At 29.0% G+C, this 56,976-nt stretch carries 63 protein-coding genes (2 of these 63 running past the window's edge); 27 read left to right on the top strand and 36 right to left on the bottom strand.

Annotated elements, in window-relative coordinates:
* The 5 genes from ACFQZW_RS11020 to ACFQZW_RS11000 all read left to right on the top strand — a co-directional run.
* Positions 1–605, top strand: the 3' portion of a protein-coding gene (locus tag ACFQZW_RS11020; RefSeq protein WP_298288391.1) for a carbonic anhydrase. It extends 22 nt beyond the left edge of the window; 605 of the gene's 627 nt are visible here — the last part of the coding sequence; the start codon falls outside the window, past its left edge; the stop codon is at positions 603–605.
* An 8-nt stretch (positions 606–613) separates the two neighbouring features.
* A complete protein-coding gene (locus ACFQZW_RS11015; protein ID WP_386782992.1) occupies positions 614–1,450 on the top strand; it encodes a sulfurtransferase in 837 nt (278 codons plus the stop codon).
* Between the two features lie 223 nt (positions 1,451–1,673).
* A complete protein-coding gene (locus tag ACFQZW_RS11010) occupies positions 1,674–1,865 on the top strand; it encodes a cold-shock protein (protein WP_298263299.1) in 192 nt (63 codons plus the stop codon).
* Positions 1,866–2,011: 146 nt separating this feature from the next.
* Positions 2,012–3,199 (top strand): tRNA 2-thiouridine(34) synthase MnmA, encoded by a 1,188-nt coding sequence (gene mnmA / locus ACFQZW_RS11005; protein ID WP_386782990.1) that lies wholly within the window; start codon positions 2,012–2,014, stop codon positions 3,197–3,199.
* A 27-nt stretch (positions 3,200–3,226) separates the two neighbouring features.
* Complete coding sequence (locus tag ACFQZW_RS11000; RefSeq protein ID WP_386782988.1) at positions 3,227–4,162, top strand: NAD(P)H-dependent flavin oxidoreductase; 936 nt, start codon at positions 3,227–3,229, stop codon at positions 4,160–4,162.
* Between the two features lie 3 nt (positions 4,163–4,165).
* On the opposite strand, the gene ACFQZW_RS10995 is transcribed toward ACFQZW_RS11000, so the two are convergent.
* The 15 genes from ACFQZW_RS10995 to ACFQZW_RS10925 form a co-directional block, all read right to left on the bottom strand.
* Positions 4,166–4,426 carry a DUF1456 family protein gene (locus ACFQZW_RS10995; protein ID WP_298263296.1) on the bottom strand — a complete coding sequence of 87 codons (261 nt, stop codon included), beginning with the start codon at positions 4,424–4,426 and terminating at the stop codon, positions 4,166–4,168.
* A 39-nt stretch (positions 4,427–4,465) separates the two neighbouring features.
* Positions 4,466–4,846, bottom strand: coding sequence for a sulfite exporter TauE/SafE family protein (locus tag ACFQZW_RS10990; protein ID WP_363317302.1), 381 nt, complete (start codon positions 4,844–4,846; stop codon positions 4,466–4,468).
* 1 nt (position 4,847) lies between these two features.
* Positions 4,848–5,774 (bottom strand): lytic transglycosylase domain-containing protein, encoded by a 927-nt coding sequence (locus tag ACFQZW_RS10985; protein WP_386782985.1) that lies wholly within the window; start codon positions 5,772–5,774, stop codon positions 4,848–4,850.
* Between the two features lie 73 nt (positions 5,775–5,847).
* On the bottom strand, positions 5,848–6,507 hold the full coding sequence (locus ACFQZW_RS10980) for an alpha/beta hydrolase (protein ID WP_386782983.1): 660 nt from the start codon (positions 6,505–6,507) through the stop codon (positions 5,848–5,850).
* Complete coding sequence (locus ACFQZW_RS10975) at positions 6,507–7,157, bottom strand: MarC family protein (protein ID WP_386782981.1); 651 nt, start codon at positions 7,155–7,157, stop codon at positions 6,507–6,509. Before ACFQZW_RS10975 ends, ACFQZW_RS10980 begins: the two co-directional genes overlap by 1 nt.
* 12 nt (positions 7,158–7,169) lie before the next feature.
* Positions 7,170–8,504 carry a tRNA (N(6)-L-threonylcarbamoyladenosine(37)-C(2))-methylthiotransferase MtaB gene (gene mtaB, locus ACFQZW_RS10970; RefSeq protein WP_386782979.1) on the bottom strand — a complete coding sequence of 445 codons (1,335 nt, stop codon included), beginning with the start codon at positions 8,502–8,504 and terminating at the stop codon, positions 7,170–7,172.
* Positions 8,505–8,613: 109 nt separating this feature from the next.
* Complete coding sequence (locus tag ACFQZW_RS10965) at positions 8,614–9,417, bottom strand: aldose epimerase family protein (RefSeq protein WP_386782977.1); 804 nt, start codon at positions 9,415–9,417, stop codon at positions 8,614–8,616.
* Positions 9,418–9,434: 17 nt separating this feature from the next.
* Complete coding sequence (locus ACFQZW_RS10960; protein ID WP_298263288.1) at positions 9,435–11,561, bottom strand: S9 family peptidase; 2,127 nt, start codon at positions 11,559–11,561, stop codon at positions 9,435–9,437.
* 62 nt (positions 11,562–11,623) lie between these two features.
* Positions 11,624–12,643 carry an endonuclease/exonuclease/phosphatase family protein gene (locus ACFQZW_RS10955; RefSeq protein WP_298263286.1) on the bottom strand — a complete coding sequence of 340 codons (1,020 nt, stop codon included), beginning with the start codon at positions 12,641–12,643 and terminating at the stop codon, positions 11,624–11,626.
* A 3-nt stretch (positions 12,644–12,646) separates the two neighbouring features.
* Positions 12,647–13,480 carry a rhomboid family protein gene (locus ACFQZW_RS10950; protein WP_298263285.1) on the bottom strand — a complete coding sequence of 278 codons (834 nt, stop codon included), beginning with the start codon at positions 13,478–13,480 and terminating at the stop codon, positions 12,647–12,649.
* Position 13,481: 1 nt separating this feature from the next.
* A complete protein-coding gene (locus ACFQZW_RS10945) occupies positions 13,482–14,216 on the bottom strand; it encodes a rhomboid family intramembrane serine protease (RefSeq protein WP_386782973.1) in 735 nt (244 codons plus the stop codon).
* Between the two features lie 21 nt (positions 14,217–14,237).
* Positions 14,238–16,052: a DNA mismatch repair endonuclease MutL gene (gene mutL, locus ACFQZW_RS10940; RefSeq protein WP_386782971.1), complete on the bottom strand. Its 1,815-nt coding sequence runs from the start codon at positions 16,050–16,052 to the stop codon at positions 14,238–14,240.
* On the bottom strand, positions 16,052–16,339 hold the full coding sequence (locus tag ACFQZW_RS10935; protein WP_298263282.1) for a hypothetical protein: 288 nt from the start codon (positions 16,337–16,339) through the stop codon (positions 16,052–16,054). The genes mutL and ACFQZW_RS10935 overlap by 1 nt, the downstream gene beginning before the upstream one ends.
* A 78-nt stretch (positions 16,340–16,417) precedes the next feature.
* The gene (ribH, locus tag ACFQZW_RS10930; RefSeq protein WP_298263281.1) at positions 16,418–16,897 is read right to left on the bottom strand and encodes a 6,7-dimethyl-8-ribityllumazine synthase; all 480 of its coding nucleotides are present in this window, start codon (positions 16,895–16,897) and stop codon (positions 16,418–16,420) included.
* 6 nt (positions 16,898–16,903) lie between these two features.
* Positions 16,904–17,668, bottom strand: coding sequence for a tetratricopeptide repeat protein (locus tag ACFQZW_RS10925; RefSeq protein ID WP_386782967.1), 765 nt, complete (start codon positions 17,666–17,668; stop codon positions 16,904–16,906).
* 112 nt (positions 17,669–17,780) lie between these two features.
* Here ACFQZW_RS10925 and recF point away from each other — a divergent pair, with 112 nt between their 5' ends.
* Together recF and ACFQZW_RS10915 are read left to right on the top strand one after the other, a co-directional pair.
* Positions 17,781–18,860: a DNA replication/repair protein RecF gene (recF, locus tag ACFQZW_RS10920; protein ID WP_386782964.1), complete on the top strand. Its 1,080-nt coding sequence runs from the start codon at positions 17,781–17,783 to the stop codon at positions 18,858–18,860.
* Positions 18,860–19,156 (top strand): DUF721 domain-containing protein, encoded by a 297-nt coding sequence (locus tag ACFQZW_RS10915; RefSeq protein WP_298263277.1) that lies wholly within the window; start codon positions 18,860–18,862, stop codon positions 19,154–19,156. The genes recF and ACFQZW_RS10915 overlap by 1 nt, the downstream gene beginning before the upstream one ends.
* 56 nt (positions 19,157–19,212) lie before the next feature.
* Here the strand turns inward: ACFQZW_RS10915 and ACFQZW_RS10910 are convergent, their stop codons facing one another.
* Both ACFQZW_RS10910 and ACFQZW_RS10905 read right to left on the bottom strand, forming a co-directional pair.
* On the bottom strand, positions 19,213–19,632 hold the full coding sequence (locus tag ACFQZW_RS10910; RefSeq protein WP_298263276.1) for a nucleoside-diphosphate kinase: 420 nt from the start codon (positions 19,630–19,632) through the stop codon (positions 19,213–19,215).
* Between the two features lie 65 nt (positions 19,633–19,697).
* Positions 19,698–20,738, bottom strand: coding sequence for an alkaline phosphatase D family protein (locus tag ACFQZW_RS10905; protein WP_386782961.1), 1,041 nt, complete (start codon positions 20,736–20,738; stop codon positions 19,698–19,700).
* A gap of 83 nt (positions 20,739–20,821) precedes the next feature.
* Here ACFQZW_RS10905 and ACFQZW_RS10900 point away from each other — a divergent pair, with 83 nt between their 5' ends.
* From ACFQZW_RS10900 to ACFQZW_RS10880, 5 genes are read left to right on the top strand one after another with little or no spacing between them, the layout of a single operon-like run.
* Positions 20,822–21,853, top strand: coding sequence for a DHH family phosphoesterase (locus ACFQZW_RS10900; RefSeq protein WP_386782959.1), 1,032 nt, complete (start codon positions 20,822–20,824; stop codon positions 21,851–21,853).
* On the top strand, positions 21,825–22,388 hold the full coding sequence (gene gldI / locus ACFQZW_RS10895; protein ID WP_298263273.1) for a gliding motility-associated peptidyl-prolyl isomerase GldI: 564 nt from the start codon (positions 21,825–21,827) through the stop codon (positions 22,386–22,388). Before ACFQZW_RS10900 ends, gldI begins: the two co-directional genes overlap by 29 nt.
* Positions 22,375–23,103: an FKBP-type peptidyl-prolyl cis-trans isomerase gene (locus ACFQZW_RS10890; RefSeq protein ID WP_298263272.1), complete on the top strand. Its 729-nt coding sequence runs from the start codon at positions 22,375–22,377 to the stop codon at positions 23,101–23,103. The genes gldI and ACFQZW_RS10890 overlap by 14 nt, the downstream gene beginning before the upstream one ends.
* Before the next feature lie 25 nt (positions 23,104–23,128).
* Complete coding sequence (locus ACFQZW_RS10885) at positions 23,129–24,244, top strand: peptidylprolyl isomerase (RefSeq protein WP_386782956.1); 1,116 nt, start codon at positions 23,129–23,131, stop codon at positions 24,242–24,244.
* 15 nt (positions 24,245–24,259) lie between these two features.
* Complete coding sequence (locus tag ACFQZW_RS10880; protein ID WP_298263270.1) at positions 24,260–24,826, top strand: phosphatase PAP2 family protein; 567 nt, start codon at positions 24,260–24,262, stop codon at positions 24,824–24,826.
* Here the strand turns inward: ACFQZW_RS10880 and ACFQZW_RS10875 are convergent.
* Genes ACFQZW_RS10875 through ACFQZW_RS10855 form a run of 5 tightly spaced genes read right to left on the bottom strand, consistent with a single transcriptional unit; the run spans position 24,819 to position 30,115 of the window.
* Positions 24,819–25,487 (bottom strand): hypothetical protein, encoded by a 669-nt coding sequence (locus ACFQZW_RS10875; protein WP_386782953.1) that lies wholly within the window; start codon positions 25,485–25,487, stop codon positions 24,819–24,821. The two genes, ACFQZW_RS10880 and ACFQZW_RS10875, sit on opposite strands and share 8 nt — an antisense overlap.
* 12 nt (positions 25,488–25,499) lie before the next feature.
* On the bottom strand, positions 25,500–27,125 hold the full coding sequence (locus ACFQZW_RS10870) for an ArnT family glycosyltransferase (protein ID WP_386782951.1): 1,626 nt from the start codon (positions 27,123–27,125) through the stop codon (positions 25,500–25,502).
* Positions 27,126–27,136: 11 nt separating this feature from the next.
* On the bottom strand, positions 27,137–28,765 hold the full coding sequence (locus tag ACFQZW_RS10865) for an ArnT family glycosyltransferase (RefSeq protein WP_386782949.1): 1,629 nt from the start codon (positions 28,763–28,765) through the stop codon (positions 27,137–27,139).
* 16 nt (positions 28,766–28,781) lie between these two features.
* On the bottom strand, positions 28,782–29,402 hold the full coding sequence (locus ACFQZW_RS10860) for a lipid-A-disaccharide synthase N-terminal domain-containing protein (RefSeq protein WP_298263265.1): 621 nt from the start codon (positions 29,400–29,402) through the stop codon (positions 28,782–28,784).
* Positions 29,402–30,115 (bottom strand): glycosyltransferase family 2 protein, encoded by a 714-nt coding sequence (locus tag ACFQZW_RS10855; protein ID WP_386782946.1) that lies wholly within the window; start codon positions 30,113–30,115, stop codon positions 29,402–29,404. The genes ACFQZW_RS10860 and ACFQZW_RS10855 overlap by 1 nt, the downstream gene beginning before the upstream one ends.
* A gap of 151 nt (positions 30,116–30,266) precedes the next feature.
* Here ACFQZW_RS10855 and ACFQZW_RS10850 point away from each other — a divergent pair, with 151 nt between their 5' ends.
* The 7 genes from ACFQZW_RS10850 (at position 30,267) to ACFQZW_RS10820 (ending at position 36,703) form a co-directional block, all read left to right on the top strand.
* Positions 30,267–30,812, top strand: coding sequence for an RNA polymerase sigma factor (locus ACFQZW_RS10850; RefSeq protein ID WP_298263263.1), 546 nt, complete (start codon positions 30,267–30,269; stop codon positions 30,810–30,812).
* Entirely contained in the window at positions 30,805–31,362 is a 558-nt protein-coding gene (locus tag ACFQZW_RS10845) for a hypothetical protein (protein ID WP_298263262.1), read from the top strand. Before ACFQZW_RS10850 ends, ACFQZW_RS10845 begins: the two co-directional genes overlap by 8 nt.
* A complete protein-coding gene (locus ACFQZW_RS10840; protein ID WP_386782943.1) occupies positions 31,343–32,833 on the top strand; it encodes a hypothetical protein in 1,491 nt (496 codons plus the stop codon). The genes ACFQZW_RS10845 and ACFQZW_RS10840 overlap by 20 nt, the downstream gene beginning before the upstream one ends.
* Before the next feature lie 102 nt (positions 32,834–32,935).
* Positions 32,936–34,414: a cysteine--tRNA ligase gene (gene cysS, locus ACFQZW_RS10835; RefSeq protein ID WP_372800856.1), complete on the top strand. Its 1,479-nt coding sequence runs from the start codon at positions 32,936–32,938 to the stop codon at positions 34,412–34,414.
* A gap of 1 nt (position 34,415) precedes the next feature.
* A complete protein-coding gene (gene yidD / locus ACFQZW_RS10830) occupies positions 34,416–34,667 on the top strand; it encodes a membrane protein insertion efficiency factor YidD (RefSeq protein ID WP_298288458.1) in 252 nt (83 codons plus the stop codon).
* A gap of 57 nt (positions 34,668–34,724) precedes the next feature.
* Positions 34,725–35,549 (top strand): prolipoprotein diacylglyceryl transferase, encoded by an 825-nt coding sequence (lgt, locus tag ACFQZW_RS10825; protein ID WP_298288461.1) that lies wholly within the window; start codon positions 34,725–34,727, stop codon positions 35,547–35,549.
* Positions 35,550–35,671: 122 nt separating this feature from the next.
* On the top strand, positions 35,672–36,703 hold the full coding sequence (locus tag ACFQZW_RS10820; RefSeq protein WP_386782939.1) for a peptide-N-glycosidase F-related protein: 1,032 nt from the start codon (positions 35,672–35,674) through the stop codon (positions 36,701–36,703).
* Between the two features lie 57 nt (positions 36,704–36,760).
* Here the strand turns inward: ACFQZW_RS10820 and ACFQZW_RS10815 are convergent, their stop codons facing one another.
* The 4 genes from ACFQZW_RS10815 to ACFQZW_RS10800 are packed head-to-tail and all read right to left on the bottom strand — an operon-like array spanning position 36,761 to position 39,634.
* Positions 36,761–37,486, bottom strand: coding sequence for a head GIN domain-containing protein (locus ACFQZW_RS10815; protein WP_386782937.1), 726 nt, complete (start codon positions 37,484–37,486; stop codon positions 36,761–36,763).
* A gap of 10 nt (positions 37,487–37,496) precedes the next feature.
* Entirely contained in the window at positions 37,497–38,561 is a 1,065-nt protein-coding gene (locus ACFQZW_RS10810; RefSeq protein ID WP_372800860.1) for a hypothetical protein, read from the bottom strand.
* Positions 38,554–39,096, bottom strand: coding sequence for a hypothetical protein (locus ACFQZW_RS10805; protein WP_298263253.1), 543 nt, complete (start codon positions 39,094–39,096; stop codon positions 38,554–38,556). The genes ACFQZW_RS10810 and ACFQZW_RS10805 overlap by 8 nt, the downstream gene beginning before the upstream one ends.
* A gap of 1 nt (position 39,097) precedes the next feature.
* A complete protein-coding gene (locus ACFQZW_RS10800; RefSeq protein WP_298263252.1) occupies positions 39,098–39,634 on the bottom strand; it encodes an RNA polymerase sigma factor in 537 nt (178 codons plus the stop codon).
* A gap of 235 nt (positions 39,635–39,869) precedes the next feature.
* Here ACFQZW_RS10800 and lon point away from each other — a divergent pair, with 235 nt between their 5' ends.
* Complete coding sequence (lon, locus tag ACFQZW_RS10795; RefSeq protein ID WP_298263251.1) at positions 39,870–42,350, top strand: endopeptidase La; 2,481 nt, start codon at positions 39,870–39,872, stop codon at positions 42,348–42,350.
* Between the two features lie 52 nt (positions 42,351–42,402).
* Here lon and ACFQZW_RS10790 read toward each other — a convergent pair whose 3' ends face one another.
* From ACFQZW_RS10790 to mazG, 3 genes are all read right to left on the bottom strand, one after another.
* Positions 42,403–43,134, bottom strand: a complete 732-nt coding sequence (locus ACFQZW_RS10790; RefSeq protein ID WP_298263250.1) for an SDR family NAD(P)-dependent oxidoreductase — start codon at positions 43,132–43,134, stop codon at positions 42,403–42,405.
* 9 nt (positions 43,135–43,143) lie between these two features.
* Positions 43,144–43,599, bottom strand: a complete 456-nt coding sequence (locus ACFQZW_RS10785) for a DUF1801 domain-containing protein (RefSeq protein ID WP_386782932.1) — start codon at positions 43,597–43,599, stop codon at positions 43,144–43,146.
* Positions 43,600–43,675: 76 nt separating this feature from the next.
* A complete protein-coding gene (gene mazG / locus ACFQZW_RS10780; protein ID WP_372800864.1) occupies positions 43,676–44,455 on the bottom strand; it encodes a nucleoside triphosphate pyrophosphohydrolase in 780 nt (259 codons plus the stop codon).
* Between the two features lie 106 nt (positions 44,456–44,561).
* Here mazG and ACFQZW_RS10775 point away from each other — a divergent pair, with 106 nt between their 5' ends.
* Positions 44,562–45,188, top strand: coding sequence for an adenylyltransferase/cytidyltransferase family protein (locus tag ACFQZW_RS10775; RefSeq protein WP_298263246.1), 627 nt, complete (start codon positions 44,562–44,564; stop codon positions 45,186–45,188).
* An 11-nt stretch (positions 45,189–45,199) separates the two neighbouring features.
* On the opposite strand, the gene ACFQZW_RS10770 is transcribed toward ACFQZW_RS10775, so the two are convergent.
* The 3 genes from ACFQZW_RS10770 to def are packed head-to-tail and all read right to left on the bottom strand — an operon-like array spanning position 45,200 to position 46,826.
* Positions 45,200–45,781, bottom strand: coding sequence for a LicD family protein (locus ACFQZW_RS10770; RefSeq protein WP_298263245.1), 582 nt, complete (start codon positions 45,779–45,781; stop codon positions 45,200–45,202).
* Positions 45,782–46,204 (bottom strand): DUF5606 family protein, encoded by a 423-nt coding sequence (locus tag ACFQZW_RS10765; RefSeq protein ID WP_298263244.1) that lies wholly within the window; start codon positions 46,202–46,204, stop codon positions 45,782–45,784. It lies immediately after the preceding gene.
* Between the two features lie 34 nt (positions 46,205–46,238).
* The gene (def, locus tag ACFQZW_RS10760) at positions 46,239–46,826 is read right to left on the bottom strand and encodes a peptide deformylase (RefSeq protein ID WP_298263243.1); all 588 of its coding nucleotides are present in this window, start codon (positions 46,824–46,826) and stop codon (positions 46,239–46,241) included.
* A gap of 310 nt (positions 46,827–47,136) precedes the next feature.
* Between def and ACFQZW_RS10755 the strand changes: the two genes are divergently transcribed.
* Positions 47,137–47,514 (top strand): STAS/SEC14 domain-containing protein, encoded by a 378-nt coding sequence (locus ACFQZW_RS10755; RefSeq protein ID WP_298263241.1) that lies wholly within the window; start codon positions 47,137–47,139, stop codon positions 47,512–47,514.
* A gap of 24 nt (positions 47,515–47,538) precedes the next feature.
* Here ACFQZW_RS10755 and ruvX read toward each other — a convergent pair whose 3' ends face one another.
* Positions 47,539–47,949, bottom strand: coding sequence for a Holliday junction resolvase RuvX (gene ruvX / locus ACFQZW_RS10750; RefSeq protein ID WP_298286637.1), 411 nt, complete (start codon positions 47,947–47,949; stop codon positions 47,539–47,541).
* Positions 47,950–48,046: 97 nt separating this feature from the next.
* On the opposite strand from ruvX, the gene ACFQZW_RS10745 reads away from it, so the two are divergent.
* From ACFQZW_RS10745 to ACFQZW_RS10725, 5 genes are all read left to right on the top strand, one after another.
* Entirely contained in the window at positions 48,047–48,862 is an 816-nt protein-coding gene (locus tag ACFQZW_RS10745) for a 2,3,4,5-tetrahydropyridine-2,6-dicarboxylate N-succinyltransferase (protein ID WP_386783063.1), read from the top strand.
* 140 nt (positions 48,863–49,002) lie between these two features.
* A complete protein-coding gene (locus ACFQZW_RS10740; protein ID WP_298286635.1) occupies positions 49,003–49,683 on the top strand; it encodes a phosphocholine cytidylyltransferase family protein in 681 nt (226 codons plus the stop codon).
* Between the two features lie 9 nt (positions 49,684–49,692).
* Positions 49,693–50,730: a CDP-glycerol glycerophosphotransferase family protein gene (locus ACFQZW_RS10735; RefSeq protein ID WP_372800236.1), complete on the top strand. Its 1,038-nt coding sequence runs from the start codon at positions 49,693–49,695 to the stop codon at positions 50,728–50,730.
* Positions 50,730–51,293 (top strand): L-threonylcarbamoyladenylate synthase, encoded by a 564-nt coding sequence (locus ACFQZW_RS10730; protein ID WP_386782925.1) that lies wholly within the window; start codon positions 50,730–50,732, stop codon positions 51,291–51,293. The genes ACFQZW_RS10735 and ACFQZW_RS10730 overlap by 1 nt, the downstream gene beginning before the upstream one ends.
* Before the next feature lie 3 nt (positions 51,294–51,296).
* Entirely contained in the window at positions 51,297–52,724 is a 1,428-nt protein-coding gene (locus ACFQZW_RS10725) for a CCA tRNA nucleotidyltransferase (RefSeq protein ID WP_386782923.1), read from the top strand.
* A 4-nt stretch (positions 52,725–52,728) separates the two neighbouring features.
* Here ACFQZW_RS10725 and ACFQZW_RS10720 read toward each other — a convergent pair whose 3' ends face one another.
* From ACFQZW_RS10720 to ACFQZW_RS10710, 3 genes are all read right to left on the bottom strand, one after another.
* Positions 52,729–54,558 (bottom strand): ABC transporter ATP-binding protein, encoded by a 1,830-nt coding sequence (locus ACFQZW_RS10720; RefSeq protein ID WP_298263234.1) that lies wholly within the window; start codon positions 54,556–54,558, stop codon positions 52,729–52,731.
* Entirely contained in the window at positions 54,558–56,270 is a 1,713-nt protein-coding gene (locus ACFQZW_RS10715) for a phospho-sugar mutase (RefSeq protein WP_386782920.1), read from the bottom strand. Before ACFQZW_RS10715 ends, ACFQZW_RS10720 begins: the two co-directional genes overlap by 1 nt.
* A gap of 82 nt (positions 56,271–56,352) precedes the next feature.
* Positions 56,353–56,976 carry the 3' portion of a glycosyltransferase family 2 protein gene (locus ACFQZW_RS10710; protein ID WP_386782918.1) on the bottom strand. It continues 324 nt past the right edge of the window, so 624 of the gene's 948 nt are visible here — the last part of the coding sequence; the start codon falls outside the window, past its right edge — the gene reads right to left on this strand; it ends in the stop codon at positions 56,353–56,355.

Here is a 56,976-nt window from a genome sequence, read left to right as displayed (position 1 = left end):
CAAACAATAGAGCTTGGATTGCTGAAAGGCTTAATGGGGATAAGGATTATTTTACTAATTTAGGGAAAGGGCAGAGCCCAGAGATTTTATATATTGGTTGTTCAGACAGTAGAGTTTCTTCTGAAGATTTAATGGGTGTGCAGCCAGGAGATGTATTTGTTCATAGAAATATTGCAAATATGGTTCCTAATACCGATTTGAATGTAATGTCTGTAATAAATTATGCGGTAATTCATTTAAAAGTTAAGCATGTAGTTGTGTGTGGTCATTATTCTTGTGGAGGTGTTAAAGCAGCTATGCAATCTAAAGATTTGGGTTTGTTAAACCCTTGGTTACGTAATATTAGAGATGTATACAGGTTGCATAAGGTTGAGCTAGATAAAATTGAATGTGAAGATAAAAAATATGATAGATTGGTAGAACTAAATGTGCAGGAACAATGTATCAATGTTTTAAAAACCGCAGATGTTCAACAAGCAATTAGAGAGCGTAATATTACTGTTCATGGTTGGGTTTGGGATATCCATACAGGTGAGTTGATAGATTTAAAAATTGATTTCAATAAAATACTGAAAGATATTAGAGAAATATATGACCTTTTTTAAAATAATTTATGAAAATTGAACCACTTGTATCAGTAGCTTGGTTATTTAAAAATATTGAAAACCCTAATTTAATAATATTAGATGCCAGTCCAAAAGAGAATAAATCTAACTTAATTCCTAAATATACTGATATAAGAATTAAAGGTGCTAGAATGTTTGATATGGAGACTACTTTTTTAGACAAAAAAAGCGCCATACCAAATATGATACCTTCAGAAGAGGTTTTTACCAAAAAATGTAGAGTGTTGGGGATTAACAATGAAAGTATTATTGTTGTTTATGATAATTTGGGAATCTATACAAGCCCAAGAGCTTGGTGGATGTTTAGAGTAATGGGGCATAAAAAAGTTGCTGTTTTAAATGGCGGGTTGGATGCTTGGATGAAAGAAGATTTTCCTGTTGAATCTATTTCAGAAATTACAAATAATAAAGGTAATTTTAAAGCGAATTATCAACCAAATTTGGTGAAAGACTCATCTTTTTTAGTTAATAACATCAAACAAAAAACACATTTGGTAATTGATGCAAGGTCGGTTGATAGGTATGAAGGAAATGTGCCTGAACCTAGAGAAAACATGGCTAGTGGTCATATTCCAAATTCGCTAAATTTACATTTTAAAAATGTTTTAGATAACGACGGTAAAATGAAGTCTAAGAATGAATTGTTGACAATTTTTCAACAATTTACAATTAAAAACCAGCCTCTAATTTTTACATGTGGTTCGGGTGTTACAGCTAGTATTTTATTATTGGCAAGTGAAATTGCGTTAGAAAACAACAAGTCGTTATATGATGGTTCTTGGGCAGAATGGGGGCAATTAGGGAAGTTTCCTATAGAAAATTAAAATCCTTTTTTTGATTTCATAATCAAATGAATATTTTTTTGCTTCTTTCTTTGTTTAAATTTTGAATAGTGTTTTCCATTACCTCACTTGCACTTTATTCAACTATTATTACAAAAATATTTTAAATCAAGAGGTTATAAAAAAAATAATAATTTATAAAACATCAGTTATGAAATTAAATTCATTATCTTTGTAATCAATATAATATTTTAAATTTTTAACAATGAGTAAAGGAACAGTAAAATTCTTCAATGAAACTAAAGGATTTGGATTCATTAAAGAAGAAGGTTCAAACAAAGAACATTTTGTCCACATTTCTGGATTAATCGATGAAATTCGTGAAGGTGATGAGGTAGAATTCGATTTACAGGAAGGTAAAAAAGGAATGAACGCAGTAAATGTAAAAGTTATTTAATATATACTTACAACCTTTTTTTGTTAAGCCTATCAATATTTTTATTGATAGGCTTTTTTCATTCTTGTACATTATACTTTCATATTTAAAATTAACTTTTTGAACCTAAAAGTTAATCGTATCTTTGCATACTTAAAATGGTTTAAATGAAAAGAGTTATTGTAGGTCTTTCTGGAGGTGTAGATAGTAGCGTAGCAGCATACCTTTTAAAGGAGCAAGGTTATGAAGTTGTTGGTTTGTTTATGAAAAATTGGCATGATGATTCTGTTACTATTTCTAACGAATGTCCTTGGTTAGAAGATAGTAATGATGCTATGATTGTTGCAGATAAATTAGGAATCCCTTTTCAAGTTGTTGATTTAAGTGAACAATATAAAGAACGCATAGTAGATTATATGTTTAATGAATATGAAAAAGGAAGAACTCCCAATCCAGATGTGTTATGTAATAGAGAAATTAAATTTGATGTTTTTTTAAAAATCGCATTAGATTTAGGAGCTGATTATGTTGCCACTGGGCATTATTGTAGAAAAGGAGAAGAAGTAATAAATAATGAAAAAGTATACAAATTAATAGCAGGGAAAGATGGTAATAAAGATCAATCTTATTTTTTATGTCAACTTTCACAACAACAATTATCCAAAGCATTATTTCCAATAGGAGAATTAACGAAGCCCGAAGTTAGAAAAATAGCAGCTGAACAAGACTTAATTACCGCTGATAAAAAAGACTCTCAAGGACTTTGCTTTATAGGTAAGGTACGTTTGCCCGAATTTTTGCAACAAAAATTACAGCCAAAAGAAGGAGTTATAGTTCAAATACCTAAAAATTCACCTTTATATAAAAGAGAAATACCAGTTTTTAACTCCAAAGAAGAAGAGTTAAAATTTTATGCTAAAAAAATTACTTACTCATTAACTGATGGTAAAATTGTTGGTAAACATCAAGGAGCTCATTATTTTACCAAAGGTCAACGAAAAGGATTGGCTGTTGGAGGAACCAAAGAACCATTATTTGTTATTGATACAGATGTTAATGACAATGTAATATATACAGGTGAAGGTAAACATCACCAAGGATTGTATAGAAATGTACTTTTTGTTTCTAATGAAGAATTGCATTGGATAAGACAAGATTTAGCACTGAAAGATACTGAAACTATGAAAGTAAAAGCTCGAATTAGATATAGACAAGCGCTAGAAGAGGCTACTTTATATAAAGTTAAAGAAGGCTTATATGTAGAGTTTCAAAACATGCAATCTGCAATTACAGAAGGCCAATTTGTAGCTTGGTATGTTAATAATGAGCTTTTAGGTTCGGGTGTTATTGCTTAAATGACGTTTTAATTCAGAAAAAATAAAATGAAAAATTGTGTCACAAATCTTTTTAATATTAAATACCCTGTTATACAAGCAGGTATGGTATGGAATAGTGGATGGAAACTAGCTTCAGCAGTTAGTAATGCTGGAGGATTAGGGTTGATTGGTGCAGGGTCTATGTATCCAGAAGTTTTAAGAGAACATATTCAAAAATGCCAAAAAGCAACAACGAAACCTTTTGGGGTTAATGTACCAATGCTATATCCTAATATTGAAGAAATTATAGAGATAATTATAAATGAACGAGTTAAAATTGTGTTTACTTCGGCAGGTAACCCTAAAACGTGGACTTCTTATTTGAAAAAAAATGGAATAACAGTAGTACATGTGGTGAGTAGTGTAAAATTTGCTGTAAAATCTGAAGAAGCAGGGGTAGATGCTGTTGTAGCAGAAGGTTTTGAAGCTGGAGGTCATAATGGTAGAGAAGAAACAACAACTTTTACATTGATTCCTATGGTGAAAGAAAAGTTAACCATACCAGTAATAGCCGCAGGAGGTATTGCAACTGGTAGAGGAATGTTAGCGGCCATGGTTTTAGGAGCAGATGCTGTTCAAATTGGAAGTAGATTTGTTGCAAGTGATGAATCTTCAGCTCATATCAATTTTAAAAATGAAGTTGTTAAAACTAAAGATGGTGATACGCATTTAACGCTAAAAGAATTGGCTCCAGTTCGTTTAATAAAAAATAAATTTTATGAGGAATTACAAGAATTGTATTCACAAAACCCTACAATTGAACAATTAAAAGAGAAATTAGGTAGGGCTAGGGCAAAGAAAGGAATGTTTGAAGGTGATTTAGCAGATGGGGAATTAGAGATTGGTCAAATTGCTGGTCTAATTCATGAGATAAAACCTGCCGCTGAAATTTTAAATGAAATTATAACCGAATTTGAAGAAGTGAAAAAAAGTTGGTGTTAAACACTACTTCTTCTTAACTATAGGATTAGGACTTTTTGGAGGCATTGGACCTCTTAAATGGATAATTAGACCATTTAAAAAATTTCGTAGAATTTGGTCTCCACATTCCATATATTTTTCGTGATTTTCATTTCTAAAAATAGCACCCAATTCACTTTTAGTAACTTTAAAATCTACTAATTCACATATTTTTACAATATCTGTGTCCCTTAATTTATGTGCTACACGTAATTTTTTAAAAATGTCATTGTTTGATAATCCCATTGGACAAAGATACTTTTTTTAATGTTGAATTGAAGATTTTTATTTTGAGAAAATTAATTTAATAGCTACCACAAGCATCATTACACCAAATATTTTTTTTAACATTCGTTGATCTATTTGTAAAGCTAATTTAGAGCCAATAAAACCGCCAATAATAAATAATGTAGAAACAATTAATGCTACTTTCCAATCGATACTTCCACCACCAGCTTTATGGTAATTATAAACAGCTAAAAAAGTTACTGGTGGCAGCATAACCGCTAAGCTTAAACCCTGAGCGTTATGTTGTGTTAAGCCCAAGAATAGAACAAATAAAGGAACCATAATAATACCACCACCAACACCAACTAAGCCACTTAAAATCCCAGCTAATAAGCCTATAAAAATTAGAGTAATAATGGTTGTTAAGGTCATTTTCATATTAAATTTCAGCAGGAACTTTTATTTGATATAACTTACCAGATTTGTTATTTAAATGGTTTTCTCGTAGCCAAGGATTGTGTAGTTTTAAAATTTTATAATTAATTCCTAACTCTTTAGAAAATTGTGCAATGTCAGTAATTGCAGAATCAACTTCTATTAATTTAATAGGCTCTAATTTATATAAATCTTCTTCGTCAAAAATAAATCCATATTTTTTAGGGTTGGATAAAATTTCTTTTACAGCAACCATTCTTGGGATATATCTCTTTGTTTCTTCAGCTAACAATAAATCGTAATAATCTGTTACTTTTTGTTGTTCTACTTTTCTTGCAATACCACTTTTTCCTGCGTTATATGCAGCGGCAGCCATTGTCCAACTTCCAAAGTGTTCTTTAGCATCTTTTAAGTATTTACAAGCAACTTGTGTTGCCTTTTCAAGATGGTATCTTTCATCTACATTATTGTTAACTTCTAAACCATTTTCTCTAGCGGTATTTCTCATGATTTGCCAAAAACCTTTAGCGCCAGCTGGAGATGTTACATTTTGAAGACCACTTTCTATTACCGCCAAATATTTAAAATCATTAGGAATACCATTTTTCTTTAAAATAGGCTCTATAATTGGAAAATATTTATGGGCTCTTTTAAACAAAAGTAATCCATTTGATTGCCAATAAGTATTAACCAATAATTCTCTATCTACGCGCTCTCTAATATCTTCTTTTTCAATAGGGACTCTTTCTCCTGCAAATTCTAAATTTTGAGGTATTTTTAGAGCTCTAATTTGATAGGTTTCACTGGTGTTTTTATCATTTTCAACTGTTTCTGTAGGGGTTTTATTGTAATTGCTTTTAGTCGCAAAAATAAATAAAGAGCTCACTAAAATAATAGCTAATAAACCTGCTAGTTTAATTGAATTTTTCATGATAGTATTAATTTTAAGAGGGTAAATTACAAATAAATTTAAACTTAATGAAGAGGTGGTTCTATTTTAACAATTAAAGTATATCTGTGATAATTTTAGAAATTCTTTTAGCTTTAGTTAAAATCATAATATGAGTTCCATTGGGTATAGAAATACAATTATTAATATTTTTTATTGGAAAAATATGATCCTTTTCACCTTGAATATGTATGATATTTTTTGGAGAAGTTTTTTGTTTCCAATTTAAAACATTAAACACAGCCCACTTTAAATACTTTTCATCTCTTACAGAAAGGTATTCTTGATATAACTTAACTCTTTTTTTAGCAAATTCACCAAAAGCAAAAACTGAAAAAGCTTCAATATTAGATATAGCCTTAGCTGGGAAAAGTTTATAAGCTTTTGTTTTTTGAATAAGTTTTAATCTTTTTGGTAATTCATCGGAAGATTTAATACTTGATATGATGATTATTTTTTTTGGACGCAAAAATTTGCTGATTTCTTGTACTAAAATTCCTCCAAACGAAACACCAATTAAAACTGGATTAGCCTCAGTAACTAATTCAGACATTCTTTTGGCGTAATCTTCAAGTTTTTCTTTTTCCGATAATGGTAAAATCCATTCTAAATAATGCAGTTCAACTTTATTTTTTGGAAAAATTAAGTTGTTGAATATTTTAGGGCTCGCAGCTAGGCCAGGCATTAAATAAATATGTGTTTTTGTATTGTTCATTAACCATTTAATATTCCTATTATGATAGGTTTTAATCCGCTAAAGAAAAATTCTACAGCAATTACCATTACAATTAAACCCATTAAGCGCATCATTACTTTATTACCTGTAGAACCTAATCTTTCTGTAATTTTGCTTGCTCCAATTAGTACCAAATAGGTGATTAATAAAACAATAGCTATTACTAATATTAATGCAATTTTTTGAGTAATATTTACAGCGTCTTCCATTAAAATAATAGCATTTGTAATTGCTCCTGGACCACAAATCATAGGTATAGCTAGAGGTGTAATTGAAATATCTTCCACATAAGCATCAATTTTATCTTCATCTTTAGTGTGTTTAATATTACCTAATCTAGCTTGAAGCATATCCCAACCCATCATAAAAAAGATAATTCCTCCAACTACTCTAAAACTATCAACTGAAATGCCAAAAAAATTAAATAAAATTTGACCTGAAAATGCAAATGCAATAATGGTGAAAAATGCCACAATGGTAGCTTTTTTTGCAGTTTGCTTACGGTGTTGTTTGCTTAATGAAGAAGTCATCGTCATAAAAATAGGCATAGTACCTAATGGATTTATAATGGTGAAAAATGCTGTAAAAGCTAATAAAGCAAACGTATATAAATCAGTTACAACTGTCATAGTTTTTAAATATTAATTTACTGTTGGAACTTTTACCCAATCAAACCGCACCAAGCCATCCTCATCAATTTTTGTTAATTGTATAGTATGTAAAGTATTTATTAACTCAGGATTCCAAGGAGTTTTAACTTTAACATAATTTTCTGTAAACCCATGAATATAACCTTCTTTGTTTTCACTTTCAAATAATACGGTTAATTCGTTTCCTAATTGACTTTCATAAAAAGCTCTTCTTTTTTTAACTGAAAGCCCACGAAGCATTTTACTTCTTTTTGTTCTAACTTTTTGAGGTACAACGCCTTCCATTTCTATAGCTTCAGTATTTGGTCTTTCTGAATACGTAAAAACGTGTAAGTAAGAAATATCTAGTTCGTTTAAATAATTGTAGGTTTCTAAAAATAATTCATCAGTTTCTCCTGGAAACCCAACAATAACATCAACACCTATACAGGCATTTGGCATTGCTTTTTTAATGGCTTCAACTCTGTTGGTATAAGTTTCTTTTAAGTACCTGCGTTTCATTAATTTTAATAATTCATCGCTACCACTTTGTAAAGGAATATGAAAATGAGGTACAAAACTGTTAGACTCTGCAACAAATTCAATGATCTCATTTTTCAATAAATTAGGTTCAATTGAAGATATTCTTAAACGGTGAATGCCTTTAACTTTATCTAAAGCTTGAACCAATTCAAAAAATGTATGTTCGTGTTTTTTATTTCCAAATTCACCTTTTCCATAATCTCCAATATTAACACCTGTAAGCACAATTTCTTTAATTCCTTTTTCTGAAATTTCTTTGGCATTATGCAATATATTGTTCAAAGTATCACTACGTGAAATACCTCTAGCAAGCGGAATAGTGCAATAGGTACATTTATAATCGCAACCGTCTTGTACTTTTAAAAAAGCGCGAGTTCTATCTCCAATGGAATAAGATCCCACATAGAAATCAGCTTCTTCAATTTCACAAGAATGTACTTCTCCCATATCATTTTTGGTAAGGTCGTTTAAATAATCGGTTACTTTAAACTTTTCGGTGGCACCCAGCACCATATCAACTCCATCTACAGCAGCTAATTCTTCAGGTTTCAGCTGTGCGTAGCATCCAATGGCAATTAAAAAAGCTTTTTCATTCTGTTTTAAAGCACTTTTTACAATGGTTTTAAAACGTTTGTCAGCATTGTCTGTTACCGAACAGGTATTTATAACATAGATATCAGCTACTTCATCAAACTCAACACGTTTAAAACCTTCGTTTTGAAAGCTACGTGCAATAGTTGATGTTTCTGAAAAATTTAATTTACATCCTAGTGTGTAAAATGCGACTTTTTTTTGTGCGCTCATTCTTATACATTTATCGGATGCAAAAGTACAGAATTTTATTTTTAAAACTGATTGCAACTAAATCAAATATAAATGATTTAATGAGCAACTTAAATGATAAAATAAAGTTTTAGATAATTTTAAAAGGTGTAATTAACACTTCAAAAGTATCAATACCTTTTGATTTGTTAAATAGCTTTTTCGATAACAATTCACCATCAGTGTATGGATAAGCAGTAATTGGCTCTATACATAACATAGTAGGAACTTCCGTCCAAAGCATAAAATTATTAAAACCCATTGTTTTGATAGAAATGTTAAAACCATTTTTTTTAATTAGTTGAACTTCAGTGGTATTTAAAATAGGTAATGCAGTACTACCTCCTTCTATAATGTTAGGGATAGAAATATCTTGGTTGTTAGATTGTACAATTTCGTCTAAGTTTCCTTGAAGCATAAAGGCAGGATGATAGCCTAACATAAAGGGCATTTTATTTTCTGCTTGTAGTTCAAAACTTATTTTTAAAGAGCTGTTAGTAATTTCATACTTTTTGAAAAAGGTGAAATTGTAAGGCCAACAAAGTCCTTTTTCAGTTGATTTTTCAGGATATTTTGAATTATTAATAAAAGTATTTGCAATGTATTTTTTTTGAAAGACAGCATCGTATTCGCTACTTTTTAGCAGCGAATACGATAACTCCCTTAGTAAACCATGCTGATCTTGAATAGCTGTTCCTTTTGGTGTTGAGATTCTAAAATTTTTAGATTCAGTTGGTCCAATGATAGGAAACATTTCTGTATCAGAATTTCTCCAACCTAATGTTCCTTTTTGATGAATTAGTTCTTCATTATTTTTTTGGTAACTGACTAATTCACCCTTTTCAATTTTAACAATTGAAGTTGTATCTGGACTTTTTAAGGTTACACTAATCATTTAATTTAGATATTCAATTATTTATTATTTTCAACAATATAATTCATCATTTTTTCAATTAAATGAACTCTATCTTTGCCTCTAACATTATGCTCATGCATTGGGTAAGTAAAAAAGTCTACTTGAATATTTTGTTTAACGGCCTCTTGTAAAAGTGTCATACTATGCTGAGGAACTACTACGGGATCTACACTTCCGTGAATTAATAATAATTTGCCATCTAAATTTTTAATATAATTTGAAACTTTGGCATTTTTATACCCTTCAGGATTTTCTTGTGGAGTATCCATATAACGTTCACCATACATTACTTCATAATATTTCCAATCAATAACTGGTCCACCAGCTACAGCTGTAGTAAATATACCAGGATTTCTTAACATTAAGCTAGTGGTCATAAATCCTCCATAACTCCATCCATTTACAGCAATTCTGGAAGCATCTACATAATTTAATGACTTCAAATAATTTACACCTGTTAATTGATCTTCAATTTCAGCATTACCTAAATTACGGTGAATAATACTTTCAAATTTAAAACCTCTATTTGCCGATCCTCTATTATCTAATGTGAAAATGATGTAATTTTCTAAAGTTGCAAATGCTGGCATCCATAAACTAGCTCCGCCTAACCAAGTGTTAGTAACCATTTGGGCGTGTGGCCCACCATATACATAGATGAGTACAGGGTATTTTTTAGAAGGGTCAAAATTTGCAGGTTTAATGATTCTAGTATATAAATCAGTCCCATCATTTCCTTTAAGGGTTACAAATTCTGTAGTTCCAATATTGTAATCTTTTAAAGGATTTTCAGCTTGTAATAGAGTTGTTGATTTTTCTTTTTTAGTATCAATTACTTCTATATTTCTTGGAGTAGTTAAATTGCTGTAATTATCTATCAAATAATTTCCGTTACTATTAATTTGTGTATAATGTGTTCCATTATTTTTAGTCAGCTTAGTGTATTTACCCGTTTTTAAATTTACTTTAAAAGTATGATTTTCTCTTGCATCTTCACCAGTTCCTGTGATGAATACATTTTTACCTTTAGCGTCAAAACCTGAAATTCCAGTAACTACCCAATTAAATTTGGTAACTTGTTTAACTAATTTTCCTTCAGTAGTGTACTGATATAAATTCATAAAACCATCACGTTCACTAAGCCACAAAAAGTTGGTAGTGCTATTTGGTAAAAAAACCGCTGGGTTTTCTGGTTCTGTCCATTTATCATTAGTTTCTTCAAATATGGTAGTTACTTTTTTTCCATTCTCAACACTATATTTATTATACCAAACATGGTTTTGTTCTCTATTAATTTCAGCAACAAGCAAGTATTTTTCATCTGGCGTCCATGATATATTGGTTAAATAATGTTCGTCTGAAGTATCAATATCTAAATAGGTTGTTGTTTTATTTAGAGTGTTAAAAATTCCAATTTTGGCTATTTCACTTCCTTGTCCTGCCATTGGGTATTTAATATTTTTTAAACTGGCAGGGTAGGAGTTAATGTCAACTAAAGGATATTCAGTAATCTTGCTTTCATCTTTTTGATAAAATGCTAAATAAGTTCCTTTTGGGCTCCAAAAAGTTCCTTTTACAATACCAAATTCACTTCGATGTATTGCTTGTCCTGAGACAATATTTTTATCGTTTATTTCAGTCACAGCAATTTTAGGATTGGTTGCTGTTGCCACATATAAATTGTTATCTATAGTATAAGCTACAGCTATAGCTTTTGAATTAAATTCGGCGTTTTGACCATTTTTATCAAAAGTAACAGTAGTAGTTTTACTGTTAGTTATGTAATTATAAGTTTCAAAAGAATTACTTAATCTAAAAGTGAGTTCTGTAGCTGAGATTTCTTGTACTCTTGGAAAGTATTTCAAATTAGAATATGCTTTTTGAAGTTCTTCTAACTTTAAAGTTGATGTTACTTTGTTACTTTTAGCATTGGTAAAAATGAGTGCATTTTCTTTTTGAAAAACATAAGTATTTGTGTTTTCTACCCAACTAAGATTATTTAGTGATTTTGGGTATAAACCTTTGTAATAACCTAATACGGCATCTTCAATAGAAAGTTCTTTTTGCTGTGAAAACCCTAAAAAGAAGGCGCATAAAAATAGTAGCGAAATAATTTTTTTCATTTGGTTGAATTTTAAATAATAAACAAAGTTATATAATTAATGTAGTTTTATACTGATGATTATCAGGATGGATTAAAATTTAACCGAGCCATAATTGGATAATGATCAGAGTGAGGAATATGAAAGGTTTTAAAGTTATTTATTTCCAAAGCCTTATCGGTTAAAATAAAATCTATTCTAAAAGGAAAATAGTAATCGAATGTTTTTCCAAAACCTTCACCAGCAACTTCAAAAGCATCATTTTTATCAGCTATTAATTTACGATACACCCAAGAAAAAGCATTGTTATTTAAATCTGCACAAATAATAGATTTATAGTTTACTTTTTTTAAATGCTCTGTAATAAGAGTTGCTTGGTTGGCTTGTTTTTTAAACGAATTTTCTACTCGAACTCTTAACTTATCGGAAATTTCTTGATTGAAATTGTCTTTTTTTGGATTGATTTTTAAAGATTCAAGATGAACATTGTATACGCGAATGGTATCTTTATTTTTAACAACATCAACAAAAATAGTATTGTTACTAGTATTTGAAAAGTTTAGTGAGCCTGAATTAATAATCTTATATTTTGAAAAAATAGCGTGTCCAAAGTTATTTTTTTTATTGCTTGTTTTTATAAATTTATACGGATAATTAAACCCAATTTTTGCTGCTGTATGGAATTCTTGCAAACATAAAATATCAGGATCTTTATCTTTTATAAAATCGTAAATTTTTTGAGCCACGTTCTTTTCTTCAATCCAATTATATAAATTAAACATACGTACATTGTAACTCATAACTTTAATATCCTTAGTCAGCAATACCTTTTTTTCACTAAAGCTGTAAAATTTAGCAATGTATTGGTATCCAAGAAGTAAAATAATTGTTGAAAGCCAAAATTGTTTTTTCAATTTAATTAACCAATAAATAGCAAAAATTAAATTGATAAGGATTAAAAAGGGAATCGATAAACTTAAAATTGAAACAAAAGAAATTGAATTAGGTGAAACATAATAACTAAAGTAGGCTATAAATAATATAGTTGCTAATATAGAATTAACAATAAAAATGAATTTATCTATCAATGATAATTTTTTCATGGATTATTTTTTCCCTGCTCTAAATAAGAAATCTTTTTCTTCTTGTGTTAAACTTTCATATCCAGACTTACTAATTTTATCTAAAATGTCATCAATTTTTCGTTGTTTTGTTTTTGAAACCTCTTGAGTTGAAGTTCTTTTTTTAGATTTATACACTGTTTTTAAAGGTTTTCCTTTTTTTATGGTTGTTAAATTAGTAAAGTAATTAACAATTGTTTCAAACCATTTTCCAATATCGTTTCCTTTTTCTAGCTGTTTGGCATACATAAAACCTAGTACAGCGCCACTAAGGTGTGCAATGGCACCACCATTATCAAAATTTGCCAATTGTAAAATACTTAAACCTACCCAAATTGCAGCTAACACCCATAATTCTACACTACCTATAAATCTAAGTTGAAGAGCATATCTAGGAATTTTAGTTGCAATAGCTACAAAAATAGTGGTGACTGCGGCAGAAGCACCAGCAAGCGGAGCACCCATTTTATTTGTTAAATAATAATTTAATAAAAAAATGCTACCTCCAAACAAAGCTCCTAAAAAGTAAAAGTTTAAAAATTGTTTTTTTGTATAGAAATCTAGAAACAGATTCCCAATATAATAGAGTACTAATAAATTAGATAAAATATGAATAAATCTTTGATGAATAAATGCATAGGAAACAATTGTCCAAGGTTTATAAAAAAACTCGGAAAGCTGTGTAGGTAAGGCGAGCCATTCAATGCTAAATTTTGTGAAAAGAACTGTAATTAAAAATAATGCAATATTTATATAGATGATTTTTTCAACTACGTTTGCTTTTTGGTACGCTTGTTTTATGTCGTTTATAAAAGTCAAATTAATTCCATCTTTTAAATTGGTTTTGTTTCCAATACCAAGCTATTATAAAACCTATTAAAGCTCCTCCAACGTGTGCAAAATGAGCTACATTTCCAACAGAATATTTTGTAATACCAAAGAATAAATCACCTAAAATAATTAAGGGAATAAAGTATTTTGCAGCAATTGGAACAGGGAAAAATATCAACGCTAATTTTGCATTAGGAAAAGCCATGCCAAATGCAACTAAAATACCATAAACAGCACCTGATGCTCCAACTGCAGGAGTGTGGTATGTTGCATAAAATTCAGCAAGTTGAGCTTCACTTACATATTCTAAAATTTGATTATTATAGCTACCAGTAGATAATATATTTTGAATGTCATTATTTGATAAACCAATGCTAATTAATTGATCGTAAACACCACTAAATTGATAGTAATTTACCAGTGTATAAATTATACCTGCACCTAATCCAGCAGATAAATAGAAGAATATAAATTTATTTTTACCCCACATTTGCTCTAAAGGTGTTCCAAATGCCCATAATCCATACATATTAAATAAAATATGAGCAAAGCCACCGTGCATAAACATATGGGTAAGAAATTGCCAAAATCCAAAATTTGGGTTTTTTGGAAAATACAACGCAAACAAACTATCCAATCCTAAAGCTGGAGCAAGTTGCGGAGCAACAAATAAAAATATATTTATGATAATAATATGTTTTACAGCGTCGGTAATTCTTCCCATAATACTTGTATTTAACAGATGTTAATTACTAAATTTTTTATCAATTTCGTCTAAATTAATGGTAACAAATGTTTTTTTACCAAAAGGAGACAAGTCTGGTTGTTTGCACAAAAATAGTTTATTTACTAATTCCTCTTGTTCTTTTAAGCTTAATTTGCTTCCTGTTTTAATTGCTAAACTTTTTGCTAAGCTTTTTGCCATCATATCTAATTGACTAAAACTAGCATTTGGAATGTCATTTTTAATATCTTCTAAAAGTTGTTCAATAATCATAGAAATCTGACTTTCAACAATAGTAATAGGCATTCCTTTTATAACAATGGTGTCGTCTAAAATTTTATCAAAAACAAAGCCAATGCTTTCTAAATCTTCTTTTATTTCTTTAATTAGTTCAATGTCACTTTTATTAAATGAAATTTCTAATGGAAATAATAATTGTTGGCTTGTAGCTTCTTTAACGGTAATATTTTCTAAAAATTCTTCATATAATATACGTTGATGGGCTAAATACTGGTTGATATACACTATGCCAGATTTTATACTACTAACAATATATTTATGATGAACTTGGTAAGTTTTGGTACTGGTTTTTTCTTCATTAAATAAAGAAGTATTTACGGTTTCAACTTCAACTTCAATATTTTTAATATCTAAACCTGTGTATAAACTTTCCCACGTAGCTTCTTTTTCACGTTTGAAAGGAAAACGAATAGATTTTTGTTCTTCGGTTTTAAATGGGTTGAAATTAGGGTCAACTTCTACTCTTGGAGTTACTGTTTTTTTATCCTTAAATTCATAGGGTGTATCAAAAGAAGCACTTCTATTAAAGTCTAAAATAGGAGCAACATTGTATTGACCTAAACTATGTTTTATTGTAGAACGTAAAATTGCGTATAGGGTTTTTTCATCATCAAACTTTATTTCAGTTTTAGTTGGATGGATATTAATATCAATACTCTTCGTTGGAACTTTTAAAAACAAGAAATAAGTTGGATGATATCCATTGGATAATAAGCTTTCAAAAGCACTTGAAACAGCATGATTTAAATATGCATTTTTAATAAATCTATCATTCACAAAAAAGAATTGTTCTCCTCTTTTTTTCTTTGCATATTCAGGTTTAGCTACAAAACCTGATATTTCTAAAACATCAGTAGATTCATTTATTGGAACTAATTTTTCATTTGTTTTTTTTCCAAAAACAGCAACAATTCGTTGACGTAGGTTACTTGAAATCAAGTTGTAAATTTCATTTTCGTTATGGTAAAATGAAAATGAGATATTTGGATGTGCTAGTGCAACACGTTGAAATTCATTTACAATATGGCGTGTTTCAACACTGTTAGATTTTAAAAAATTTCTTCGAGCAGGAATATTGTAAAATAAATTTTTAACTGCAACGGAAGTCCCTATTGGGTGAGAAATATTTTCTTGTGAAACCAAAGTACTACCTTCAATTTTTATAAGGGTTCCAAGTTCTTGGTTTTCTTGTTTGGTTTTTAAATCTACATGCGCAATAGCAGCGATAGATGCTAAAGCTTCACCCCTAAACCCCTTAGTGTTTAAATTAAATAAATCTTCAGCTTTGGTAATTTTTGAAGTTGCATGGCGTTCAAAACTTAGTCTGGCATCTGTCTGACTCATTCCTTTGCCATTGTCAATCACCTGAACTAGTTGTTTTCCGGCATCTTTTATAATTAATTTTATAGAAGATGCTCCAGCATCTATAGCATTTTCAAGAAGCTCTTTAACTACGGAAGCAGGTCGCTGAACAACTTCACCGGCTGCAATTTGATTAGCAACGTGATCAGGAAGTAATTGTATAATATCTGGCATTAGAATAAGGTGTGTAATTCAAAAATATAAGCAACAATTCCAACTAAAATAGCAATAATTATTGCTAATCTTATAGTTGTTGAACGGTCTGAAGCGCTTTTTTTATTTTTTACCCAATCATTTTTTAAATTATTTTTAGTCAGCCTTATTTTAGGAGTATCCTCGTTTTTGTTTTTGCCATGGTATTTTTCCTCCATTTTTTGCAAGCGTTCTTTACGCTCGTCATAATAACGAGGTTTATAGTCAAAAACATAATGAGCCCTAGGCTTAAATAATTTACCAAACATATTATATGTATAAGTTATACAGTATTCAAAAATACTGAATTATAAAGTTATGGTCAAGTTTTGTGAATAAGAAGCCTGTTAAAACTCTCTTAAAGCTGCCATTTTTATTGCTGCAATTGCAGATTCTATTCCTTTGTTTCCGTGTTTTCCTCCAGAGCGGTCGATAGATTGTTGCTTAGTGTTGTCGGTAAGAACACAAAAAATTACAGGAATATCATATTTAATATTTAAATCTTTGATGCCTTGTGTAACGCCATCACATACAAAATCAAAATGTTTTGTTTCTCCTTGAATTACATTTCCAATAGCTATAATGGCATCTACTTTTTGAGTTTCAATCATTTTTTTACAACCGTAAATTAATTCAAAACTTCCAGGAACATTCCAACGAATAATATGTTCTTTAACGGCTCCATTTTCAAGCAGTGCTTTTTGAGCTCCTAAAAATAGATTTTCAGTAATATCATCATTCCATTCAGAAACAACAATCCCAAACCGATAGGAATTCGCGTTTGGGATTGTTGCTTTATCGTAATAAGATAAATTTGTTGTTGCCATTACAGCTTATTTTTTTGAAGCAAATATTGCTTTGTTGATATAGATATCAATATTTTTAGCTTCTTCAGAATTAGGATATTCATTTTTAATTCTGTTAAAAGCGTCTAATGCTTTTGAGTATTTTTCAATTTCCATAGCAGTATTTCCAGCTTTAAATAAGAAAAAAGGAGTAGAAAAATTATTATTTCTCAAATTAGCAGCTTTTAAATAATATTCAAGGGCATCTTCTGGCTGGTTAATATCAGCAAAAGCATCACCAATAGCTCCTTTTGCAGTAGGTCCTAATAATTCATCGTTAGATGAGAATTTCTCTAAATATTCGATAGCTTCTTTATAGTTTTTTAATTTTAAATTAGAAATACCAGCATAATAATTGGCTAAATTTCCAGCTTTAGTACCATTATAATTATTGGCAATGTCTATAAATCCATATTTACCATCAGCACCATTTAAGCTAAGTGTTAATAGGGAGTCTACAGCAACAGGATTGCTCATAGCGTCTTCAAAGTAAGCTTTAGGGAAAGCCAATTCGTTGGCAGCTTCTTTCTCTTGAGGTCCTTTCACATATTTTTGATACGCTAAATAACCTAATACAGCGGCTACAATAAGTCCTAAAATAATAAAAATAATATTTTGATTTTTAATAACGAATTGTTCTGATCTTGAAGCCGTTTCATCTAAAGTATTAAATACTTCAGCAGTGGTTGATTTGTCTTCAATTTTATTTTGACCTTTCTTAGCTTTGCTTCCTGTCTTTTTATATGTTGCCATTTGTTGTAAAATTTGTAGGCGCAAAAATAGAATTTTTAATTGGAAAGTAAAAATGCAAATGTGCCTAAATTTTCATTTATTTTGAATAATTTTATCGTTTCAATAAAAATAAATGCATTTAGAAAAAATAACTTTAGTAAATTTTAAAAATTTTGAATCTCAATCTTTTGATTTTGAGGAGAAAATAAATTGTTTTGTTGGGAATAACGGCGTTGGGAAAACCAATGTTTTAGATGCTATTTATTATCTTTCTTTTGCCAAAAGTTATTTTAATTCTGTAGCTACACAAAATATTCGTCATTCTGAAGATTTTTTTATGATTGAAGGAGTTTATAAAATAGGCGATAAAATTGATAAGGTTGTTTGTAGCCTAAAAAGAGGCAACAAAAAAGTTATTAAAAGAAATGGAAAGGCTTATGAAAAATTTTCTGAGCATATTGGATATTTGCCTTTGGTTATTATTTCTCCAGCAGATAGAGATTTAATTATAGAAGGCAGTGATACTAGAAGAAAATTTATGGATAATGTAATTTCTCAATCGGATACCATATACTTACAAACTATCATAAAATATAATAAAGTATTAGCTCAAAGAAATTCCTTGTTAAAGTATTTTGCATTAAATAGAACGTTTGATGAAGTAAATTTAAAAGTGTATAATGAACAATTAGAACGTTACGGAAGTGTAATTTATGAAAAAAGAAGTCGTTTTTTATCAGAGTTTATACCCATTTTTAAAGAGCGTTATAAATCTATCTCAAATAGTAAAGAGGAAGTAAATTTAATTTACAAAACGCAATTAAATGATACTAACTTGTTAACGTTGTTTGAAGAAAATTTAGATAAAGACCGTGTGTTGCAATACACTAGTGTAGGAGTGCATAAAGATGATTTATTGTTTGAAATAGAGGGGTATCCAGTAAAAAAGTTTGGATCTCAAGGGCAGCAAAAATCGTATTTAATAGCATTAAAATTAGCACAATTTGATTTTATTCGAACACAGTCGCACATGAAACCTATATTATTATTAGATGATATTTTTGATAAATTGGATGATTCAAGAGTTCATCAAATAATTAATTTAGTGAATAATGATGAATTTGGGCAATTATTTATTAGTGATACTCATAAAGAAAGAACAGAAGAAGTAGTTAAAAAAACACAACAATCCTATAAAATATTTCAATTATAATGGCTAAACGTCAAAATGAATTTCATTCTATTCAAGATTTAATGAAGGATGTAATTAAGGAAAATAAACTGACTAAAGGAATGCAAAGAATTTCTGTTAATGATGCTTGGGCAAAACTAATGGGAAACGGAATTGTATCTTACACTCAAAGTGTTGAAATGAATGGAAAAACATTGGTGGTAAGATTAAAATCATCAGTTTTAAGAGAAGAGCTTAGCTATGGTAAAGAAAAAATTGTAAAAATGATGAATGAAGAATTAGGTGAAACTTTAATCTCAAAAATAATATTGAGCTAAAAAAAAATCCGTTGGAAACAACGGATTTTTTTGAATTATATTTATATAAGTTGTTTTTAAAACATTTCTCTTCCAGAAAAATGAAAAGCACTTTCAATAGCAGCATTTTCATCGCTATCAGATCCGTGAACTGCATTTTCTCCCATAGAAGCAGCATACATTTTTCTAATAGTTCCTTCAGCAGCTTCAGCTGGATTTGTAGCTCCAATTAAAGCTCTAAAGTCTTCAACTGCGTTTTCTTTTTCTAATACTGCAGCAATAATTGGTCCACGAGTCATATATTCAACTAATTCACCAAAAAATGGGCGTTCACTGTGTATTGCATAAAATTCTTTAGCATCCGCTACAGTCATTTGGGTCATTTTCATTGCTACAATTCTAAAACCTGTAGCATTAATTTTTTCTAATATTGCTCCAATATATCCTTTTTCAACTGAATCAGGTTTAAGCATTGTAAAAGTTCTGTTTGTTGCCATTTTGTTTTTCTAAATTTTTAAATCGGCGCAAATATAGTATTTTCTAAACAAATGAAAATTAGCAATTAATAATTTTGAGTTAAGGTTTGGTAAACTTCATTAGCCGCTCCTTTAATTTCAAAAATGACCTTATTTTGATTGAAATTGAATTTTAATAAACCAAAACTCTTTTTAGAAACAACAGTTCCAACTCTATAAATATTAGGCTCTTCAGTAAATCCTGAATAAGAGTGTGTTAATCCGCTTGAAGTGAAATCAATTAGAGGGTAATTTAAACCATCAACTTCTTTTTTTGAAAATTCAGAAATATGTCTATCTCCCGATAAAATAATGGTGTTTTTAGCTTGAGTAGATTTTAAAAGCGCCTCTAGTTTATCAACTTCATGCGGCATATTTCCCCAAGATTCAAATCCGTGTTCGGCCGATAAAAATTGAATGCTGCTTACTAATATATGGTAATTAGCTTTAGAGTTTTTCAACTGTTCTTCAAGCCATTTCCATTGTGTTTCTCCTAAAATACTACCTCTTCCATAACTATTGGGTTGGTATCTTTTTTTAGTTTCAGTATCGGGGGTTAATTCTGTTCTAAAATAGCGAGTGTCTAAAGCAATAATCTTTATATTGGTATTATTTACGTTGTAACTTTTGGCAAAATAAACACCTTCTTGTTTTCTTCGTTCGTCATTTTTGTCAACGTTTAAAAAATCTAAAAATAGCTGTTGAGATTCTTTTTTTTTGGTATATTCTATTCCGCCATCATTCAATCCGTAATCATGGTCGTCCCAAGTAGCTAAAATTTCTTTATTTTTTATAAAATTTTGATACTCAACATTATTTTTTTGTTGAATATAATTTTTTTCCAAATAACTCATATTATAGGTGTCTGAATAAATAATATCTCCTCCCCAAATCCAAATATTAGGATTGTTTTCATCTATAGTATTCCAAAAATTATTCACCATATTTTGGTTATTGCAAGAGCCGAAAGCTATCACAAAGTCATAAGTATTCTTAACTTCTTTTGGGGTTTTATTTGTAGGAATTTTATTCTTTTTACAACCATAGAAAGTTATTAGTAACAATAAGATTAATTTTTGATAATTCATTTTTGTAACTTTAGTTCAATTTTAACAAATATACGTTGGTTCAACCAAAAAGTAATGTTAATATATTGTATATTCGCAACCTTATGAAAAAAAGTGATATTAGTGAAGTTAGCGCATTGTTAGCTACACCACAAAATATAGTAATTGTTCCACATAAAAACCCAGATGGTGATGCTATTGGTGCATGTTTAGCGATGTATCATTATCTCAATCTTAAGGGACATAAAGCTACGGTTGTGAGCCCAAATGATTATCCAAACTTTTTAAAATGGCTGCCAGGCTCTAAAGAGGTCTATAAATTTGATATGCAAAATAGACAGTCAAAAAAAGCCATCGATGAAGCTGCTATTATTTTTTTATTAGATTTTAATGCTTTACATCGTGTAGGATCTGATATGGAGAATACACTTAAAGATTTTAAAGGGGATTTTATAATGATAGATCACCATCAAGAACCAGAGGCTGTTGCAAAATTTTTATTTTCAGATACTTCAATTTGTTCTACCTGTCAAATGGTATATCATTTTTTAGAAATGTTAGAGGATGAAGATTCAATTAATAAAGAAATTGCAACTTGTTTGTATACTGGGATAATGACTGATACTGGATCGTTTAGATTTCCTTCAACAACAAGTACAACTCATCAAATTATTGCAAATTTAATTGATAAAGGAGCTGATAACGCTAAAATTCATAACAATGTATATGATACCAATTCTTATGGCAGATTGCAATTGTTGGGTAGAGCATTAAGTAATTTGGTTGTTATAGATCAATTAAAAACGGCTTATATAACTTTAACACAAGATGAATTAAATGAGTTTAGTTTTCAGAAGGGTGATACTGAAGGAATTGTGAATTATGGTTTGTCTTTAGATGAAATTGTTTTTGCAGCAATATTTATAGAAGATACCGATCAGCAGATTATAAAAATTTCTTTTAGATCCAAAGGAAGTTTTTCAGTCAATAAATTTGCTAGAGAACATTTTAATGGAGGAGGACACGATAATGCGGCAGGTGGAAGGACAGAAATTTCATTAGATGCTACCGTGTCTAAGTTTTTAAGTATCTTGCCAAACTATCAACATGAATTATACAATTCTTATGAAAAATAGTTTTTTCTATTTTATAGCAATCTTACTTTTAGTTTCTTGTGTAAACCCAACACCTAGAAAGCCGGTAACTCAAAAAACTTCTTCTTTTATGAAAGAATCGGTTTCAATAAATAAAAAAATTATTGAACTAGAAGAAGAAGCAATAAAGGATGTTATTAAAAAAGACTCTTTAAGTAATTACACAAATTCTGCCAATGGATTTTGGTATAAATACAATGTGCAATCTAACGAATCCTATTTGCCACAAATAGGCGATCAATTATTTTATACCTGTGAAATAGCAGATTTAAATAATACAATTATTTATAGTTCAGATGAGCTTGGCATACAAAAATATATAGTAGATAAGCAAGAATTGCCCGAAGGACTTAGAAATGGGTTAAAACTTATGAAAGTTGGTGATAATGTTACCTTTCTATTCCCATCACATAAAATTTATGGTTATTTGGGTGACAATAATAAAATAGGAATTAATCAACCATTAATTTATAACGTTCAATTAAATAAAATAAATAAGCAAAATGAAATCAATTAAGTTTTTAGTAGTATTTACAACTGTTTTAATGTTTGTTGCTTGCAACAATCCAAAAATTAAAAATTCTTTAGATACAGAAGAAGAAAGAGCAAGTTATGCCTTAGGTTTAGATATAGCTAGCAAGTTAAAAGGTAATTTTCCAGATGTAGATAGAGATCTTTTTATACAAGGTGTCATTAGTGGAATTGATTCAACAAACTTATTAATAGAACCTCAACAAGTTGAAACTATTTTGAGAGAATTTTTTCAAAAGAAACAAGAAGAAGCTCGTAAAAAACAACAAGAAGAAGCAATTAAAAAAGCTGAAGAAGAATTTGGAAGCGTAAAAGAAGAAGGGTTAAAGTTTTTAGAAGAAAATAAAAAAAATGAAAATGTAAAAGTTACTGAAAGCGGTTTACAATACATTGTTTTAAAAGAAGGTACTGGTGAAAAACCTTCTGCAACTTCTAAAGTTAAAGTACATTACCATGGTACATTAATTGATGGAACTGTTTTTGATAGTTCTGTTGAAAAAGGCAATCCATTAGAATTTTTTGCCAATAGAGTTATAAAAGGTTGGACCGAAGGTTTACAATTAATGAGCGTTGGCTCAAAATACAAATTCTTTATTCCTCAAGAATTGGGTTATGGAGCATTTCCAAGACAAGGAGGAAAAATTAGACCTTTTGATGTTTTGATTTTTGAAGTTGAATTATTAGATATTGTAAAAAAATAAGATCTTTTAATTAAAATGTATAGGTATGAAATTAGTTAAAATAACTTCAATCATTCTTTTTACACTATTTGCTGTGTCTTGTAAACCCACAAAATATGCAGGTTTAGATGATGGTTTGTATGCAAATATGGAAACCAATAAAGGAAACATATTATTAAAATTAGAGTTTGAAAAAACGCCAATAACGGTAGCAAATTTTGTTTCTTTGGCTGAAGGTGAAAATAATTTTATTGTGGATTCACTTAAAGGAAAACCTTACTATAATGGAGTAATATTTCATAGAGTTATTAAAGATTTTATGATTCAAACTGGAGACCTAACTGGAACTGGTTCTGGAAGTCCTGGTTATAAATTTGATGATGAATTTCCAAAAGATGATGATGGAAACCTACTTTTAAAACATGATAAAGCTGGAATTTTATCCATGGCAAATTCTGGTCCCGCCACCAATGGAAGTCAATTTTTTATAACGCATAAAGAAACTTCTTGGCTAAATGGGAAGCATACCGTATTTGGAGAGGTAATTGAAGGACAAAATGTTGTTGATTCTATCATAAAGAATGATACAATAAAAACGGTAAGTATTATTAAAATTGGTAAAGCTGCTAAAAAATTCAAGGCAAAACAAAAATTTGATGAATACTTTGAAAATCGTGGAGCTAGAGAAAAAGCTAAAGAAGAACGTTTAGCTAAAATTTTAGCTGAAACAAAAGCTAAGTTCGATGAATTTCTTCCTAAAGCAATAGAATTACCTTCAGGTTTAAAATATGTAATTACAGAAACTAAAAATGGAGAAAAACCAACTACAGGAACTAATGTTAAAGTAGCTTGCGCAGGTTATTTTACTGATGGGAAGTTATTTTGGACCACTTGGAAAGAGTTGGCTGAGAAATATGAAATGTTTGACCATCGCCAAGATGATGCAGGAGCATATGCACCATTTAATGCGGTTTACAGTAATGAAGCTAAATTAATTGCAGGTTTTAAAGAAGGTTTACAAAAAATGAATGTTGGAGATAAAGCACTAATTTTTATCCCATCACATTTAGGATATGGACCTCAAGGAGCAGGAAAGGTGATTCCTCCAAATTCTGATTTGGTTTTTGAGGTAGAATTGGTAGAAATAGTTACCAACGAATAAATTCTTTCAATATTAATGTTTGACTCACTGATAGAAAAAGATATAGAATTATTTTTATACCTAAATAATTTAGGAACATTGCAATGGGATGGCTTTTGGTTATTTATAACGGATAAATACAAAGCCATCCCTTTGTATATAGTTTTACTTTATATTACATTCAAACAGTTTGGATTCAAAAAAACAATTTTAGTCCTATTTTTTGTAATAGTTCTTATAACTATTTCCGACCAAACGAGTAATTTATTTAAATATGGTTTTAAGCGGTTAAGACCTTGTCATGATGAAAGTCTAATAAATTTAATGCGATTGGTTAAAGAACGTTGCGGAGGGTTGTATTCTTATTTTTCTGCTCATGCAGGAAACTCTATGGCAATTGCAGTTTTTTTTGGTTTAATTTTAAAACCAACAATTAAATTAAAAGCCATTTTTCTAATTTTTTGGGCACTATTAGTAGCCTATAGTAGGGTGTATATAGGCGTTCATTTTCCTTTAGATGTTTTAACAGGCATCTTTTTTGGAATTTTATATGGAACTCTTATGTATTGGATGTTTAATTTTTTTGAAAAAAGAATTAATTAGTTTCGTAAATTTCTTTATTAAAAGGATTTAAGAAAATTAAAAAGAAAATAACTCCAAAAGCAAGTTCGTATAATTCCCATTTTCTATTTGAACTTATAAAAACTAAAATGGCAGTTGTTAGTAAAAAGGCAATTGTTTGATGCCATTTTACTATAGGTACTGCAAAATTGTCTACCAGTTTTTTAATTCCAGCAAATTTTCTATAAATAAAAGGTAGAATTAATAAATAAATAATTAAAATAACAGTTAACAATTGACTGAAAATAAGTTTATTTATTTTTTTTCCATTCACAACCATATTGTGTAAATTGGTTTCAGCTTGCGCATTATTTTCTTTAAAATATGCTGATGATTCAATATTGAAAATTCGTTGTCCCCAAGAAATCTCTTCACCTGCACCAAATATAAATACAAAAGCGATAGCTAATATACCAAGTTTCCAAAGTGTTTTTTTTGTTTTTTGAAGTTTAATAAATCTGCTAAATAAAAGAATGCTTGAACAAAAAAGTAACAAAGCAGTACCGTATTCAACAAAGCCATCCTCTTTGGTGTAAACCTCATCAAAGTAAGTTAAATTTGAATTTGCATAATAAATACCAAATCCAAAAATAATAATTAAAAAAATGTAGGCTATTTTATCTACTAATGTAAGTGTTTTCATAAGTCAAAAGTACTATTTTTTTGATACTAAATAGAATTGTCGAATCAATCTTTCTTTATTTTTTGCGCCAAAATTTAAATTGTAGGTATCTAATAATTTAAAAGTATATTTATTAGCTAATTTCAATTTTATAAATTCAACATCTTTATTCATCAATAAGATTCCAAAATTATTTTCAGCAGGCATATCCAAAACATCATTTTTATAAATATTTTTAATTTTCCCATTATAGTCCCATAAAAGTTCAGGGGTTAATTCACCAATAGAATAACTTTTAATATCATTTTTTAATTCAATTGTATGCAATTTATTAATTGAATTATATGCTTGGTTTTTAGTAAAATGTTTTGAGATTGGTAAACCGAAAAGAAAAAGAGTTACCATAAAAAAAACAGTGGTATAAAATACTTTTTGAATATTTTTTTGGAATAAATTTTTAAGAATTAAAAAACTTAAAAGAATTGAACTACAACTTAAACAGATAAAGCTGATTAAATAATTTGTTATATTTTCTTTTAAAGTTAAAAGAAGAATAATTGGAACTGAAATTGCAATAACACTAATTAAACTGAAGTTAAAATATACAGGAATACGCTCTTTCTTTGAATTAAAATTTTTAAAATAATCGATAAGGTATTGTATGTAAAAACCTGTATTTAAAGCTAAAGGTATTAATACAGGAACTAAGTAACGTGGTTTTTTTTCAGGGATAATAGACAATAAAATTACGGCGCTTATGGTCCACCAAAATGTAAATTTATAGGCTTTTTTATGATTTACACGTTTAATTAAATAAGGATAAATTAAACTTATAAATGCAGGAATTGTCCATAAACCAGTTTGAGTAAAAAAACTCCAATAGTAATAAAATGGTTTAACATTATAACTGCTCCAATTTCCAGTTTCTTTAGAAGCAATTTCTAAAAAAGCATTGGCATCTGCAATTCGTACATAAATAAACCACCAACCACCTATAATTATAAAAAGTAGAATATGAATTAAAAAGGGAATTAATTTTCTTTTAAAATTCTCATATTTATAAACAAAACTATAGGAGATTATGAAAGGTAAAAATAATGCATATAATGATACGGGGCCTTTACTCATAATGGACAATCCTATAAATAAAGCTGAAAATAAAGCGTTTTTCCAAAAGAAAGTTTTCTCATTAAAAAAACAAAAAAGATAGTATAATCCTGCTAACATAAATCCATGTGTAAAAATATCCCATGGAGCTTCATTAATAATTGCAAAAATATAAAATGAGGTGATGAGGATTAAACTATTTTGTAAACTCTGTTTTTTGGAGAATGTTAATTTTAGTGATAAAAAATAAGCAAAAACACCTAAAAATAATACCATTAGAGCAGCAGGTAAACGAAGCGCAAATAGACTATTAACCCCAAATATCAATCCTGAAAAAGCTGTAAGCCAAGTTGGTAGTGGAGGTTTTTGATACCTTGCTTCTCCATTCATAGTTGTTAAAAACCAATTACCATCATTAATCATTTCTCTAGAAGTAATAAAATTTCTAGCCTCCATTATGGTAACATTAGGTATGTTTAAATGAATTAGAAGCATAAAAATAACCACTAAAAACAATACAATTAAAGGGTATTTTTCAACAAGTTTTAGCATTTTTTAATGTATTAATAAAACACTTCAAATTTACCGAAATCTTTTTGATGTTTTAGGTTGTTTTTTAAAGTTAATAACGTATCGGGCAAAATATCTTTTTTTCTTTTGATTAAGAAAATGGAATCTTTAGAAGTAAAATTTAAAAGCCTTGCACGATCAATTGGATCAAAATAATTGATTAAATGTTTTTTCCAAAGTTCATTTGTTTCAAATTGAACTTCACGCTGTGTTGTGTATTTTCCATGATTGATAGTAGTGATATTATTTCCTAAATAAAAAGATAAAGAGGGAAGAAGGTAATTATATACTAAAATTTCATGCTCTTGCTTATGGGTCTCTTTAATGAAATTTACAATAGGTTTTACGGAGTTTATTTTTAATTCATTTTCTGTAAAAATATGGTTAGAAGAGATAATAATTGTACCTATAAAAATAACTGCCAAATAGGTTGGTTTAAGATAATTTTTAGGAGAAATTTTTTTATAAATAAGCAATGAAATTATTACAGAGGTTGTAAATAGGATTAATGAAATAGATAGGTTAATTTCAATACCATCACTTTTAATAATTGAAATAATTACTAAAGAGGTACATATTAAGCCAATTAAAATTAAAAATAAAATGGATAAATTTTGAATTCCTTTTTTAGAACTCGTACTTAAATATTTAGCAGAAAAAATAGCTAAAATAAAATAAAGCGGGAGGATGTATAAGATTAGTTTTGATGTGGATAATGATAAAATTATAAATAAAACAGAAAAGGTAACTAACAAGATAAAATCAGTACTTTTTTTTGTAATTATTATTTTAAAATTCTTTTTAAAATAAAGGATCAAATAAAATACCCATGGAAGTCCTACAAGTGGAATTAAAACGAGATAATACCAAATAGGCTTTTCTCTATTAAATTTGTTTTTGGAAATTCGTTCAACAATTTGAGTGTTTAAAAAATAGTCGAGTAAGCCTTCATTTTTATAAATTACAGCAAGATACCAACTTAATGAAACCACTAAAAATAATAAAAACCCTAAAATTTGATGTATGGATATTTCAATTTTGCTTTTATGTACTATTTTGTGCGTTATAATAAATGTTAAAGGAACTATAAAACCCACAGGGCCTTTTGTTTCAAAAATGAGTCCTAGGAATAGATAAAATAAGTATAAAAAATAGGGTTTAGATTGTTCCCTATATTGCAACCAAAAATATATGGAACCTAATATAAAAGTTGTTAAATAAGCATCAGTAGTAACGTTTCTAACTGCAATGATAACTATTGGAAAAGAAAAATAAATAAGGGTAGCAGCAAAAGCTATCTTTTCCTTTTTATATAACAATAATGTAATTTTAAAAACAAATAAAAGCTGTAAAACAAGAGCAACTTGCATAAAAAAACGAGCTCCAAACTCATTGATTCCAAAGAGTTGATATCCTAAAGCGGTTAAATAATAAGTAACAGGAGGTTTATGTAAATGCTTAATTCCCAAAAGAACAGGGTTAATAAAGTCTCCTTTGACAAACATTTCTTTAGCAATTTCAGCATATCTAGCTTCGCTGCTAAAGGTTAATCCCCAGCTACCTAATTTAAAAATGAGTATGACAAAAACAATACTTAGAAAAATGTATAATTTGTGTTTCATACTTGAATTTTAGTTATCAGATTTGCTTTTTTAAAATAAAAATATTTCTCGTATATATAAATGAACCCATCAAATGTCCTATAAGAAGAACAGGATCTTTTCTTAAAATGGCATAAGCTAAAATCATTAACGAACCGATAAGACTCAGTAACCAAAACCCAAAAGGTAATGATGATTCTTTATTTTTTTCAGAATAAATCCATTGATATACAAAACGCAATGTAAAAATAATTTGAGCAACGATTCCTAGTAAAAGTAACCAAAGGGGAATAGCTTCATTTCTAAAAAGCTTTTCTATATCATAGGTATTGTTATTATGTCCGTAAATTACAAGTATGATAGGGAATATCCATAAAAACCATCTTAATAATTTTGGGGTTTTTTGCCATTCACCTTGCAATTGTAAATTTCTTATATAAATAAAATATGTAAGTATTTGTCCTAGCATAATCGCAAAATCATCACGTAAGTAGCCGTAAACAAACAACATAAATGAAGCTAATAAACTGAGCTTCCAAAATAAAGAAGGAGTTAAAACTTTTTTGTTTTTTTCAGATAAAATCCATTGCAGTACTAACCTTCCCGAAAAAAGTAATTGGGCTAAAAATCCTATGGTATAAATAATCCAGTTGCTCATTAACTCTTTTTGGCAATAGAATAATTAATGTATTTCTTTTTCATCCATACATAAGCAAAACAATCCATTAAAGGGCCTAAAAGCCTATTCCATAAACCGTATTTAGCTTCACCAGCAATTCTAGGAAAGTGTTGTACAGGTATTTGTTTAATTTTACCGTTTTGTAGTAAAATCATTGCAGGTAAAAAGCGATGTAAGCCTTTAAACATAGGGATGTTTTTAGCATAGGAAGTTTTTATAACTTTTAAAGGGCAACCTGTATCATCCATTCCGTCATGGGTAAAAGTTCGTCTAATTCCATTAGCTATTGTTGATGACATATTTTTTACAAATGAATCTTTCCTATTTGCTCTAACACCAGTAACTAAATCATAGTTTCCAATTTCCTTTAGTAATAAATTAAAGTCTTCAGGAGCCGTTTGTAAATCAGAATCAATATAGCCAACGAGTTCAGTATCTGTATTTTTAAATCCAGCAGTAATAGCAGCACTTAACCCACAGTTTTTTTCAAATTGAATAAATTCAAAATCATGATTATTTGTGCAAATAGCTTCAATAAGCTCTTGGCTTTTATCTTTGCTTCCGTCATTTACAAATAAAACTTTGGTTTTTTTTATGGCAATTTTTATGTATTTGGATAATTCTTCTTCTACACGTTTTAAATTGTCTTCTTCGTTGTACACCGGTACAACTATAGTAAATTGGTAGCTCATTTTAGCTTGATAATTTTAGTAGTTTTAAGAACGCTTTTAACAGTTTTTTTAATAAGCTTCTAAAAATTTTGGTAAATTTAAAATATTTATTTAGATAATTGTGCCACACTTAATACAATGTTTCGTCTTTATAACTGAAGTAACCAACTAAATGAGTAAAACAGTTTCATTAAATCAACAAATTGTAGAAGATTGCAAACTCAATAAAGCAAAAGCTCAAATGCTTTTGTATGATAATTATTGCGATGCAATGTATATAATTGCGCAACGGTATGTGAAAGATAGTTTTATTGCTGAAGATGTAATGCAAGATGCTTTTATAAAAGTATTTAAAAACATCAAAAAGTTTAAAGGTGAAGTTACTATAGGTGCCTGGATAAAAAAAATTGTTATTAATCAATGCATTGATTATTTGAAAAAGAGAAAAATTGAACTAGTTTCTATTGACGAATCGAAACTTACAATAGCCGATGATGATTGGACTGTTGAAGATGAAGTAACTATTAAAAAAATTACTTCTGCTATAAATAGTTTGCCAGACAAGTATAAAGTTGTTTTGAATTTATATTTAATTGAAGGCTATGATCATCAGGAAATTGCACAAGTATTAAACATTACAGAGGTTGCATCTCGATCACAGTTAATGAGAGGTAAAAACAAATTAAAAAATCAATTAAAAGCAGTTAATTATGCCTAAAGATTTAAAAGAAATGTTTCAAAATAATATTGAAAACACTAGTAAATTATCTGAAAATCACAGAGCAAAGTTTGAGGCTAAATTGCAAAAGGAATTGCATGCCACTAAAAAGAATAACTCTTATGTTCTTAAAATAGCTGCTTCATTTTTAGTTTTAATAGGGTTAAGCGCTTCATTATTTTATTTTTCAAATGAAAAAGATTCGTTAGTAACTTCTGTAGCAAAAATTGAAAGTTTAGGCAGTATTTCTCCTGAATTGAAAACTATTGAAAATTATTATTTAGCAAGTATTCAGTCTGAGATAGTTACTTTAGAAGAAACTCCTGAAAATAAAGAATTACTTGACGGCTATTTTAAAAAAATAAGTGAATTAACAGAAGATTATAAAGAGCTTACTAATGAATTAAATACCGAAGGTTTAAACGAGAAAACTATTAATGCTTTAATTGAAAACTTGCAATTGCGTTTAAAACTATTGTACCAATTAAAAGCACAATTAAACGAATTAAAAAAACTTAACATAACAAATAATGAAAACGTTCAAATATAAATTAACCCTAATATTGCTGTTTTTTGCAGTAATAACTCAAGCACAAAAGTTTGATAAAAAGGTCAATGAAAGTTTTAAGGTAAATTCAGATGTTACCCTTAAAATTGATGCCACACAAACAGATGTTGAAATTGAAACTTGGAATAGAAATGTAGTTAGTATAGAAGCTATAATGGAAGTGGAAGGTGCAACTAAGGAAGAAGCAACCAAAATTTTGAAAAATTGGAATTTTGAAGCCTTAGGAAATAAACATAAAGTGGAAGTAATTTCTATGTCAAATCATATGAATTTTAATTTTGATTTTGAGTTCCCTGAAATTGATATTCAATTTCCTCATATTGAGTTTCCAGAACTGAAATTTGCAGAATTTGAATTTCCTGAAATGCCCGAAATGCCAGAGATCCCTGAAATACCTGAAATTGAGTTTGATTATCAAGCCTATAAAAAAGATTCTACATATTTAAAAAAATACAAATTAAAAGTAGCAAAACAGGTTGAGAAGTTTAAAAATAGCGACTGGAAAAAAAAGATTGATTCTTTTAGAAATTCAGAAGAATTTAAAAGAAATATAGAAGAGTATAAAAAAGCTTCTAAAGAAATGGCTAAAGAAATGAAAGAGCTTAGAAATTCTGAAGAGTTTAAAAGAGCCATCAGTGATGCAAAAAGAGCTGCTGCTGAAGTAAAAAAAGAAATGCTTGAAAATAAAGAACTATGGAGAAAGCAGGCTGAAGAGGCAAAACATGCAAGTAAAGTTGCACTAGAAATAGTTGAAAAAATGAAAAAAGAGGGTACTTTAGATTCTCTTCAAAACTATGGTAAAAATGTGTATTTTAATTATAAAGCAACCAGTAATTCTAAAATAAAAATTAAAAAATATTTAAAGATTAAAGTTCCTAAAAAAGCAACTTTTGATTTAAATGTTAGACATGGGAAAGTTACCATCCCAGAATCTAATAAGAAAATGTCTGCTCATGTGTCTTATAGTAACTTTATAGGGGGTGTTATCACTGGAGAAACCAATAATTTAACGTTCTCCAATTCACCTGTAAGTATTGTTGCTTTAAACTCAAGTACCATAACTTTAAAAAATGTTCCAAACGCTAAGTTTGGAACATTTGAAAATGTTAATTTATTTTCAAATTCATCGGATGTAATTTTAGAGGAAGTTGGAAATGATGTTTCATTGAGTCAAAAATTTGGAACGATTCAAGTAAATAATACAGCTCCAAATTTTAACAGGCTTAATATAATTTTAGATTATGCCACAGCATCATTAGATTTATCAAACACTTCTTTTTTATATCAAATAAACTCAAAAAAATCTAACTTAGAATTTGATAAGGTAATGTTAAAGTCTAACAAAAAAGTAGTAGATGGTGTGCAGATTTTAGACGGATATTCTCAAAATTCTGAATCGTTAAATAAATTATTTTTAACCGCTGTTTTTAGTTCAGTTAATTTAAAAAACTAAATTCAATTCTTCATTTTATATGCGATTAAAACCTTAATCGTATAAATTTTTCCATTAGGGATTTGTTCTTATCTTTACAACTTCAAACTTAAGAATAAATTAATGGAATTATACAAAACAAATCAGCTAAAAATATACAATTCTTTAAGCAAAACTAAAGAAGTTTTTAAACCTGTAATAGAAGGTAAAGTGGGGATGTATGTTTGTGGCCCTACTGTTTATAGCAATGTGCATTTAGGAAATGTTAGAACCTTTATGTCTTTTGATATGATTTTCCGTTATTTAAAACACTTAGGGTACAAAGTGCGTTATGTGCGCAATATTACCGATGCAGGTCATTTAGAAAACGATGCCGATGCTGGAGAAGATAGAATTGCTAAAAAAGCGCGTTTAGAAGAAATTGAACCAATGGAAGTTGTACAACGCTACACAGTTGATTTTCATGAAACATTACAAAAAATAAACAATTTACCACCAAGTATAGAGCCAACGGCTACTGGGCATATAGTTGAACAAATAGAAATTATTAAAGATATTTTAGAAAAAGGTCTAGCTTACGAGGTTAATGGTTCTGTTTATTTTGATGTGTTAAAATACAATGAAAATGAACATTATGGAATTCTTTCAGGCAGAAACATTGAAGATTCTATTCATAATACACGTGAATTAGATGGGCAAAGTGAAAAGAAAAATCCACAAGATTTTGCCTTATGGAAAAAAGCAGATGAACGTCATATTATGCGTTGGCCATCACCTTGGAGCAATGGTTTTCCAGGTTGGCATTTAGAATGCTCTGCGATGAGTACTAAATATTTAGGCGAAACTTTTGATATTCACGGTGGTGGAATGGATTTGAAATTTCCGCATCATGAATGTGAAATAGCGCAGTCCAAAACTAAAAATGGAGTGGAACCAGTAAATTATTGGATGCATGCAAATATGTTGATTTTAAATGGTCAAAAAATGGCCAAATCAACTGGGAATTATATTTTACCAAATGAAATATTTTCAGGAGATAATAAAATTTTAAGCAAAGCATTTTCACCAAGTGCCACTCGTTTTTTTATGCTACAAGCTAATTATAGAAGTATTTTAGATTTCACCAATACGGGTTTAGAAGCTGCTGAAAAAGGCTATATTAAATTAATGGAAGCTTTAAGCAATATAGATAAAATTGAAGTTAGTAAAGAATCTTCAATTGATATTAAAGCGTGGAAACAAAAATGTTACGATGCAATGAATGACGATTTTAACACACCAGTTTTAATCGCAAATTTATTTGAGGCTGTAAAATTTGTAAATCTTTTAAACGAAAAGAAAGCAACAATTATTGAAGAAGATTTAGAAGAATTTAAAGTAACAATTAACGCTTTTGTTTTTGATGTTTTAGGTTTGAAAAATGAACTTAAAGAAGATAGTTCAGATAAATTATCGGGCGTTGTTTCTATGCTAATTAAAATGCGAAAAGATGCACGTGACAATAAAGATTGGGCATTGTCCGATAAGATTAGAGATGAATTAGCTGCTCTAGGTATTCAGTTAAAAGATGGAAAAGAAGGAACTACTTTTTCAATCAATTAATTTGAAAAGTTTTACTAAAATATTAGCGATTCCTTTTATTTGGCTAGTACGTTTTTATCAAGCAGCGATTTCGCCATACACGCCATCAGCTTGCAGGTATTCCCCAACTTGCTCTAGTTATACATTAGAAGCATTAAAAGTACACGGAATTTTTAAAGGTGGTTGGTTGGCTATTAAAAGAATAGGTAGCTGTCATCCTTGGGGTGGAAGTGGTTACGATCCCGTTCCTGAAAAGGAGGATTTAAAAAAATGATTTTTTAAAAATTAATTCAACAATTAAATTAAATTTACAGTACTAAAATATATTTAAATGACGTTACTTCAAATTGATTGGAATCCAGCACCAGAAATTTTTAAAATAGGTTCTTTCGCAGTTCGTTATTACAGCTTAATGTTTGTGATAGCTTTTATGTTGGGTTTATTTTTAATGAAAAAAATATTTATTAACGATAAAATTCCTATTGAAAAGTTAGATTCGTTATTTATATATACCGTGGTAGCAACACTTATAGGTGCAAGGTTAGGTCATTTTTTATTTTATGATCCAGAATTTTTATTTAAAAAACCTTTAGAAGTTATATTGCCTTTTAAATTTTCACCCAAGTTTCAATTTACTGGATTTGCGGGCTTAGCAAGTCATGGTGCTGCCATTGGAATCATTATAGCAATGTATTTGTTTAGCAAAAAAGTATTAAAAAAACCAATTTTATTTATTTTAGATAGAATAACTATTCCTGTTGCTGCGGGTGCCGTATTTGTTAGATTAGGAAATTTAATGAATTCTGAAATTATTGGTAAACCAACCAATAGTGATTACGGTTTTATTTTTAGAAGATTAGGAGAGGATTTTCCTCGTCATCCAGCTCAATTATATGAATCAATAAGCTACTTGTTTATTTTTGGAATTTTAATGTTTGTTTATTGGAAAACAGATAAAATAAAAAAACAAGGTTACTTATTTGGGTTGTTTTTTGTGCTTTTATGGACAGTTAGATTTTTTGTTGAGTTCTTTAAAGAAGCACAAGTTGAAGGTAGAGAAGATTGGGTATTAGGATTAAATACAGGACAGGTTTTAAGTATTCCTTTGGTGTTAGTAGGGTTATTTTTTATGTTTAGAAATAGCAGTAAAAATTAGTCAAAATTTATTTTCAACTTTTTAAGGTTGTAGTTAAACTATGTTGTTTAGCTATTCAGCTATTTTATTTTTTGAGGCAGTTTATATAGCATATTTTTATTGAAAATAATATACAAATTTCAATGAAAAAACACATTATAATTCAACCATTACTATTTACTTTAATACTGTTTAGCTTTTCTCAGTGCGGAAAAGATTCAGAAGTCAATAACGAAGAAATTGTACCAACAACAACCATTGTAAACACATTTAATAAAGCTCATTTAAGTTTTGGTGATGGTAGAGTTCAATCAAAAGAAGGAACTTTTAATTTTCCAGTAAATTCAGAAAAAATTACACAAATTTTAATGTATGTAAAATTAGAATGCCCAAATGGAGGTTGTGGTGCTTGGGATGTTTTTGCCAATATAAAAGTAAAAGATGCATCAACTAATAATTGGTTTGAAATGGGCAGATACATAACACCTTATGGAGTAGATAACTCTCAAAGAGGTGAAGGTTTTGTTTTTGATGTAACAGATTTTAAATCTTTATTGCAAGGAAATGTACAATTAAAGTCATTTGTAGAAGTATGGACAATTGAAGGATGGCTACTTACAGTTGATTTTAAAATTACTGAAGGAGAACCTACATACAAATACTCAGCCATAGTGCCTTTAATAGATCATACTAATAACTCTCAACAAATACCTTATGGAGAAGAAATACCTAATACCATTAAATTATCAGGTAACATATCCATACCTGAAAATGCTAAAGCAGCAAGGTTAAGAAGTGTTATTTCAGGATGGGGACATGCAACTCCTTTAGATAACGATGGTAGACCAAGTGCTGAATGGGGATTTAGAACACATTTATTAAAAATTGGTACACAAGAATTTCATCATGTAATGGGAGGTATAGGATGCAGTTCTAATCCTGTAAAGCCACAAAATGGTAATTGGGAGCCAGATAGAGCAGGTTGGTGTCCAGGCCAAGAAGTACCTATTAGAGTTAACTCCATACAATTATCCAATATTGAAGAGTCTCTAAAGTATCAATATAGCTTTGAAGATTGGACTAACGACAAAGAAAATGGAAACGCTTATTATTCTCTTTCATCATATTTAATTGTAGAAAGTGACACACCTATTCAAAAGCCAGTAGTTAATTAATAAAAAATCCCTTTTTTACTTTGAAAAAGGGATTTTTTGGTAGTATAAAAGTTGAGTTTAGTGTTTCTTTTTAATAGAACCAGAACCTGCCGAATTTGATTTAACAATTTCTGGATTGCCAGTATAATAAATATTTCCTGAACCTGCAATTTTCGCATGAATTTCATTCATTGCATGAATTTTAATATTTCCTGAACCAGCCACTTTTGCATTTGCTATATTAGCTTTAAGGTTGTAGCCGATTAAATTTCCTGAACCAGCTATTTTACAAGAAAATTGATTAGAGTCCCCTTGTAGTTTCATATTTCCTGAACCTGAAATAGAAGTATTTACTTGGCCAGTTGAAATGTTTAAATTCATATCCCCTGAACCAGCTACAGCTAGTTGTAAGTCTTTAGCTTTAATAGTTTGAGTAGTGTAAATATTTCCAGATCCAGCTAAAGAAATAGCCTCTACATCACTAAAAGGAATGGTAATTTTAATCTTTTTAGTGCTTTTTATTTGATACCCTTTTTTGGTCTTAATTTTTAGCTGTCCATCTTTTACATCAGTGATAATATAATCCATTAAATTTTCTTCGGCTTGAATAGTAATCTCCCCTTCAGTTCCTTTGATTAATTCAACATTAAAAGAACCTGCTACACCAATTTTATTGTAATCACCAACAGTTCGTATTTTTGTAGTTAAATGACCATTTCCTTTAATTTTTTTATGATAAAATTGCGCTTGTGTACTTATGCTAAATACTAATAAGGCTAAAATACTTGTGAATAATTTTTTCATTGTGTTTTTTTTAGTTGTTAAAAAATGTAATATTACCGTAGCTAGATTTAATGTTTATGATTCCTCCAGAATTAGAATTGTAAAAACCTTCATAATATTTAGAAGTTGATTTTACGATTTCTTTATTAAAAGTAAATCCGTTATCATATTTTAAGTGGCCATAACTTAAATTAGCTTTTATAGAAAAATTGTTTGATGATTTTACTCCAAGTTTTATATGAGTATATGAGGTTTTTACATCTATTTGTTTTAAATCATCTCCTAATTCAAGAATTTTTAAAGAACCATAATCCATATCAAAATTACCACTGTTTCTAAGTTTATCAACTTTGGTATGCATATAATCACTGTTACCAGTAACGTTTCCAGCATCTTCAATTTTTAAACTTCCGTAATCACAGTTATAATCTAAAACAGCTACCATTCCAAAAGCCATATGAGAATAATCTGCATTTAGTTTAATTCTGTTTGATTTTTCAATTGTTAAACTTGAATAATCTGCATTTACATATCCATCTTGTATAAAATCGATGGTTGAATTATTGGTATAGTCTATATCAATTGCATTATCTGTATTCCATAATTCACCAATAGTTATTTTACCATAATCACAATTAATTTTAGAGCTTCCTTCAAGTTTGTCTATAATAATTGCTCCGTAATCATTATTTAAATTAACGCTGTTAGTAATGGGCATTTGAATTAAATAATTAATCTCCATGCTTACATTATTTTTTTTACCCCATAAACTCCAAGAACTCGACGTTTTTTCTATAAGGGTTTTGGCTGAAACTTCTGAAGTATTCCCTTGGAACTCTACATTAATTTGATCTAAACGCTTTTGAACTTTTTCTTCATCGTTTCCATTAGTAGTAATGCTAACTTCAATTTTAATTTTATTTTCGTTCCAAGTAGAAATACCGATGTTTCCGTATTTATTAGATACATTAAGTAAAGCATTATTATTTACAGTGTATTCTTTTTTTAGCACTTTATTTTTGGTGTATTTTCCATTTTTTTCTGTTGCAGAAATTGTGAGTGGTATTAAAAAAAGTAAGAGTAATATTTTATACATAGTTTTCATTGTCTTGTGTTTTTAATTGTTTTACATCTTCAATTTGAATTAATAAACTTTGCAAAATAGTTATGCGTTGTTGATAGTTAGAAATCATGGCATAAATAATTCGCTTATCTTCCGTACTTTCTTTGAGCTCTAAAGTAAGCAGGTGGTATTGTTGTTCTAATTTTTTAAGTTGAACCAATGCATCATCAATCAATTGTTCAGTATCGCTATTTCTTTCTTTTTCAATAAGGGTAAGTTCCTTTTCAATAGTAGTAACAAAATAGTTTTGGGTATCTTTCATTTCTGTTGAAACGGTTGCTAATTCCATTCCTTTGTTAGAAAATGTAGCTCCCAACCAAATTCCAAATATCAATACAACGGATGCTGCCACAGCTACGAATGAAGCTAATTGATAACGAACTTTAGGTTTTTTGGTTTCAATTTGATGTAGTTTTGCTTCAAACCTATCAAAATGACCTATTCTAGGCTCTTCAGTATCGAATTTGTTTTCTAAACTTTTAAATATATGTTCTAAATTGTCTTTCATTTTAGTTTGCTAAAAGTTGTCTTAATTTATTTTTTGCTCTCGAAATTGTTGTTCTACTATTTTCGTAGCTAATTCCCATAATTTGAGCAATTTCTTCATAATCATAACCTTCAATTAAGTTAAGTGTTATAGCCACTTTGTAATTATTTTTCAACTGCGCTACTTTATTTAAAATATCACTTGTTTTTAATAAAGTATAGTCTACAGGTTTTTCTTCTAGTTCATTCAATACCACTTTTTCTAGGGGTATCGTATTCATTTTATCTTTCTTCTTTAGAGCTGTAATGCTATTATTAATTACAATTCTTTTCAGCCAAGCTCCAAAAGTTACTGTTTCACTAAATGTATGCAGTTTTGTAAAAGCTGCTAAAAACGATTCTTGCATAATATCTTCAGCTTCATAGCTATCATTTACAATTCTTAAAGCAGTATTATACATAGCTTTATAGTATTGTTTGTAGATTGTAAATTGGGCTGATTTATCACCTTTTTTACAACGTTCTATAAGTTTGTTTATATGTTGATTCTCTACTTTCAAAAATCGATTTCTATTAAAAAGACATTGACAAAATTGAACTGTTACACTTTTGTATAAAATTATTAAAAATAATATCTAAAAACAGTACTTATTTGGCATAACTATTGGGATTTATTAATAGATAGTTTTATAACTATTTAGTTAATTTATTGATAATTAGAATTTTAAATTAATTTTGTTTTTAAAGTTTATTTGAAGATAAATTTTAAAATGACAAAATGACCCAAAATAAACTATGAGTAATTCAAAATTTTTAAAACTGGACAATATGTCATTACAGCACATTTTAGATGAAGATGCGGATTTAATTCCTTTAATGACACCAGAAGACGAAGAAGAAATTAATAAAGAAGAGGTTCCCAATGTATTACCTATTTTACCTTTGCGTAACACGGTTTTATTTCCAGGCGTTGTAATTCCGATTACTGCAGGAAGAGATAAATCAATTCAATTGATTAAAGAAGCAAATAAGGGAAATAAGATTATTGGAGTAGTTGCTCAAAAAAATGAAGCCGTTGAAGATCCAACGATTAATGATATTTATAGAGTTGGTACTGTTGCAAGAATTTTACGAATGTTAAAAATGCCTGATGGTAACACCACTGTAATTATTCAAGGTAAAAAAAGGTTTGAAGTTGAAAGTTTTGTACAAGAAGAGCCTTATTTAAAGGCGACTACTAAAGCTTGTATAGAAGATCGTAAAGAGGAAAAAGATCCTGAATTTGAAGCAATCATAGATTCTATAAAGGAAATGGCGGTTCGTATTATTAAAGAAAACCCCAACTTACCTTCTGAAGCGTCTTTTGCTATAAAAAATATAGAAAGTAATCCTTTTTTAATCAACTTTGTTTCTTCTAATATGAATTTAAAAGTAGAAGAGAAACAGCAATTATTACAAACTGATAATTTAAAAGACAGAGCATTATTAACTTTAAAAAAGATGGATGCTGAGCTGCAACGATTAGAATTACGCAACGTAATTCAGTCTAAAACAAGATCTGATATGGATCAACAGCAGCGAGAATATTATTTACATCAACAACTTAAAACTATTCAAGAAGAATTAGGTGGTGTTTCTTATGATGAAGAGCTTGAAGAAATGCGTGAGCGTGCCAAAACTAAACAATGGAGTAAAGAAGTAGGAGAAACCTTTGAAAAAGAATTAGGACGCTTACAGCGAATGAATCCACAAGTAGCTGAATATTCTGTGCAACGTAACTATTTAGATTTGTTGTTAGATTTACCTTGGAACGAATTTTCAGAAGATAAATTTGATTTAAAAAGAGCTCAAAAAATATTAGATAGAGATCATTTTGGTTTAGAAAAAGTGAAGGAACGTATTATTGAACATTTAGCTGTTTTAAAATTAAAAGGAGATATGAAATCGCCGATTATTTGTTTATACGGTCCCCCAGGAGTAGGAAAAACTTCTTTGGGAAAATCTATTGCTGAAGCACTTGGAAGAAAATATGTACGTATGTCTTTAGGTGGTGTTCGTGATGAAGCTGAAATTAGAGGGCATAGAAAAACCTATATTGGAGCAATGCCTGGAAGAATTATAAAAGACATTAAAAAAGCAGGTACATCAAACCCAGTTTTTGTGTTGGATGAAATTGATAAATTAGCATCATCTAGTCATAATGGAGACCCATCTTCTGCAATGTTAGAAGTACTAGACCCAGAACAAAACACTACATTTTACGACAACTATTTAGAATTAGATTACGATTTATCAAAAGTATTATTTGTAGCCACAGCCAATAGCTTATCTACCATTCCTTGGGCATTAAGAGATCGAATGGAAATTATTAATGTTTCTGGATATACCATTGAAGAAAAAGTTGAGATTGCAAAACGTCATTTGCTTCCTAAACAATTAAAAGAGCATGGTTTAACAAAAGAACATTTACAAATAGGAAAAAAACAATTAGAAAAAATTGTAGAAGCATATACTCGTGAGTCTGGAGTAAGAGGATTAGAAAAACAAATCGCAAAAGTGGTTCGTTATGCAGCTAAATCTATTGCAATGGAAGAAAAGTACGAGGTTAAAATTACCAACGAAATTATTGAAAAAGTATTAGGACCTTCTCATTTAGAGCGTGACAAATATGAGAGTAATGATGTAGCAGGCGTAGTAACAGGTTTAGCTTGGACAAGTGTAGGTGGGGATATTTTATTTATTGAATCTATTATTTCTAAAGGGAAAGGGTTAACCATTACAGGGAATATTGGTAATGTAATGAAAGAGTCTGCAACCATTGCAATGGAGTATATAAAAGCCAATGCTGCAAACTTTGGCATTGTGCCAGAATTGTTAGATGAATACAAAGTACACATGCACATACCAGAAGGAGCTACACCAAAAGATGGGCCAAGTGCAGGAATCACAATGTTAACTTCGTTAGTTTCGGTATTTACTCAGCGTAAAGTTAAAGCTAAGTTAGCAATGACAGGTGAGATTACTTTAAGAGGTAAAGTTCTTCCAGTTGGTGGTATTAAAGAAAAAATACTAGCAGCAAAAAGGGCGAATATTAAAGAAATTATTCTTTGTAAAGAAAATAGAAAAGACATTGAGGAGATAAAAGAATCTTATTTAAAAGGATTGACATTTCATTATGTGTCTGAAATGAGTGAAGTAATTGATTTAGCTTTAACTAAACAAAAAGTAAAAAATGCTAAAAAATTAACCGTTACTAAAAGAACAAAAAAACAATAATTTACAAGTTATAAACTATAAAAAAGCCTTACAATTTTGTAAGGCTTTTTTTTTAAATTTTTCTAACATCTAAAATTCGACCATTTTTTAATTCACCAGTATGGTCTAATTTATATATTTTTTGTGCCACTTGTTTAGGAGTAAACAAATCTCCATGTTCAAAAAAGTCTATAAAACGCTGAACCGATTTAAAGTTTTCTTTAGGAGCATTTCTTGCTGCTGCTTGCATGTCCGTATCAACAACTCCTGGATAAATTGAAACAATGTTTACTCCATGAACAACTTCTTTTTGTTCTTTTGAAATGACTTTGGTCATCATATCTAATCCTGCTTTTGATGAACAATATAAAGACCAACTTTCATAAGGGTTTACTGCCGCACCTGAAGAAATATTAATAATTTGTTTTTTACAATTCCAATCTTTGGTTAATTTTATAAATGAATTACTTGTGGTTAAAGGTGCAATTAAATTTACATGTATGGTATAAGCAATATCTTTTGAATTTAACTTGCCCAAAGTATTAATAGTTCCTAAATCTCCAGCGTTATTGATAAGTGTTATTTTACTAGTAGAATTTTCATCTAAATGAGAAAATATTTCAGTAAAAATACCTTCAATAGCTTCTGTATTACTAAGGTCACATTGATATTGTTCTGTAGTATAGAGTTTTTTTAATTTGGTCCTAGCAATAGAAATAACTCTGTAGCCATTTTTATGATACTCTTTTGCTAAGCCAAGTCCTAAACCTTTACTTCCTCCAGTTATAATTACAATTTTCTCCATAATTTAGCTTTAACGTTTTATATTTTTTTCATACAATTCAATCCACTCTTGAACTGAAATTTTTTTGACTAACTCAGCAATTAAATTGAATGGAATTTCAGAATTTTTTTTAAACCGAATACAACTTTTGCCCATATCTAATTTTTGTTTGCAATGTTTTGGATACTCCTTAACAAACCAATTTAAAAGTTCAGGATTTGCATAAATTCCCATATGGTATAAAGCAATAAAGTTTTTTTGAGAAGCGATGTTGATAAAAGGCAGTGGTAATTTGTTGTCACAATGATAACCTTTAGGATACACATTCTTTGGTACTACATAGCCAATCATACCATAACTCATTTGTTCTTCAAATCCTTTTGGTAAGTTTTCAACAATTGTTTTGCGTAGTTTTTCAAAATGCGGTATTCTATCTTTAGGAATTTGAGATATGTAATTTTCAGGAGTGGTTGCTTTAAATTGCATAGTGATTTTAATTACTGAATACAAATTACAAATTAATTGTTAATCTTCAAGTTTTAGCCAAAAATTATTGAGTTGATTAATGGTATAATTTTTTGGCTTCATTCCAAAAAACATCCATTTCATGTAAAGACATTTCATGTAAAGATTTTCCTAATTTTTTGGCTTCATTTTCTAAATATTGAAATCTATTAATAAACTTTTTATTGGTTTTTTCTAAAGCATTTTCAGGGTTTACTTTTATAAAACGCGCGTAATTTATCATTGAAAATAATACGTCTCCAAATTCAGATTCTATAGTTTCTATATTCCCTTTTTTTATTTCCTCATTCAATTCAGCCAATTCTTCTTGGACTTTTTCCCAAACTTGCTCTGGTTTTTCCCAATCAAAACCAACTCCAGCAACTTTGTCTTGAATTCTATTAGCTTTTACCAAAGCTGGAAGCGAAGTAGGAACTCCTTCTAAAACTGATTTTTTCCCTTCTTTAAGTTTCAGTTGTTCCCAATTTTGTTTAACATCTTCTTCATTTTCAACAATTACATCACTATAAATGTGTGGATGACGATGAATAAGTTTTTCGGAAATGGTACTTGCTACATCAGCAATGTCAAAACTATTGCTTTCCGAACCAATTTTGGCATAAAAAACAATATGTAATAGCAAATCGCCTAATTCTTTTTTTACTTCTTCCAAGTCATTGTTTAAAATGGCATCTCCTAATTCATAGGTTTCTTCAATGGTTAAATGACGTAATGATTGTATGGTTTGTTTTTTGTCCCAAGGACATTTAGCACGTAATTCATCCATTATGTCTAATAAGTTACTAAATGCTTGAAGTTGCTGTTCTCGGGTTTTCATAAAATTTACTTTAATTGCAAAAATAGGCAATCAAAATGAAACAAAAATGCTGATTTAAAAATCAATTACTATCTTCGCAGCAAAATTTATAAATAAAATGATTTTAATGATAGTTGAAAAATTACAAAATGAATTTGATGATGTTTGGGATATTTTTACAAATGAAGTAGAAAAATCATTTACAATGGTTTATAAAAAAAATAGTTTTACAAAGAATTTGGAGCCTATTGGTATAACTATTGAAAAAATAAATGAGTTTTTAAAAGAAACCCCGAATGAGTTAAAGTTAATAACAGATCCTGTTATCAAAATTGAAGTAAATTTAAAGGGAGAATTTAAAAAATTTAATAAAATGTATACTTCAGGCTGTTTTGATATTTTTCATTATGGTCATTTAAATATATTAGAACGTACCAAAAAAATGTGTAATTATTTGGTAGTAGGTGTTTCTACTGATGAATTGATTTTAAAGGAGAAAGGTAGGCTACCTGTAATTCCTTTTAATGAAAGAATACGAATTATTGAAGCTTTATCGTTTGTTGATCAAGTAATACCACAAGTAGATAAAAATAAACAAGCAATAGTAGATCGTCATAATATAGATGCAATTTCTGTTGGAGAAGACTGGAAAGGTAAATTTCCTAAAACCACCTGTCATGTAGAATACTTGCCTTATACGTATAGTGTTAGTAGTACTATTTTAAAAGATGCTTTAAAACTTATTGAAAAATAATAAGTAAATTTTTAACTTAAAGCGTTATCATCTGTAAAAGTATTCCAATTTTTAACTGGAACATTCCAATTTCCATATCTATAAGTTAAATATTCGTCAGTTAATTTGGGAATAGAATAAGAATAGTTGTTAAATTTTATCTCCTTTACGGTAGCATAAAATTTATAAGGAACATTTTTTACTTTGTTTCCAATTTGCCAATACGCTTTTTCGTTGTAGTTATATTTTATAAAAATATCCAAGCATACATTCCCTTTTAATAATCCAAATAATTTTTTTTTACGAACTTTAATAATTCTTAGATCACCATTTTTAAAAGGTAAAGTATTCTTAAATTTTCTTACACGAACTCTTAACCCTTCACTTTTTAGTTGGTTAATGAGGGTTTCTAATTTAGGTTTACCTGGATACATAAGTGAAAAATCTAAATCATTATCCCAAGGTAACAGCCTGTTTTCTCTTCTAATTCCTAAAAGAGTACCTCCTTCCAACCAATAAACTAACTTGCAAGTATTCATAATTTTAGCAGAAAGCTCTAGTAAATCTAGAGCTTCCTTATTATTTTTACCTGTAAGTGTTATGCTATAAGCCATTTATGAAGTTTTTTCTTCAACTTCATCTTCTTCCTTAATAGAAGTAAAATCAAAATTTTTAGAAGCTAATAAATTATACCATTGCAATACTTTTTTAATATTGGAAGTATATACACGTTCCTCATCAAAATTAGGTAAAACTTCTCTAAAGAAAGAAGTTAATACTTTACCACTTTCTTTATGACTAATAGTATTTTCACCTTGTTGTTTTTCAAAAATACTTTTTAACACTATTCTTAAAGGAACTTCTTCTTCATAAGTGTAAATTGCAATTTCATTTAAAGCGCTTATGTTGTGCGTAGCCATTACAGGAAATTTTTTCTGATCCAATAATGATTCTACAATAATTCCACCTTTTGATTGTGCTTTAATTTCATACAATCCTGGTTTTCCGTTAATTGCAACAATGTTTTTTAATTCCATGTAAATGTTTTTAATTTTTATCTATTTTAGAAAATTATTTTCTTTTAAGTAGCGGAAATTTCATTCTATATTCTGCATTTACTTTCCCTTTAGAAATATTTTCTAGTTTCTTTTTAATAAGTCGTTTTTTTAATGAAGAAATTTTATCGGTAAATAAAATGCCTTCAATGTGGTCATACTCGTGTTGTACAACTCTAGCAGCTAAGCCATCAATGACTTCAGTGTGTGGTTCAAAATTTTCATCTAAATATTCAATGGTAATTTTTTCTTGCCTAAAAACATCTTCATTAATATCAGGAATACTTAAGCAGCCTTCATTAAAAGCCCATTCATCACCTTCTTCTTTTACAATTTTAGCATTGATAAAAACTTTTTTAAAAGTGCTTAAAAACTCACGTTCTTTTTCATCTAAATCTTCATCTTTTTCAAATGGAGAAGTATCCACAATAAAAAGGCGTATGGCTTTTCCAATTTGTGGAGCTGCTAAACCAATACCTCTGGCATTGACCATAGTTTCTTTCATGTTTTCAATAAGTTCGGTTAAATTAGGATAATCTTTATCAATATTAACACCAACTTTTCTTAAAACTGGATCACCATATGCTATAATGGGTAAAATCATATTATTTTTTTTGGATTGCAAAAATACAAAAGTTTAAATGAATAATAAAATTGTTGCTCTTGGTTATTTTAAGAATCTTTAAATTTTAACTATTTGACCCTAAATAACTCATTATTAATTAATTTAAGGAAAGCCGCTAAGGTTAAATTTTGCACTAATTGTTGTTTAAATTTTTAGTATATTTGAAAAGCTTAGCTAAAAAATTGTTAGATATAAAACTTAACGCAAGCCTTTATTTTAAATTAATACTTGATTTTCAAAATTTATTAAAAGTTTTTGGATTAGTTTAAGCTGATAAACTATCAAAACCATGAATTATTCTATTTTTATTGATAAAACATTAAAAATTGTTAGGTATAAACATTGCGGTTTAATAACTTCAGATGCTATTGAAGAAGCTTGGGCAGAATTTTTAAAAATGCCTGAGTTTACTCAACAAAAATTCAATCTTTTATCAGATTATAGAAATGGAAAATTTGACATACCAATAGATTTTTTACCAGAAATTATAAACTTTATGAGAGCAATTGAAGATGTAGTTAGAGGAAAAAAACAAGCTTTAATTGTGGATGAACCATACTCGGTTGCAGCTTCGATGCTTTTTGAAACCGAAGTATATTTAAAAGTTGGTTTTAAAGTTAAAGTATTTTCAACAGAAAAATCTGCTTTAAAATGGTTGTTATCTTAAATGTATAAAAAAAGAATTTTGTAGCTATTTGTTTTGTAAATACGTTTGTAAAATAAGAGTAGCACTAATTTCATCAATTAAAGCTTTATTTTGACGCTTTTTTTTCTTCATTCCACTTTGTATCATACTTTCAAATGCAATTTTTGAAGTAAAACGTTCATCAACTCTTTTAATAGGAATTTTAGGAAAAGTTGTCTTTAATTTTTGAATAAAAGGTTTTATAAATTGTTCACTTTCACTTTCTTTACTGTTTAATTGCTTGGGTTCACCCACAATAAATAATTCTACAGTTTCATTTTTTAAATAATCGGTTAAAAATGAAAATATTTTCTTTGTAGCTACAGTAGTTAATCCTGAAGCAATAATTTGAAGCTCATCAGTAACGGCTAAACCAGTTCTTTTTTCACCATAATCAAAAGCTAAAATACGTCCCAAAATATTAACAAAATTTATAAAGTTGTGCAAATTTAGTCATTTTAAAACTTATAAATATTTTTAATTTTATATTTGTAGCCATATGAAAACTAAAGGAATGAAGGAAATAAAAGAAATTATTGAGAAAGCTTGGGAGAATAAAGAATTATTAAAAGATGAAGTTACTCAAAACACTATTAGAGAAGTTGTTAATTTATTAGATGTTGGTATATTGCGTGTTGCTGAGCCAATAGCAGGTGGTTGGCAAGTTAATGAATGGGTAAAAAAAGCAGTAGTTATGTATTTCCCAATTCAAAAAATGGAAACTATGGAAGTTGGGATTTTTGAGTATCATGATAAAATTCCATTAAAAACTGGTTATAAAGAGAAGGGTGTTCGTGTGGTTCCTCATGCGGTAGCTCGTCACGGAGCCTATATTTCAAGTGGTACTATTTTAATGCCAAGTTATGTAAATATTGGGGCTTATGTTGATCAAGGCACTATGGTAGATACTTGGGCAACAGTTGGGAGTTGCGCACAAATTGGTAAAAATGTACATTTAAGTGGAGGTGTTGGTATTGGCGGAGTTTTAGAACCTTTACAAGCTGCTCCTGTTATTATTGAAGACGATGTGTTTGTAGGTTCTCGTTGTATAGTTGTTGAAGGAGTCCATGTTGAAAAGGAGGCGGTTTTAGGCGCAGGAGTAGTTTTAACAATGAGTACTAAAATTATTGATGTTACTGGAGACGAGCCTAAAGAAATGAAAGGTAGAATTCCTGCCCGTTCGGTAGTAATTCCTGGAAGTTATAAAAAACAATTTCCTGCCGGTGAGTTTAATGTTCCTTGCGCTATGATTATTGGAAAGCGTAAAGAAAGTACTAATAAAAAAACTTCGTTAAATGATGCGCTTCGTGAAAATGATGTAGCAGTTTAATTACTATATATTTATTTTAAAAAAACTCTAACCTAGGTTAGAGTTTTTTTTGTTTTTTAACGATCCTTTTAAAATGTGTAAACAATTAAATATTAATGTTATATTTTTGTCATCAATAGGTAAATTTAAAAAATAGAATATTGAAAATTGTAATTTTAGCAGCAGGTATAGGCTCTAGACTCGGAAATCCATTTCCAAAACCATTAACTCCTTTAAAGGATGGTGAGAGCATTATGGCAAAACAACTTAATAATATTTCAAAATACTTTGATATTAATGATGTAACAACAGTTGTTGGCTTTAAAAAAGATTTAATTATGGAACGTTTTCCTGATGTTAATTACGTTTATAATCCATTTTTTGATCAAACAAACACTTCTAAAAGTTTATTGAGAGCCTTAAAAAAACATCGAGGAAAATCTGTTTTATGGTTTAATGGAGATGTGGTTTTTGATGAAAAATTATTATCAGTTTTGCTTCAAGATATTCAAAAACATAATTCGTTTATTGCAGTAAATACCTCAAGTGTAGCAGAAGAAGAGGTTAAATACACTTTGCAAAATAACTTTGTGAATAAACTATCGAAAGAAGTTAAAAATGGGTTAGGTGAAGCAGTTGGAATTAATTTTATTTCTAAAGATGATTTAGATATTTTTATTTCTCAATTAGAAAAATGTGATGCTAATGACTATTTTGAAAAAGGATTAGAGAATGCAATTGCTCAAGATAATTTAAAATTAAAAGCAATCGATATTTCTAAATATAATTGCATTGAAGTAGATTTTGAGGAAGATCTAAAAAATGCGAATGATATAGTTTAATACCTTACTATGAAAGTTATATTATTTTGTCAAAATCCGTATGCATTTGGTATTTTAGAACCAATAATGCAGGTTTTAAAGCAAAAAGAATTTGATTATTTATGGTTTGTTAAAAAACCTATAAAAAATAAATTCCCTTTTAAAAATGAACCTTTAACATCTAATATGGAAGTTGTCAAAACTTTTAAAAGCGATGTTATTTTTGTGCCAGGAAATGAAGTTCCTTATTATTTAAGGGGTTTAAAAGTACAAGTATTCCACGGTTTGGCAGGGGAGAAAAAAGGTCATTTTAGAATTCGACATTATTTTGATTTATATTTAACTCAGGGCCCTTATTTTACACAAAGATTTTTAAAATTAAAAAACAAGTATAAAAATTTTGATGTACTTGAAACAGGTTGGCCTAAGTTGGATATATATGGAAATGAACTTCATAAATACGATGAAGAAAAAAAAGCTTTGCTAAACAACTACAATGCAAAAAAAATAGTGTTATATGCACCAACTTTTTCGCCATCGTTAACATCTGCGCCTTATTTAATAGATGAATTTAAAAAATTAGCAAAGAATAAAGATCATTTAATTTTAATAAAATTTCACGATTTAATGGCTGAGGAATTGATAGTAGCTTATCAACAAATAGCAAAAGAAAATTCAAGGGTGATTTTTGAAGAAGAAAGAAATATTATTAAGTTTTTATTAATGGCAGATATAATGGTAAGTGATACTTCTTCGGTAGTTTACGAATTTTTGTTATTAAACAAACCCGTTATAACTTTTAAAAGTAGCTCTAAAAATATACAATGGGATAATTCATTGGAGTATAAAAATTTGGAAGCTAAAATTATATCAAACCTACAAGAAGATGTATTCCAAAAAGAACGTCAAAATATTGTTGCTCAATACCACCCCTACAACGATGGAAAATCAGCATTAAGAATGGTAGAAACGGTACAAGATTATATTGCTAAAAATGGAGTTCCAGAAAAAAGAAAACTTTCTTTTTTAAGAAAATTAAAAATTCATAAAATATTTGGTAAATACTAATGTTTACAACTGAAATAAAAAAATCACTAGAAGTTTTAAAGCAAGAACAAACTTTATTATATCCAACAGATACGGTTTGGGGAATTGGTTGTGACGCTACATCTGAAGTAGCTGTTAATAAGGTTTTTAAAATTAAAAAGCGTTCAGAGAGTAAAAGTTTAATTATTTTAGTTGACGGGCTTGATATGCTTCAACACTATATTCCGTCCATTTCTGAAAACATAATTTCAGAGCTAAATAAAAGCACCAAACCAACAACAATTATATACAACAATCCAAAAGGATTGGCAAAAAATGTGATAGCTAGTGACCAAACTGTTGCAATAAGAATAGTACAAAATGTTTTTTGTCAACAACTTATTAAAGCTTTTGGAAAACCTATTGTATCAACTTCAGCAAATATTAGTGGAAATCCAACACCTAAAAGTTTTAAAGAAATTGAAGCGACTATTTTGGATAGCGTAGACTATATTGTAAATTTGCAGCGCGAAGTTGTTAATGAGAAGTCATCTACAATATTGAAAGTAGCTGAAAATGGAGAAATAATAGTGCTTCGTAATTAATTTATGTCGAAAAAAAAAACCTATAAAGATGCGTTATCGCATCCAATTTTTGAATACATTTCAAAAGCTTCCAATAATTTACAATTAGAAACTTATGTAATTGGAGGTTTTGTTCGTGATTATTTTTTAAAAAGAGGTACACCTAAAGATATAGATATAGTTGCCGTTGGAAGTGGTATTGATTTGGCCAAAGAAGTAGCCAAAATGTTACCGACCAATCCAAAAGTTCAGGTTTTTAAAACTTACGGTACTGCTATGTTACGATTTGAAGATGTTGAAATTGAATTTGTAGGTGCTCGTAAAGAATCTTACAACGAAACAAGTAGAAACCCTGTTGTTGAAAATGGAACTTTAAAAGATGATCAAAATAGGAGAGATTTTACCATTAACGCTCTGGCTTTGAGCTTAAATTCAGAAAATTATGGAATTTTATTAGATCCATTTAGTGGTATAAAAGATTTAGAAAATAAAATTATCAGAACTCCTTTAGATCCTAATATTACGTATTCAGACGATCCTTTACGTATGATGCGTGCTATTAGATTTGCAACGCAACTAAATTTTAAGATTGAAGAAAACTCTTTAGTAGCCATTTCTAAAAATTCTGAAAGAATTGATATCATTACTAGGGAACGTATTATTGATGAATTGCATAAAATTTTGCTTTCCAAAGTGCCTTCAATAGGATTTTTGTTGCTTCATAAAACTAAATTATTAGAACGTTTTTTACCAGAATTAACCAATTTACAAGGTGTTGAAGAGGTTGAAGGGCAGAAGCATAAAGATAATTTTTACCACACATTAGAGGTGGTTGATAATATTGCAAAAACTACGTCAGATTTATGGTTGCGTTGGGCGGCTTTATTACATGACATTGGAAAAGCACCTACTAAAAAGTTTGATAAAAAAGTAGGATGGACTTTCCATACTCACGAATTTGTTGGAGCAAAAATGGTTTTTAAATTATTTAAAAGATTAAAAATGCCTTTAAATAATAAAATGAAATTTGTTCAAAAAATGGTTTTTCTAAGTTCTAGACCTATTATATTAGCATCTGATGTGACTGATTCTGCAGTAAGGCGTTTAATTTTTGACGCTAGTGATGATATTGAGAGTTTAATGATTTTATGTGAAGCAGATATTACTACAAAAAATCCAGCACGATATAAAAAATATCATCATAATTTTAAAATTGTACGTGATAAAATAAAAGAGGTAGAGCAAAGAGACCACATACGTAATTTTCAACCACCAATTTCTGGTGAGCTAATTATGGAGACTTTTAATTTAAAGCCTTGTAGAGAAATTGGACAAATTAAAGATGCAATAAAAGAAGCAATTTTAGACGGTAAAATAGCAAATGATTATGAAGAAGCTTATGCTTTTATGTTAAAACGTGCTGAAAAATTAGGACTTATTAAAAACCAATAATTGATTAACTTAACGATTGCATAGATACCAATTTAAAGTATTCGCCTTTTTTAGTTAATAGTTCTTCGTGTTTACCTTGTTCTACAATTTCCCCTTTTTTCATAACTACAATTATATCTGCATTTTGAATTGTTGACAGGCGATGTGCAATCACTAATGATGTTCTGTTTTTCATCATTTTTTCCAAAGCAAGTTGTACTAATTGTTCACTTTCTGTATCCAAAGCTGAAGTAGCTTCATCTAAAATCATTATAGGAGGGTTTTTTAATACAGCTCTAGCAATGCTTAAACGCTGTTTTTGTCCACCAGAAAGTGTATTACCGCTGTCTCCAATATTGGTTTCGTATTGCAATGGTAACTCTTTAATAAACTCGTGAGCATTTGCAATTTTTGAAGCTTCTAAAACAGCTTCATTTGTAGCATTATTAACCCCTAAACTTATATTATTTTTTACGGTATCATTAAATAAAATTGAATCTTGTGAAACAATTCCCATTAAATTTCTTAGTGATTTTTGAGTGATATCTTTGATATCGATGCCATCAATTTTAATAACTCCTTTATTAACATCATAAAAGCGAGTAATTAAGTTGGCTAAAGTAGATTTTCCACTTCCAGATTGTCCGACTAAAGCCACTGTTTGCCCTTTAGAAATTTTTAATGAAAAGTTTTTCAACACATATTCATCTATATATTTAAATGAAATATTTTCAAAAGTAATTTCATTATCAAAAGAAATTTTATCTTCAGCATTAGGCTTGTCAACAATGGTGTTTTCAGTTTCTAAAATACTAATGATACGTTCGGCAGATGCATTTCCTTTTTGAATGCCATAAAAAGCTGTTGAAATTGCTTTTGCAGGATTGAGGACTAAGTAGAATAAGCCAATGTATCCAAAAAATTCCTGAGGTTTCATATCGCTATTTTCTCCTAAAACCAATCTGCCACCAAACCATAAAATAGTAATAATTGTAGCAGAGCCTAGAAATTCACTCATAGGAGAGGCTAGTGTTTTACGTTGAATAACGCTCGTCATTAAATTTCTAAATTTTTTGGTAGAGTTATTAAACTTAGTTTCAATTTTTTCTTCAGCATTAAAACCTTTAATAATTCTTAAACCAGTTAAAGTTTCTTCAATAAATGATAAAAAATTGCCCGTTTCTTGTTGTGCTAATAGCGATTTTGCTTTTAATTTTTTGCTTACTGTAGAAATTATAAATCCAGAAACTGGCAATAAAATAAATACAAATAAGGTTAGTTTTGCACTAATAGCAAACATGGAAATTAACGTTAGAATAATGGTTAAAGGCTCCCTAACAATGGTTTCTAAGGAAGTTAAAAAAGAGTTTTCAACCTCTTGAACATCTGAAGTCATACGAGCAATAATATCCCCTTTTTTCTTTTCAGAAAAGTAGGCTAGTGGTAGCTCAATTATTTTATGATATAATTTATCACGTAAATCTTTAACAACTCCGTTTCTTAAAAAAGCGAGTACATAGGAAGCTAAATAACGAAATAAGTTTTTAAAGAAAAATAAACTAAATGATAAAATGCAGATAAAAAGCAAGGCTTTATCTATACCACCACTTTCCATCATTTCAGTTACTCGATAGTTTAAAGAATCTTGAACATAATTAAAAAGTTGTGTAAAACCTTTATAAACAGGCTTGGTATATACTTTTTCTTCTTGATTGAATAAAATCCCTAATATTGGAATAAAACCTAAAACGGAAAGTACGTTAAATATGGCATATAAAATATTGAACAATACATTTAACCAAGCATATTTTATGTAAGGTTTTGCGTAACTTAAAATGTTTCTAAAATGATTCATTAAGCGAGTTTCATTTCTTTTATTATTCGTTGAATTTTTTCATCTAATTTAGTTTCAACTTTCTTTGAATTTTCAACGTCGTCTAAAGGTAAATTTACACTAAAATAAAACTTTATTTTTGGTTCTGTACCACTTGGTCTAGCAGCAACTTTTGTTCCATCTACAGTTTCATAAATCAAAACGTTAGATTTAGGAATTTCAATAGTTTCTACATTACCAGTAATTAAATTTGTTTTTGTAGAAGCTTGATAATCGCATAAAAATTTAACTTTAGAGCCATCAATTTCTTTTATAGGATTTTCTCTTAAATCAATCATCATTTGTTTGATTTGTTGCGCACCATCCATTCCTTTTTTTACAATAGCAATTAAATGCTCTTTGTAAAAATTATGTTTTACATATAAATTTAATAACTCATTATAGAATGAGCTTCCATTTTCTTTTGCATTAGCGGCAATTTCACAAGCTAATAGAGTAGCAGTTACAGCATCTTTATCACGAACGAAATCACCAACCATATATCCAAAACTTTCTTCACCACCACCAATAAAATCTTGTTTTCCTTCGGCATCACGAATCATTTTAGCAATCCATTTAAAACCTGTTAAACCAACTTTTGTTTCAACACCATAACTAGTTGCAATTTGATTTACTAAATTTGTTGAAACTATAGTAGAACCAACAAATTGATTTCCATTTAATTTGCCTTCTTTTTCCCAATTTTTAATTAAAAAATTAGTCATAACACTCATCGTTTGGTTACCATTTAAAAGTGTCATTTTTCCACTAGTATCTCTAACAGCAATTCCTAAACGATCACAATCAGGATCTGTACCAATAACAATATCTGCATTAATTTTTTTAGCTAAATCTGTCGCCATTTTTAATGCAGCAGGTTCTTCTGGATTAGGAGAAGCAACTGTAGGAAAATCACCATTAGGAATACGTTGTTCTTCAACAATATTTACATCGGTATAGCCTGCTTTTTTTAAGGCATCAGGTATAGAAACAATAGAAGTACCATGTAGAGATGTAAACACAATTTTTAAGTTTTCTCTACCTTTTGTTTCAAAAGTACCATTTGTAACGGAAGCATTTATAAAGGCTTCATCAACTTTAGAGCCAATGTATTCAATTAAATTTTCATTGGCCGTAAAATTAATTTCAGAAAAATCTAACTTATTAACTTCCTCAATAATATTATAATCTTGTGGTGGAACTATTTGACCACCATCATTCCAATATACTTTATAACCATTATATTCAGGTGGGTTATGAGAGGCTGTTAAAACAATACCAGCATCACACCCTAAATGTTTTACAGAAAATGAAAGTTCAGGTGTTGGGCGCAAGTCTTCAAATAAAAATACGCTGATATTATTTGCAGAAAGTACTTCTGCTACAGTTTTAGCAAAAGTTTGACTGTTATGTCTACAATCATAAGCAATAGCAACTTTTAATGACTTAGTTGGAAATGTTTTTAATAAATAATTAGCCAATCCTTGAGTAGCTTTTCCTAAGGTGTATTTATTAATTCTATTGGTTCCAGCTCCCATTACACCCCGCATACCTCCTGTACCAAACTCTAAGTCTTTATAAAAACTTTCAGTTAATTGCTCTGAATTAGTAGCTATTAATTGCTGAACTTCTTTTTGTGTTTCAGCATCAAAAGTATCGGTTAGCCATAAGTTGGCTTTTTCTAAAACTGACATATTTTATAATATTTGATGTAACTGCAAAATTAAACTTATTAAGCTAATTATTTAATGCATTTAAATGAATTTAACTAAAACGTTATAAATTAATTTTAGACGAAATGGAATATCTTTTAGTATCTGTTTTGGTTCTTAAAATAATTTCACCTAAAAAGCCTGCTAAAAAGAATTGAGTTCCAATTACCATGGTAGTTAATGCTATGTAAAATTCGGGTCTGGTAGTAATAAGTCTACCAGTGGTGTTAAAAAATAATTTGTCTAAACCTAAATAAAAAGCAAAAGTACAACCAATTATAAACATAATTGTGCCTAATAATCCAAATAAATGCATGGGTCTTTTTCCAAATTTAGAAATAAACCAAATGGTAATTAAATCTAAAAAACCATTGATAAATCTATCCATTCCAAATTTAGTAACACCATATTTTCTAGCTTGATGTACTACTACTTTTTCATCAATTTTATTGAATCCAGCATTTTTTGCCAACACTGGAATATATCGGTGCATTTCTCCACTAACATCTATATTTTTAATAACTTCTTTTTTATAGGCTTTTAAACCACAGTTAAAATCGTGTAATTTCAAACCAGAAGTTTTTCTTGCAGCAGCATTAAATAACTTGGATGGAAGGTTTTTACGAATTTTAGAGTCGTAACGTTTCTTTTTCCATCCAGAAATTAAATCAAAACCGTCTTTAACAAT

Source organism: Lutibacter aestuarii (genome assembly GCF_042676885.1).
GTDB lineage: Bacteria > Bacteroidota > Bacteroidia > Flavobacteriales > Flavobacteriaceae > Lutibacter > Lutibacter aestuarii.
Note: the sequence above shows the minus strand (reverse complement) of the source record. Positions and strands in the feature narration are given on the sequence as shown.

Bases quoted from the DNA above. Each gene is read 5' to 3' on its own strand.
- ACFQZW_RS11015 (WP_386782992.1), top strand. From the start codon at position 614: ATGAAAATTGAACCACTTGTATCAGTAGCTTGGTTATTTAAAAATATT.
- ACFQZW_RS11010 (WP_298263299.1), top strand. From the start codon at position 1,674: ATGAGTAAAGGAACAGTAAAATTCTTCAATGAAACTAAAGGATTTGGA.
- mnmA (WP_386782990.1), top strand. From the start codon at position 2,012: ATGAAAAGAGTTATTGTAGGTCTTTCTGGAGGTGTAGATAGTAGCGTA.
- ACFQZW_RS11000 (WP_386782988.1), top strand. From the start codon at position 3,227: ATGAAAAATTGTGTCACAAATCTTTTTAATATTAAATACCCTGTTATA.
- ACFQZW_RS10995 (WP_298263296.1), bottom strand. From the start codon at position 4,426: ATGGGATTATCAAACAATGACATTTTTAAAAAATTACGTGTAGCACAT.
- ACFQZW_RS10990 (WP_363317302.1), bottom strand. From the start codon at position 4,846: ATGAAAATGACCTTAACAACCATTATTACTCTAATTTTTATAGGCTTA.
- ACFQZW_RS10985 (WP_386782985.1), bottom strand. From the start codon at position 5,774: ATGAAAAATTCAATTAAACTAGCAGGTTTATTAGCTATTATTTTAGTG.
- ACFQZW_RS10980 (WP_386782983.1), bottom strand. From the start codon at position 6,507: ATGAACAATACAAAAACACATATTTATTTAATGCCTGGCCTAGCTGCG.
- ACFQZW_RS10975 (WP_386782981.1), bottom strand. From the start codon at position 7,157: ATGACAGTTGTAACTGATTTATATACGTTTGCTTTATTAGCTTTTACA.
- mtaB (WP_386782979.1), bottom strand. From the start codon at position 8,504: ATGAGCGCACAAAAAAAAGTCGCATTTTACACACTAGGATGTAAATTA.
- ACFQZW_RS10965 (WP_386782977.1), bottom strand. From the start codon at position 9,417: ATGATTAGTGTAACCTTAAAAAGTCCAGATACAACTTCAATTGTTAAA.
- ACFQZW_RS10960 (WP_298263288.1), bottom strand. From the start codon at position 11,561: ATGAAAAAAATTATTTCGCTACTATTTTTATGCGCCTTCTTTTTAGGG.
- ACFQZW_RS10955 (WP_298263286.1), bottom strand. From the start codon at position 12,643: ATGAAAAAATTATCATTGATAGATAAATTCATTTTTATTGTTAATTCT.
- ACFQZW_RS10945 (WP_386782973.1), bottom strand. From the start codon at position 14,216: ATGGGAAGAATTACCGACGCTGTAAAACATATTATTATCATAAATATA.
- mutL (WP_386782971.1), bottom strand. From the start codon at position 16,052: ATGCCAGATATTATACAATTACTTCCTGATCACGTTGCTAATCAAATT.
- ACFQZW_RS10935 (WP_298263282.1), bottom strand. From the start codon at position 16,339: ATGTTTGGTAAATTATTTAAGCCTAGGGCTCATTATGTTTTTGACTAT.
- ribH (WP_298263281.1), bottom strand. From the start codon at position 16,897: ATGGCAACAACAAATTTATCTTATTACGATAAAGCAACAATCCCAAAC.
- ACFQZW_RS10925 (WP_386782967.1), bottom strand. From the start codon at position 17,668: ATGGCAACATATAAAAAGACAGGAAGCAAAGCTAAGAAAGGTCAAAAT.
- recF (WP_386782964.1), top strand. From the start codon at position 17,781: ATGCATTTAGAAAAAATAACTTTAGTAAATTTTAAAAATTTTGAATCT.
- ACFQZW_RS10915 (WP_298263277.1), top strand. From the start codon at position 18,860: ATGGCTAAACGTCAAAATGAATTTCATTCTATTCAAGATTTAATGAAG.
- ACFQZW_RS10910 (WP_298263276.1), bottom strand. From the start codon at position 19,632: ATGGCAACAAACAGAACTTTTACAATGCTTAAACCTGATTCAGTTGAA.
- ACFQZW_RS10905 (WP_386782961.1), bottom strand. From the start codon at position 20,738: ATGAATTATCAAAAATTAATCTTATTGTTACTAATAACTTTCTATGGT.
- ACFQZW_RS10900 (WP_386782959.1), top strand. From the start codon at position 20,822: ATGAAAAAAAGTGATATTAGTGAAGTTAGCGCATTGTTAGCTACACCA.
- gldI (WP_298263273.1), top strand. From the start codon at position 21,825: ATGAATTATACAATTCTTATGAAAAATAGTTTTTTCTATTTTATAGCA.
- ACFQZW_RS10890 (WP_298263272.1), top strand. From the start codon at position 22,375: ATGAAATCAATTAAGTTTTTAGTAGTATTTACAACTGTTTTAATGTTT.
- ACFQZW_RS10885 (WP_386782956.1), top strand. From the start codon at position 23,129: ATGAAATTAGTTAAAATAACTTCAATCATTCTTTTTACACTATTTGCT.
- ACFQZW_RS10880 (WP_298263270.1), top strand. From the start codon at position 24,260: ATGTTTGACTCACTGATAGAAAAAGATATAGAATTATTTTTATACCTA.
- ACFQZW_RS10875 (WP_386782953.1), bottom strand. From the start codon at position 25,487: ATGAAAACACTTACATTAGTAGATAAAATAGCCTACATTTTTTTAATT.
- ACFQZW_RS10870 (WP_386782951.1), bottom strand. From the start codon at position 27,125: ATGCTAAAACTTGTTGAAAAATACCCTTTAATTGTATTGTTTTTAGTG.
- ACFQZW_RS10865 (WP_386782949.1), bottom strand. From the start codon at position 28,765: ATGAAACACAAATTATACATTTTTCTAAGTATTGTTTTTGTCATACTC.
- ACFQZW_RS10860 (WP_298263265.1), bottom strand. From the start codon at position 29,402: ATGAGCAACTGGATTATTTATACCATAGGATTTTTAGCCCAATTACTT.
- ACFQZW_RS10855 (WP_386782946.1), bottom strand. From the start codon at position 30,115: ATGAGCTACCAATTTACTATAGTTGTACCGGTGTACAACGAAGAAGAC.
- ACFQZW_RS10850 (WP_298263263.1), top strand. From the start codon at position 30,267: ATGAGTAAAACAGTTTCATTAAATCAACAAATTGTAGAAGATTGCAAA.
- ACFQZW_RS10845 (WP_298263262.1), top strand. From the start codon at position 30,805: ATGCCTAAAGATTTAAAAGAAATGTTTCAAAATAATATTGAAAACACT.
- ACFQZW_RS10840 (WP_386782943.1), top strand. From the start codon at position 31,343: ATGAAAACGTTCAAATATAAATTAACCCTAATATTGCTGTTTTTTGCA.
- cysS (WP_372800856.1), top strand. From the start codon at position 32,936: ATGGAATTATACAAAACAAATCAGCTAAAAATATACAATTCTTTAAGC.
- lgt (WP_298288461.1), top strand. From the start codon at position 34,725: ATGACGTTACTTCAAATTGATTGGAATCCAGCACCAGAAATTTTTAAA.
- ACFQZW_RS10820 (WP_386782939.1), top strand. From the start codon at position 35,672: ATGAAAAAACACATTATAATTCAACCATTACTATTTACTTTAATACTG.
- ACFQZW_RS10815 (WP_386782937.1), bottom strand. From the start codon at position 37,486: ATGAAAAAATTATTCACAAGTATTTTAGCCTTATTAGTATTTAGCATA.
- ACFQZW_RS10810 (WP_372800860.1), bottom strand. From the start codon at position 38,561: ATGTATAAAATATTACTCTTACTTTTTTTAATACCACTCACAATTTCT.
- ACFQZW_RS10805 (WP_298263253.1), bottom strand. From the start codon at position 39,096: ATGAAAGACAATTTAGAACATATATTTAAAAGTTTAGAAAACAAATTC.
- lon (WP_298263251.1), top strand. From the start codon at position 39,870: ATGAGTAATTCAAAATTTTTAAAACTGGACAATATGTCATTACAGCAC.
- ACFQZW_RS10790 (WP_298263250.1), bottom strand. From the start codon at position 43,134: ATGGAGAAAATTGTAATTATAACTGGAGGAAGTAAAGGTTTAGGACTT.
- ACFQZW_RS10785 (WP_386782932.1), bottom strand. From the start codon at position 43,599: ATGCAATTTAAAGCAACCACTCCTGAAAATTACATATCTCAAATTCCT.
- mazG (WP_372800864.1), bottom strand. From the start codon at position 44,455: ATGAAAACCCGAGAACAGCAACTTCAAGCATTTAGTAACTTATTAGAC.
- ACFQZW_RS10775 (WP_298263246.1), top strand. From the start codon at position 44,562: ATGATAGTTGAAAAATTACAAAATGAATTTGATGATGTTTGGGATATT.
- ACFQZW_RS10770 (WP_298263245.1), bottom strand. From the start codon at position 45,781: ATGGCTTATAGCATAACACTTACAGGTAAAAATAATAAGGAAGCTCTA.
- ACFQZW_RS10765 (WP_298263244.1), bottom strand. From the start codon at position 46,204: ATGGAATTAAAAAACATTGTTGCAATTAACGGAAAACCAGGATTGTAT.
- def (WP_298263243.1), bottom strand. From the start codon at position 46,826: ATGATTTTACCCATTATAGCATATGGTGATCCAGTTTTAAGAAAAGTT.
- ACFQZW_RS10755 (WP_298263241.1), top strand. From the start codon at position 47,137: ATGAATTATTCTATTTTTATTGATAAAACATTAAAAATTGTTAGGTAT.
- ACFQZW_RS10745 (WP_386783063.1), top strand. From the start codon at position 48,047: ATGAAGGAAATAAAAGAAATTATTGAGAAAGCTTGGGAGAATAAAGAA.
- ACFQZW_RS10735 (WP_372800236.1), top strand. From the start codon at position 49,693: ATGAAAGTTATATTATTTTGTCAAAATCCGTATGCATTTGGTATTTTA.
- ACFQZW_RS10730 (WP_386782925.1), top strand. From the start codon at position 50,730: ATGTTTACAACTGAAATAAAAAAATCACTAGAAGTTTTAAAGCAAGAA.
- ACFQZW_RS10725 (WP_386782923.1), top strand. From the start codon at position 51,297: ATGTCGAAAAAAAAAACCTATAAAGATGCGTTATCGCATCCAATTTTT.
- ACFQZW_RS10720 (WP_298263234.1), bottom strand. From the start codon at position 54,558: ATGAATCATTTTAGAAACATTTTAAGTTACGCAAAACCTTACATAAAA.
- ACFQZW_RS10715 (WP_386782920.1), bottom strand. From the start codon at position 56,270: ATGTCAGTTTTAGAAAAAGCCAACTTATGGCTAACCGATACTTTTGAT.